This is a genomic window from Lutibacter sp. B1 (assembly GCF_012524075.1).
Lineage (GTDB): Bacteria > Bacteroidota > Bacteroidia > Flavobacteriales > Flavobacteriaceae > Lutibacter.
In genome coordinates this window covers 114,794-164,663 of the sequence record NZ_JAAZUI010000007.1, presented here as the reverse complement: position 1 = coordinate 164,663, position 49,870 = coordinate 114,794, and the positions used below count along the sequence as shown (strand labels likewise).

Annotated in this window: 33 protein-coding genes and 1 tRNA gene (1 of these 34 only partly in view); 19 read left to right on the top strand and 15 right to left on the bottom strand. The window is 31.5% G+C overall.

Annotated features, from left to right (window positions below; translation table 11 throughout):
- Window positions 1-246: 246 nt before the first annotated feature.
- The 3 genes from infB to rimP are packed head-to-tail and all read right to left on the bottom strand — an operon-like array spanning window position 247 to window position 4,847.
- Window positions 247-3,069, bottom strand: coding sequence for a translation initiation factor IF-2 (infB, locus tag HGB55_RS06175; protein WP_168815694.1), 2,823 nt, complete (start codon window positions 3,067-3,069; stop codon window positions 247-249).
- A 41-nt stretch (window positions 3,070-3,110) separates the two neighbouring features.
- Window positions 3,111-4,370 (bottom strand): transcription termination factor NusA, encoded by a 1,260-nt coding sequence (gene nusA / locus HGB55_RS06170; protein WP_168815692.1) that lies wholly within the window; start codon window positions 4,368-4,370, stop codon window positions 3,111-3,113.
- Window positions 4,371-4,382: 12 nt separating this feature from the next.
- Window positions 4,383-4,847 (bottom strand): ribosome assembly cofactor RimP, encoded by a 465-nt coding sequence (gene rimP / locus HGB55_RS06165; protein ID WP_168815690.1) that lies wholly within the window; start codon window positions 4,845-4,847, stop codon window positions 4,383-4,385.
- A gap of 158 nt (window positions 4,848-5,005) precedes the next feature.
- Here rimP and HGB55_RS06160 point away from each other — a divergent pair, with 158 nt between their 5' ends.
- A complete protein-coding gene (locus HGB55_RS06160; protein WP_168815688.1) occupies window positions 5,006-5,836 on the top strand; it encodes a universal stress protein in 831 nt (276 codons plus the stop codon).
- 55 nt (window positions 5,837-5,891) lie between these two features.
- Here HGB55_RS06160 and HGB55_RS06155 read toward each other — a convergent pair.
- Window positions 5,892-5,962 (bottom strand) — tRNA-Gln (locus HGB55_RS06155).
- A gap of 171 nt (window positions 5,963-6,133) precedes the next feature.
- Here HGB55_RS06155 and HGB55_RS06150 point away from each other — a divergent pair.
- Both HGB55_RS06150 and HGB55_RS06145 read left to right on the top strand, forming a co-directional pair.
- Entirely contained in the window at window positions 6,134-9,223 is a 3,090-nt protein-coding gene (locus HGB55_RS06150) for a DUF2723 domain-containing protein (RefSeq protein WP_168815686.1), read from the top strand.
- Window positions 9,223-9,870, top strand: coding sequence for a polysaccharide deacetylase family protein (locus HGB55_RS06145; protein ID WP_168815684.1), 648 nt, complete (start codon window positions 9,223-9,225; stop codon window positions 9,868-9,870). Before HGB55_RS06150 ends, HGB55_RS06145 begins: the two co-directional genes overlap by 1 nt.
- Before the next feature lie 7 nt (window positions 9,871-9,877).
- Here the strand turns inward: HGB55_RS06145 and HGB55_RS06140 are convergent, their stop codons facing one another.
- Window positions 9,878-10,174 carry a co-chaperone YbbN gene (locus tag HGB55_RS06140; RefSeq protein WP_168815682.1) on the bottom strand — a complete coding sequence of 99 codons (297 nt, stop codon included), beginning with the start codon at window positions 10,172-10,174 and terminating at the stop codon, window positions 9,878-9,880.
- An 86-nt stretch (window positions 10,175-10,260) separates the two neighbouring features.
- Complete coding sequence (locus tag HGB55_RS06135) at window positions 10,261-11,472, bottom strand: metallophosphoesterase (protein ID WP_168815680.1); 1,212 nt, start codon at window positions 11,470-11,472, stop codon at window positions 10,261-10,263.
- A gap of 135 nt (window positions 11,473-11,607) precedes the next feature.
- Here HGB55_RS06135 and polA point away from each other — a divergent pair, with 135 nt between their 5' ends.
- The 6 genes from polA to tsf all read left to right on the top strand — a co-directional run bounded on the left by polA (window position 11,608) and on the right by tsf (window position 17,987).
- Entirely contained in the window at window positions 11,608-14,433 is a 2,826-nt protein-coding gene (gene polA, locus HGB55_RS06130) for a DNA polymerase I (protein ID WP_168815678.1), read from the top strand.
- Window positions 14,434-14,505: 72 nt separating this feature from the next.
- Window positions 14,506-15,210 carry a hypothetical protein gene (locus HGB55_RS06125; protein WP_168815676.1) on the top strand — a complete coding sequence of 235 codons (705 nt, stop codon included), beginning with the start codon at window positions 14,506-14,508 and terminating at the stop codon, window positions 15,208-15,210.
- 159 nt (window positions 15,211-15,369) lie between these two features.
- Window positions 15,370-15,825 carry a 50S ribosomal protein L13 gene (gene rplM / locus HGB55_RS06120; RefSeq protein WP_168815674.1) on the top strand — a complete coding sequence of 152 codons (456 nt, stop codon included), beginning with the start codon at window positions 15,370-15,372 and terminating at the stop codon, window positions 15,823-15,825.
- The gene (gene rpsI / locus HGB55_RS06115; protein WP_168815672.1) at window positions 15,825-16,211 is read left to right on the top strand and encodes a 30S ribosomal protein S9; all 387 of its coding nucleotides are present in this window, start codon (window positions 15,825-15,827) and stop codon (window positions 16,209-16,211) included. Before rplM ends, rpsI begins: the two co-directional genes overlap by 1 nt.
- A gap of 172 nt (window positions 16,212-16,383) precedes the next feature.
- Window positions 16,384-17,115: a 30S ribosomal protein S2 gene (gene rpsB, locus HGB55_RS06110; RefSeq protein ID WP_168815670.1), complete on the top strand. Its 732-nt coding sequence runs from the start codon at window positions 16,384-16,386 to the stop codon at window positions 17,113-17,115.
- A gap of 50 nt (window positions 17,116-17,165) precedes the next feature.
- On the top strand, window positions 17,166-17,987 hold the full coding sequence (gene tsf / locus HGB55_RS06105) for a translation elongation factor Ts (RefSeq protein WP_168815668.1): 822 nt from the start codon (window positions 17,166-17,168) through the stop codon (window positions 17,985-17,987).
- A gap of 59 nt (window positions 17,988-18,046) precedes the next feature.
- On the opposite strand, the gene HGB55_RS06100 is transcribed toward tsf, so the two are convergent.
- On the bottom strand, window positions 18,047-19,858 hold the full coding sequence (locus tag HGB55_RS06100) for a sodium:solute symporter family protein (RefSeq protein ID WP_168815666.1): 1,812 nt from the start codon (window positions 19,856-19,858) through the stop codon (window positions 18,047-18,049).
- Between the two features lie 255 nt (window positions 19,859-20,113).
- Here HGB55_RS06100 and bglX point away from each other — a divergent pair, with 255 nt between their 5' ends.
- Window positions 20,114-22,417, top strand: a complete 2,304-nt coding sequence (gene bglX / locus HGB55_RS06095; protein ID WP_371807806.1) for a beta-glucosidase BglX — start codon at window positions 20,114-20,116, stop codon at window positions 22,415-22,417.
- 258 nt (window positions 22,418-22,675) lie between these two features.
- Here bglX and HGB55_RS06090 read toward each other — a convergent pair whose 3' ends face one another.
- Genes HGB55_RS06090 through HGB55_RS06065 form a run of 6 tightly spaced genes read right to left on the bottom strand, consistent with a single transcriptional unit; the run spans window position 22,676 to window position 30,965 of the window.
- The gene (locus tag HGB55_RS06090) at window positions 22,676-24,007 is read right to left on the bottom strand and encodes a beta-mannanase (protein WP_168815664.1); all 1,332 of its coding nucleotides are present in this window, start codon (window positions 24,005-24,007) and stop codon (window positions 22,676-22,678) included.
- Window positions 24,008-24,015: 8 nt separating this feature from the next.
- The gene (locus HGB55_RS06085; protein ID WP_168815662.1) at window positions 24,016-25,587 is read right to left on the bottom strand and encodes a glycosyl hydrolase; all 1,572 of its coding nucleotides are present in this window, start codon (window positions 25,585-25,587) and stop codon (window positions 24,016-24,018) included.
- Complete coding sequence (locus HGB55_RS06080; protein ID WP_168815660.1) at window positions 25,588-26,772, bottom strand: AGE family epimerase/isomerase; 1,185 nt, start codon at window positions 26,770-26,772, stop codon at window positions 25,588-25,590.
- On the bottom strand, window positions 26,772-27,941 hold the full coding sequence (locus tag HGB55_RS06075) for a glycosidase (protein ID WP_168815658.1): 1,170 nt from the start codon (window positions 27,939-27,941) through the stop codon (window positions 26,772-26,774). Before HGB55_RS06075 ends, HGB55_RS06080 begins: the two co-directional genes overlap by 1 nt.
- Before the next feature lie 26 nt (window positions 27,942-27,967).
- Complete coding sequence (locus HGB55_RS06070) at window positions 27,968-29,806, bottom strand: sodium:solute symporter family protein (protein WP_168815656.1); 1,839 nt, start codon at window positions 29,804-29,806, stop codon at window positions 27,968-27,970.
- A 10-nt stretch (window positions 29,807-29,816) separates the two neighbouring features.
- The gene (locus HGB55_RS06065) at window positions 29,817-30,965 is read right to left on the bottom strand and encodes a glycoside hydrolase family 26 protein (protein ID WP_168815654.1); all 1,149 of its coding nucleotides are present in this window, start codon (window positions 30,963-30,965) and stop codon (window positions 29,817-29,819) included.
- A 445-nt stretch (window positions 30,966-31,410) separates the two neighbouring features.
- Here HGB55_RS06065 and HGB55_RS06060 point away from each other — a divergent pair, with 445 nt between their 5' ends.
- The 5 genes from HGB55_RS06060 to HGB55_RS06040 all read left to right on the top strand — a co-directional run bounded on the left by HGB55_RS06060 (window position 31,411) and on the right by HGB55_RS06040 (window position 41,420).
- On the top strand, window positions 31,411-34,560 hold the full coding sequence (locus HGB55_RS06060) for a TonB-dependent receptor (RefSeq protein WP_168815652.1): 3,150 nt from the start codon (window positions 31,411-31,413) through the stop codon (window positions 34,558-34,560).
- Window positions 34,561-34,573: 13 nt separating this feature from the next.
- Complete coding sequence (locus HGB55_RS06055) at window positions 34,574-36,115, top strand: RagB/SusD family nutrient uptake outer membrane protein (protein WP_168815650.1); 1,542 nt, start codon at window positions 34,574-34,576, stop codon at window positions 36,113-36,115.
- Between the two features lie 14 nt (window positions 36,116-36,129).
- The gene (locus HGB55_RS06050; RefSeq protein WP_168815648.1) at window positions 36,130-37,215 is read left to right on the top strand and encodes a hypothetical protein; all 1,086 of its coding nucleotides are present in this window, start codon (window positions 36,130-36,132) and stop codon (window positions 37,213-37,215) included.
- 33 nt (window positions 37,216-37,248) lie between these two features.
- Complete coding sequence (locus tag HGB55_RS06045; protein WP_168815646.1) at window positions 37,249-40,122, top strand: glycan-binding surface protein; 2,874 nt, start codon at window positions 37,249-37,251, stop codon at window positions 40,120-40,122.
- An 89-nt stretch (window positions 40,123-40,211) separates the two neighbouring features.
- Window positions 40,212-41,420, top strand: a complete 1,209-nt coding sequence (locus HGB55_RS06040) for a glycoside hydrolase family 27 protein (protein ID WP_168815644.1) — start codon at window positions 40,212-40,214, stop codon at window positions 41,418-41,420.
- Between the two features lie 354 nt (window positions 41,421-41,774).
- Here the strand turns inward: HGB55_RS06040 and HGB55_RS06035 are convergent, their stop codons facing one another.
- Both HGB55_RS06035 and HGB55_RS06030 read right to left on the bottom strand, forming a co-directional pair.
- Window positions 41,775-43,304: a RagB/SusD family nutrient uptake outer membrane protein gene (locus tag HGB55_RS06035; protein ID WP_168815642.1), complete on the bottom strand. Its 1,530-nt coding sequence runs from the start codon at window positions 43,302-43,304 to the stop codon at window positions 41,775-41,777.
- A 25-nt stretch (window positions 43,305-43,329) separates the two neighbouring features.
- Window positions 43,330-46,353 carry a TonB-dependent receptor gene (locus HGB55_RS06030; protein WP_168815640.1) on the bottom strand — a complete coding sequence of 1,008 codons (3,024 nt, stop codon included), beginning with the start codon at window positions 46,351-46,353 and terminating at the stop codon, window positions 43,330-43,332.
- Window positions 46,354-46,573: 220 nt separating this feature from the next.
- Between HGB55_RS06030 and HGB55_RS06025 the strand changes: the two genes are divergently transcribed.
- From HGB55_RS06025 to mgrA, 4 genes are all read left to right on the top strand, one after another.
- Entirely contained in the window at window positions 46,574-47,446 is an 873-nt protein-coding gene (locus tag HGB55_RS06025) for an AraC family transcriptional regulator (protein ID WP_168815699.1), read from the top strand.
- A gap of 67 nt (window positions 47,447-47,513) precedes the next feature.
- Window positions 47,514-48,386 carry an AraC family transcriptional regulator gene (locus tag HGB55_RS06020; protein WP_168815638.1) on the top strand — a complete coding sequence of 291 codons (873 nt, stop codon included), beginning with the start codon at window positions 47,514-47,516 and terminating at the stop codon, window positions 48,384-48,386.
- A gap of 110 nt (window positions 48,387-48,496) precedes the next feature.
- A complete protein-coding gene (locus HGB55_RS06015; RefSeq protein WP_168815636.1) occupies window positions 48,497-49,600 on the top strand; it encodes an SGNH/GDSL hydrolase family protein in 1,104 nt (367 codons plus the stop codon).
- A 3-nt stretch (window positions 49,601-49,603) separates the two neighbouring features.
- A protein-coding gene (gene mgrA, locus HGB55_RS06010) for an L-glyceraldehyde 3-phosphate reductase (RefSeq protein ID WP_168815634.1) crosses the window boundary here: on the top strand, window positions 49,604-49,870 show its 5' end (the start). It continues 726 nt past the right edge of the window; only the first 267 of its 993 coding nucleotides appear in the window; its start codon is at window positions 49,604-49,606; its stop codon lies off the right edge, out of view.

Below are 49,870 nucleotides of genomic sequence, written 5' to 3'. Positions count from 1 at the left end.
CTCGCCTTCAAGCATCTTTTCAATACCACGTTTCTGAATCTGTTTTAGAAAATCATTGAGCTCTTCGCCCGATGTAAACTGCTTCAGAAAATCATTACTTAATAAATCTTCTTTCTTCATGACTGTAGAAAAGTTTAAAATTAAACAAAAAAATATCGGGGGTTGCAACCCCCGATATTTTTATTTACACAGTTTATGAGATAGTGCTGCACGCTTTTTTATTTTAACTGATGATTTTATCTCGAATTATTTCAATTTCTTTTTAACCTCAACTTCATGGTATGCTTCTATAACATCTCCAATTTGTATATCATTGTAATTTTTTATTTGTAAACCACAGTCATAACCTTTTGCTACTTCTTTCACATCATCTTTAAATCGTTTTAATGATGTAAGTTCTCCTGAATAAATAACTACACTATCTCTAATAATTCTTATTTTAGAATTTCTAAATATTTTACCACTTATAACCATACAACCGGCAATATTTCCAACTTTAGAAATTTTATAAACTTCTCGTATCTCAACATTACCCGTAATTTCTTCTTTCATTTCAGGAGATAACATTCCCTCCATCGCATCACGCAAGTCATTAATAGCATCATAAATAATTGAGTATGTTCTAATATCAATTTCTTCATTTTCAGCTAATATTCTTGCATTTCCAGACGGACGTACATTAAATCCAACAATAATCGCATCAGATGCTGAAGCTAATAACACATCAGACTCAGTAATTGCACCAACCCCTTTATGAATTATATTTACTTGAATTTCACCTGTTGAAAGTTTTTGGAATGAATCTGTTAATGCTTCAACAGAACCATCAACATCACCTTTTAGAATTATGTTTAACTCTTTAAAATCACCAAGCGCAATTCTACGACCTATTTCATCTAATGTGATATGTCGTTGAGTTCGAACAGATTGTTCACGCTGTAATTGTGAACGTTTTGCTGCTATTTGCTTAGCTTCTTTTTCATCTTCAAATACATGAAATTTATCACCTGCTTGAGGAGCTCCATCTAAACCAAGAATAGAAACCGGTGTTGAAGGACCAGCTTCTTTCATATTATTTCCTCGTTCATCAAACATAGCTTTTACTTTTCCGCTATGTTTACCTGCCAACATATAATCACCAATTCTTAATGTACCTTCTTGTACTAAAATTGTTGAAACATATCCACGACCTTTATCAAGTAATGCTTCTACAACAGTACCTATAGCATTTTTATTAGGGTTCGCTTTTAAATCTAGCATTTCAGCTTCCAATAAAACTTTCTCAAGTAATTCATCTACACCAAGACCTGTTTTAGCTGAAATATTATGAGATTGTATTTTACCACCCCAATCTTCAACTAATAAATTCATAGCTGACAATTGCTCTTTTATTTTGTCTGGATTAGCATTTGGTTTATCAATTTTATTAATTGCAAAAACAATTGGCACTCCCGCTGCTTGAGCATGACTAATTGCTTCTTTTGTTTGTGGCATAACATCATCATCAGCAGCAATAACAATTATAACCAAATCGGTTACTTGAGCTCCACGAGCACGCATTGCTGTAAATGCTTCGTGACCAGGTGTATCTAAAAAGGCTATTTTTTGACCATTTTTTAATTTTACTCCATAAGCTCCAATATGTTGTGTTATTCCTCCAGATTCACCTGCAATAACATTTTCTTCTCTAATATAATCTAATAATGAAGTTTTACCATGGTCAACATGTCCCATCACCGTAATAATTGGCGCTCTTGTTTCTAATTCTTCTGCTGTATCTACATGTTCTTCAATTGATTCTTCAACCTCAGCTCCAACAAATTCAACCGTATAATCAAATTCTTCAGCAACAATAGTTAAGGTTTCTGCATCTAAACGTTGATTCATTGTTACCATCATTCCTAATGACATACATGCAGAAATAATATTGGTTACTGGTATATCCATCATTGTAGCAATTTCACTAACAGTAACAAACTCTGTTACTTTTAATATTTTGCTTTCAGCTTCTTGTTGCTCAATGTCTTTTTGAGTTTGCTGACGGTGTAAATCTCTTTTATCTCTTCTATATTTAGCTCCTTTTCCTTTTTTAGATTTACCTTGAAGTTTTTCTAAGGTTTCCCTTACTTGTTTTTGTACTTCTGCTTCAGAAGGTTCTTCTTTAATAATAGATTTTCTAACAGGACCACGTTTTTGATTACCTCTATTTGGCCCTCTATTTTGTCCTGCTTCAGCAGGTTTTTTATTAGCAGGAAGTGGTGCTTTTTTTATTCTTCTACGCTTCTTTTTATTTGCGTCAGTTTCTTCTTTTTTAACAACTGGTTCCGGTTTTTTCTTTTTTGGTCTCTCAAATTGTTTTAAATCTATTGTTTTCCCGGTAATTCTTGGCCCTTCTAATTTTTTATATTGTGTTTCTATTGTTGTTGAAACAGGAGTGTCTACTTTTTCTTCTTCAATTGCTTTTACCTCTTCTTTAGGGCTTTCAACTTTTTCTTCTTTTTTAACAACAGGCTCTACAGTTTCTTTAACACTCTCTTTTGGTTTTTCAATTTCTGGTTTTTCAACCTTTACCTCTACCTCTTTTGGTGTTGAAGGTGTTACAACTTCGGTTTTTTCTTTAACAACCTCCTCAACTTTTTCCTCTTTAGTTTCTTCAACAGGCTTTGGTTGTTCAACTTTATCTTTTGGTTTTTCTATTACAACCTCTTCTTTAGGTTCAATATCAATTTTACCAACAGTTTTAATCTCTAATTTTTCAGCTTTGGCTTTAACAACAACTTTTTTAGCTTCTTCCTCAATACGTTGTTTTTCTAACTTTTCTTCAAGAGCTATTCGCAGTGCTTCTTTTTCTTTTCGTTTCTCTTCACTTACCTCTTTAGAAGCTGCTTTTTTACTTCTATCTGTTTGAAAACCATCCAATAATACTTCGTACTCATCTTCAGAAATTTTTGTTGTTGGTCTAGCTTCCACTTCATAACCGTGGCTTGCCAGATGTTCAACAGCTCTATCTAAAGAAATGTTCAATTCTCGTAATACCTTGTTTAGTCTCATTGTTTTGTTTTCAGCCATATATTTTATTTTTAGCCAATTATTGTTGAAATTTCAGATAATTAATCTTCAAATTCTTCTCTTAATATTTTTTGAACCTCTAAAATAGTTTCTTCTTCTAAATCAGTTCTTTTTAAAAGTTCTTTAACATCTTTTTCAAGTACACTACGTGCAGTATCTAAACCAATATTTTTAAATTCTTGAATTACCCAATCTTCAATTTCATCAGAGAATTCGGTTAATTCAACATCATCTTCAGCTTCAACTCCCTCTCGCTGAACATCTAATTCAAATCCTGTTAATTGTGATGCTAAACGAATATTTACTCCGTTTTTACCTATTGCTTTTGAAACTTCTTCCGGTTGTAAGAAAACATCTACTCTTCCTTTTTTACCATCTTCTCTACCTTCTTCTTCATGGATTACCATTGAAACTACTTTGGCAGGACTTAATGCTCTTGCAATGTATAATTGAGTGTTTTTTGTATAATTAATTACATCAATATTTTCATTTCCTAATTCACGAACAATTCCATGAATACGTGATCCTTTCATACCCACACAAGCTCCAACAGGATCAATTCTATCATCATAAGAATCTACAGCTACTTTTGCTTTTTCACCTGGAATTCTTGCAACACCTTCAATGGTAATTAAACCATCAAAAACTTCAGGAATTTCTTGCTCAAATAATTTTTCTAAAAACTCAGGTGCTGTTCTGGACATTATAATTACAGGTTTATTACCTCTTAATTCAACTGTTTTTATAATTCCTCGAACCGAATCTCCTTTTCTAAAATAGTCAGATCTTATTTGCTCACTTTTTGGTAAAACAATTTCATTTCCATCATCATCCAACAAAATTACAGCATTATGACGAATATGGTGCACTTCTGCACTATAAATATCACCTTCTAAATCTTTAAATTGTTTAAACGTATTTGTACTATCATGCTCATGAATTTTAGAGATTAGATTTTGACGTAATGCTAAAATAGCTCTTCTTCCTAAATCTACTAATTTCACTTCTTCAGAAACATCTTCACCAATTTCAAAATCCGGTTCTATTTTACGAGCTTCTGTAAGTTCAATTTCTTCATTTGGATCTTCTACTTCTCCGTCTGCTACAACAATTCTATTTCTCCAAATTTCCATATCTCCTTTATCTGGATTTATAATAATATCAAAATTATCATCAGATCCAAATTTTCTTTTCAAAGCAGCTCTAAACACTTCTTCCAGAATTGCCATTAGAGTAACTCTATCAATATTTTTATCTCCTTTAAATTCTGAAAAAGACTCTATTAATGCTATATTTTCCATGCATTCACTTAATTAAAATATTATTTTCACTTTTGCCTCTAAAACATTTACAAACGGTATTGTTTCTGTTTTAATAACAGTTATTTTTCCTTTTCCTACAGGTTTAGGTTCTCTTGTTTTCCACTCAAGTATAAAATCGTCATCAGTAACTTTTTTTAAAACACCTTCAATTGTAGTATTATCTTGCAGTATAACATTTAATATACGATTGATATTTTTTTTATACTGCCTTTTTAACCTTAAAGGGTGGGAAACATCTGGCGAAGTAACTTCTAACGAAAAATCTTCTTCCTCTCTATCTAAATTATGTTCAATCTCCCTACTAATTCTTATGCACTCTTTTAAAGGCACACCTTTATCTCCATCAACCTCAACATAAATTTTATTATCGGCCAAAAATTGTAAATCTATTAAAAACAACTCTGGGTTTTGTTCAATAGCTTCGTTTGCCAACTTTATTATTCTTTCTTTATCCATCTTGCTATAAAAAGAGGGGACTTAATGTCCCCTCCTATCCTCTAACTATACTAATTCGGTGCAAATATAGTAACATTTTTTTAAATGGTAAAAAAATGATTCTTCTTTTTAAATTTAAATTATTAACTTTACATTTGGCGTTGAAACCTAAATTAAACATGAAAAGTATTTTAGTTCCCATTGATTTTTCAATTCAAGCAGAGTATGCAGCAAAAGTTGCTGCAGATATAGCTAGACAGACCAATTCAAAAATATATCTTTTACATATGCTTGAGCTCCCTACAGGTGTTGTGGACCCTTCTAGCTATGGAGCCTCAAATAATACACCTACAGCTTTATTATTTTTAAAAAGAGCACATGAAAAGTTTGACGACTTTAAAAAGCTTCCTTTTTTAGAAGGTATTGAAGTTGAAGATTCTGTACTATTCCATAAAGCTTATGATGGAATAATTGACGAAAGCAAAAAGAAAAACGTTGATTTGATAGTAATGGGCTCGCAAGGAGCTTCAGGACTTGAAGAAATGTTAGTTGGTTCCAATACTGAAAAAGTTGTTAGAAATTCTGAGGTGCCCGTTCTTGTTATTAAGCAAGAAGTTGATGAATTTAAAGTTGAAAATATTGTTTTTGCTTCTAATTTCAAATATGACAACAGAGTAGCTTTTCAAAAAATTCTTGATTTTGCTTCTTTATTCAATGCAAAACTTCATCTACTTAAAATAAATACAATTCATAATTTTGAAACCACTAAAGAATCTAGTGATGCAATAAGAAACTTTATTAATGATTATGATTTAGGTGACTATACTTTGAATATTTATAATGATGTATCAATTGAATCAGGTATTTTAAATTTCTCAAAACTTATTGATGCTGATGTAATTGTTTTGAATACACATGGAAGACGCGGATTAGCCCACCTATTTAATGGAAGTATTGGAGAAGATTTAGCCAACCATGCAAAATTGCCGGTTGTAACATTTAAGCTTTAACTTATTGTAAATTAATACCATAAAAAAAGCTTCAACTTAAGTTGAAGCTTTTTTGTTGACCCACAAGGACTCGAACCTTGACTGACGGTACCAAAAACCGGAGTGCTACCATTACACCATGGGTCATCAAGCGGGTGCAAATTTAAAGTAAAGTTTTAATTCGGCAAATAATTTTTTAATTTTTTTATCAAATTAACCTTTAACATATCTTTAATACACTAATAATATACCATACTTTTCTTACTTTCAATATTTAAGTTTAATTTTACTAAATTCGCCACGGTTAAAATTTTTTATATGAATTCATTCAATTTTACTAAATGGAACACCCTAATTGGTTGGTTCACTTTTGTTATTGCACTTATAACATATTCACTAACCATTGAGCCTACTGTTAGTTACTGGGACTGTGGAGAATATATTTCAACAGCCGTAAAATTAGAAGTTGGTCACCCACCGGGAGCACCTTTATTTCAAATGCTTGGAGCATTTTTCGCTATGTTTACAAGTGATGTAACTGAAATAGCAAAAATGGTAAACTTTATGTCTGCCTTAGCTAGTGCTTTCACTATCCTTTTCATGTTTTGGACTATAACAGCCTTGGCAAAAAAATTAATAAAAAACTCTGAAAACCTTTCAATAAACACTTCTATTGCTATTTTAGGAAGTGGTTTAGTTGGAGCTTTAACTTATACATTTTCAGATAGTTTTTGGTTTAGCGCAGTTGAAGGAGAGGTATACGCTATGTCATCATTTCTAATGGCACTTCTATTTTGGTTAGGATTGCGTTGGGAAGAAGAAATGGATAATAAGCCTCAAGGTAACAAATGGTTACTGTTAATTAGTTTTGTTGTTGGATTATCTTTTGGAGTACATATTTTATCTCTTTTAGTAATTCCTTCAATAGTATTTTTATACATCTTCAAAAAATACAAAAAATTGAATCTTAAGCAATTCATAATTGCAAATATTGTTGCCATTTTGGTACTTGTTTTCGTGTTTAAAATGCTTTTCCCTTTTACATTAAAATACTTTAGTGCTTTAGAATTATTTTTTGTGAATTCAATAGGACTTCCTTTTAACTCCGGAAGTATAATTGCAGGAATTTTATTAATTGCTTTATTTTATTTTAGCTTAAACTATACTCATAAAAAAGGATATGTTGAAGCTAACACCTTAGTTTTATCTATTTTATTTATTATTATTGGGTTTTCATCATGGTTAATGTTGCCTATTAGAGCCAACGCTGACACTACTATAAATGAAAATAACCCTTCAAGTGCACGTGAATTATTGGCGTATTATAACCGTGAGCAATATGGTGATGCTAATGTTTTTTATGATACTTATTATTCTATAATTTACAATAGAGAAGCTGATAAAAACAATCCTACTAAAGATGACAAACCTAAGTATGAGAAAGACGAAAAATTAGGTAAGTATGTTATTGTAAATAACTATAAAGACGCTCTCCCAAATTGGAGCAGTAAACATAAAGGTATTATTCCGAGGATGGTAAGCACTGACGCTTCTGTTATTAAAAACTACAAAGCAATTGCCGGAATTCCTCAAAATAGTAAAAGAAGACCAACTTTTATTGAAAACATCAAATTTATGGTCGATTTTCAATTCGGTTATATGTATGGCAGGTATTTTATGTGGAATTTTGTTGGAAGGCAAAATGATGAACAAGGACAATTAGATTTACAAAACGGTAATTGGATTAGCGGCATTAAATTTATTGACGAATTACGTTTAGGTCCCCAATCAAATCTTCCTTCCGATGTTAAAAATAACAAAGGTAGAAATACCTATTATTTCCTTCCTTTCATTTTAGGTATAATAGGTCTTGTATTTCATTTTAAAAATGATAAAAAAGACTTTTACACGCTATTACTTTTCTTTGCTTTTACAGGTTTGGCAATTATTTTTTACACAAATCCAAAACCGTTTGAACCGCGTGAACGAGATTATGCTGTAGTTGGTTCGTTTTACATTTTTGCTATTTGGGTAGGATTTGGTGTAATTGCATTATACGAATACTTAAAAAAATATGTCGATAAAAAAATAGTTGCCATTGCAGTTACTTTAATTTCATTAGCAGTGGTTCCTACACTTATGGCTTTTGAAAATTGGGATGATCACGACCGCTCAAACAGATATACTTCCCATTTAAACGCAAAAGCTTATTTAGATTCTTGTGATGAAAATGCTATTTTATTCACCATTGGTGATAATGATACTTTCCCACTTTGGTACATGCAAGAAGTAGAAAATCATAGAACCGATATAAAACTGATAAATACCAGCCTTTTTCAAACAGATTGGTATATAGATCAAATGAAGCGTAAAACCTACAAAGCTGATCCAATACCTTCTCAATTAACTCACGATAAATATAAGTGGGGAACTTTGGATGTTGCTTATTATTTTGCTGAAATTTTTCCTCAGTTAAAAGACTCTGTTGTTGATATTGACTATTTTATGAAATGGATTGAAAGTGATAAAGAAGTTACTTTCTACGATTTAGATGATGATGGGAATCCTGAAAAAATACTTCCTACAAATAAAATTAGAATTCCTGTAGATAAAGAAGCCGTTTTAAAAAATGGAATTGTTGCCCAAAAAGATGCTGATTTAATTGTTCCTTTTATTGATATTGAAGTTGATAATGCTTTATCTAAAAATAGAATATTGATGTTAGATATTTTAGCTAACAATAACTGGGAAAAACCTATTTATTTTACAGGTGGTGCCCAAGCTGATGAAGAATATATTTGGCTAAAAGATTATTTACAACTTGACGGTATGACCTATAAATTTGTACCTATAAAAACTCCTAATGAAGGAAATTTCTTTGAAATGGGCCGAATTAATACAGATATCATGTATGAAAACATAAAGAATTGGGATTGGAGAAATATTACCGATGATAACATTTATTTGGATCCTGAAACTAGAAAAAATTCTGTTACCTACCGCAATAATATGGAACGCTTAGCCAGAACTTTAATTGAAGAAAATAAATTAGATAAAGCGGAAGAAATATTAGATATATCAATAGAAAAAATGCCTGTACATAAATTTGGACATTACAGTATGCTAATTTCTTATGTAGATTTATATTACAGTCTAAATAAAAAAGAAAAAGCTCGAAAATTAGTGTCAGAATTAAAAACCGTACTTCAAGAAAACCTTACATATTACAGTCAGTTTGATGAATCTAATATTGAAAGTGTTTTTGACGAAATAGAACGTAGCTTATTAATGTACGATCAAATAGTGAAAACTACTATTCGTTTTGATGATGAAGATTATGCTACATTAATTAAAGATGAATATGTTACTTACTTAAAGCTATTTGATTTTTTAGTTAGCGAAGAATAATGAAACCTTATTTTATAAAAACTCCAAGTCTAATTAAATTCATTTTTAAAAATTGGATTTGGAGTTTTTCCAATAAAGAAAAAGTTATTTATTTAACTTTTGATGATGGTCCAACCCCTGAAATTACAGGTTGGATATTACATCAACTTAAAAAATACAACGCAAAAGCTACCTTTTTTTGTATTGGTAAAAACATTAATAATTACCCTGATATTTTTAAAAGTATTTTAAATGAAGAACATTCTGTTGGTAACCATACTAGCAATCATTTAAACGGATTAAAAACCAAAAACGGAAAATACCTTGAAAATATTCTACTTGCGGAACAACAAATAGAAACATATTCAAAACCTAAAACTCAAAACTCAAAACTATTTAGACCTCCTTACGGAAAACTTAAACTATCACAAGCAAAAAAAATCAGAAAAAACAACTACAAAATAATTATGTGGGATATTTTAAGTGCCGATTTTGATTTGTCTATTTCAAAAGAAAAATGTTTACAAAATGTAATTGATAAAACGAAAAACGGAAGTATAATAGTTTTTCACGACAGCATAAAAGCAAGCAAAAATCTAAAGTTTGTATTACCAAAAATTTTGGAATATTTCTCTGCGAAGGGGTTTGTTTTTAAAAAAATCGAATAACGTATTTTTATACGTATTGCTGCACAAGACTAATTAATGTATTCGCATCTTGATCTCCGGACTGACGCCATTTCATTTCGCCATCTTTATAGATAATAAATGTAGGATTTCCTTTAATTCTAAGTGCATTTGCTAAAACTTCATTTTTTTCAATATCAATTTTTATCACTTTTGCTTTATCGCCAAGTGCTGCAGCTACATCACGTAAAATACTATGAAAATCATTAGAATTATCTTCCCATTCCGCATAAAAATCAATTAAAACGGGAATATCTGAGCTAATTAATTCTCCAAATTTTGCCATAATTTATATTGTTTTTTTGAACAAAACTTCAAAAAGTAACTATTATATATATACAAATGTAACATTTTTATTTAAAAAAATGGTATCTACTTCTTTTTCAAGGTAATTACAGTAATTTCAGGCCAAATCCCTACTCTTCCCGGAAAAGCTAAAAACCCAAAACCTCTGTTTACATTAATGTAACGTTCCATTGTAGAATAAATACCTGCCCATTGTTTATAAACATACTGAACCGGACTCCATTTAAATCCCGGAATCTCAATACCAAATTGCATTCCGTGAGTATGTCCGCTTAACGTTAAATGATAATTATTCTCATGATTTTTTACTTCATTATCCCAATGAGAAGGGTCGTGACTCATTAAAATTTTAAAATCACCTTTATTTATTTTTAATGATGCCAATGCTAAATCACCTGCTTTTTTGAAACGAGTTCCCCAATTTTCAACACCTACTAGTGCAATTTTATCATTCCCTTTTTCCAAATAAACACTATCATTTAGCAATAAATTGAATCCTATTTTTGGATGAATTTCTTTTATAGCTCTAAAATTTTGTTCTTTTTCTTCGGAAGAATTCCAACGCACATATTCTCCATAATCATGGTTTCCAAGTACCGAATATTTACCATAATTAGCTTTTAATTTGCTGAAATGAGAAATCCACGGATCCATTTCTTCAGCAACATTATTTACAATATCACCGGTAAATAATATAACATCCGATTGTTGTTCATTAATCAAATCAACACCGTATTCAATTTTTTCTTCATTATCAAAACTACCACTATGAATATCTGAAATATGTGTTAGTGTAAATCCGTCAAAAGATTCCGGTAAATCATCAAAAAACAAGGTATGTTTTATCACTTGATAATTGTATTTTCCTTTAACCATTCCGTAAATTATTGATGCAAAAGGTATAGCTGCCAATCCTAAAGCCACTTTACTCACAAATGCCCTTCTTTCAGGAAAAAAACCGGACGTTGTTTGTGTTGAAAAATAATTAACTCCTGTTTTAGTTACTCTAAAAATATCTTCACCAAACAATAGTACTATTGCAGTAATTTTTGGTAAAACCGATAAAAGAAGTAGCCCAAACGCAAGCATCACTGAATGTGATAACCCTTGAGAATTTCTAAAATTTGAAATTTTATAAATAAAATAAATTAAAATAGCTATAGAAAAAAACCAATAAAGTATAATTACAGCTTTATTTTTGGTGACTGTTTTTACACTTTGAAATGCATAAAAATCTATTAATATTATAATTGCACTAAAAATTATCCATCGAAACATTCTAAAAAAATAAATTTTAAAGTAAAAAAGTAAATATACATTATAAGTTATTAAATTGTTTAACAACTTAATTAATGTAATGTTAAAATTGATTTTAGTACTTTTACTCCAATTAAAATTCAACAAAAAAAATAAATGTCAACACAAAAACGCCTTTTTCTTTTAGATGCTTATGCTTTAATTTTCCGTGGCTATTATGCTTTAATAAAAAACCCGAGAATCAATTCAAAAGGAATGGATACTTCTGCAATTTTAGGTTTTACCAATTCTTTATTAGATGTTATTAAACGTGAAAATCCAGACCATTTGGCTGTTGCATTTGATAAAGGTGGTTCTCATAGCAGAAATGAAGCTTTTCCAGAGTACAAATCAAACCGACAAGAAACACCCGAAGCTATTAAAATTGCGGTTCCTTATATTCATAAAATATTAGAAGCTATGCACATTCCTATTATTGAAAAAGAAGGTTTTGAAGCTGATGATTTAATTGGAACACTTGCCAAACAAGCCGAAAAAGAAGGGTATCAAACTTTTATGGTAACGCCTGATAAGGATTTTGCTCAATTGGTTTCAGAAAATATTTTTATGTACAAACCGGCACGCATGGGAAATGGCATTGAAATTTGGGGAATTCCTGAAGTACAAGCAAAATTTGAAGTTGAAAACCCGGAACAAGTAATTGATTATTTAGGAATGATGGGAGATGCGGTTGATAATATTCCCGGCTTACCAGGAGTTGGGGATAAAACAGCCAAAAAATTTATTAAAGAATATGGAAGTATGGAAAATCTTTTAGCAAACACACATGAGCTAAAAGGCAAAATGAAAGAAAAAATTGAAGCAAATAAAGAACTTGGTTTACTTTCAAAAAAACTGGCAACTATTTTATTAGATTGCCCCGTAACTTTTGATGAAAAGGATTACGAATTAAATCATCCTGATTTTGAAAAAACCAACGAAATTTTTAAAGAGTTGGAATTTAGAAGAATTGCCGAAAGTTTAAATAAAATATTCAAACTTCCTGCAGAACCAATTCAAAATAAACAAACTGAAGAAAATACAACTATCAAACAAGCACAACCTACAACTTATCAGCAATTTGATTTATTTTCAACATCTCCAAATTTAACGGAAGAAATTTCTACTTCAGGCTATAATATAGCAGAAAATACAGATCATTTGTATCAATATGTAAATACTCCTCTTTCCAGAAAATTAGTACTCAAAAAATTGTTAGCTCAAAAATCTGTAAGTTTTCATCTTGAAACTTTAAGCACAAATCCGTTTAAAGCCGAACTTGTAGGTATTTCATTTTCATATAGCAAAGGAAAAGGGTATTTTTTAGCAATTCCGGAAAATGAAACACAAGAAATTCTAGAGGAATTTCGCCCGTTTTTTGAAAATGAAACTATTGAAAAAGTTGGATTAGATATTAAATTTTTCACTAAAGTTCTAAGTACTTTTTCTATTCATTTAAAAGGAAATCTATTTGATGTGATATTGGCTCATTATTTGTTAAATCCGGATATGCGTCACGATATGGAAGTACTTTCCGAAACCTATTTAAATTACAAACCTCAAAAATTAGAATCATTAACAGGAAAAAAAGGGAAAAATCAACTTTTATTTACAGAAATTGAACTTATTAAACAAGCTGAATATGTTACTGAAAGTGCCGATTTAATATTTCAATTAAAAGAGATTTTTGAAAATGAATTAGAAAACGCCAACCTTACAAAGCTTTTTACTGAAATTGAAATTCCACTACTTAGCGTATTGGCTTCTATGGAATTAGAAGGTATAAAAATGGATGAATCTTTTTTAAATTCATTATCAGAAAAATTAACTGAAGACATACAAAAATTAGAAGATACCATCTATAAAGAAGCTAACATCGAATTCAATTTAGCTTCACCAAAACAATTGGGAGATGTTTTGTTTGAACATTTAAAATTAGTTGACAAACCTAAAAAAACAAAAACCGGTCAATATGCCACTGGTGAAGAAATTTTATCAAAATTAGCACCTAAACATCAAATTGTGCAAGATATCTTAGAGTGGCGTGGTTTGGTAAAACTAAAAAACACTTATGTTGATGCGTTACCAAACGAAGTAAATCCTCAAACAGGAAGAATTCACACAACTTACAGTCAATCTGTTGCCGCAACAGGAAGATTGAGTTCTAACAATCCGAATTTACAAAATATACCAATTAGAACAGAAAGAGGACGACAAGTAAGAAAAGCTTTTGTACCAAGAAATGAAAATTACACGTTGGTTGCTGCCGATTATTCTCAAATTGAATTACGCATTATTGCTGCTTTAAGTGAAGATGAAAGTATGATTGAATCGTTTAAACGTGGTGAAGATATTCATGCAGCAACAGCTGCGAAAGTTTTTGGAATTCCTTTAAGTAAAGTTACAAGATCACAACGTGGAGATGCAAAAGCGGTAAATTTTGGTATTATTTACGGGCAAGGAGCTTTTACCTTAGCGCAACAACTCAATAAATCAAGAGCAGAAGCCAAAGAACTGATAGACAATTATTACAAAACTTTTCCGAAGTTAAGACAATTTATTGCAAATCAAGTCGCTTCTGCAAGAGAGCAAGGTTTTGTTGAAACTATTTTGGGAAGACGTCGATATTTAAAAAACATCAACTCACAAAATGCCATTGTACGCAGTGCCGATGAAAGAAACGCCGTAAATGCACCCATACAAGGTAGTGCAGCAGATATTATTAAAATTGCAATGATTAACATTCATAAATTATTGCAAAACGGAAATTACAAATCTAAAATGCTGTTGCAGGTTCATGATGAATTAGTGTTTGATATGTATAATGATGAATTAAACATTTTAAAACCTAAAATTAAAGAAGAAATGGAAAACGCTTTTAAACTTTCGGTTCCTTTAACGGTAGATTTAGGTGAAGGAAAAGATTGGTTAGAAGCACATTAAAGATCATTTTATAATATCTAAAAAAATAATTAACTTAGTACAAATTAATTTTAACCTATTAAAAGAAAAAAAATGTTAAAAAAAATTTCACTAACCATTCTTTGTATTTTAACACTTAATACAATACAAGCAAATAAAATTATTAAACCCAACGAAAGTGACTTTAGTGTCCTTGGAAAAAAGAAAATCGATTTTGGCTGTTCTGAATCAGATGCAAAAATTTTTATTAATGGAAAATTATTAGGTAAGGGAAACTTAGAAATTGTAGTGCCATCCAAGGGTTGCATTACAGTAGTTGTAAAAAAAGTTGGTTTTTTAACCGAAAAAATTGAATTCTGTAATAAAAAAGGTATGCCTGCCCCTCCAAAATCTTATTATATGGAATTAAAAAGAGACGATGCATATGATGCTTCTATACAAACCGACATTGCAAATGTTGATATAGAATTGAAATCTACTATCGATAAAGATAAAGCTTGGAAACTTATCAATCAAATTGTTCTTTCTAATATTGATGTAATTGAAATGACAGATAAAGAAACCGGATATTTAAGAACAGCTTGGTCCCTTAAAACTTTCAAACAAAACACAATAAGAACACGTATAATTATTAAACAAACTTCTGATAACCCGTTAATATTTAAAGTTAAATTAGTAAGTGAAGAATCCGGATTAGCCATGACAAGTGTTAAGAGCGATGAACTATATAAAGAATGGGATAGAGTTCTAAGAAGTTATTCAAATGTAATACCTGAACTTCAAGCAAGGATAAAATAAAAAATAACCATATCAAAAAAATAAAAGGGAAGATTTTAAAAATCTTCCCTTTTAAAATATACCTAACTTACTGTTTGTAATATAAATAATAGTTTGTACATTTGCACTCCCTTTTTAGGGAGATAAAATAAATGTTTAACTATAACAAAGAATTTAATTGTGAATACATTAAGTTACAAAACAGTATCAACTAATAAAGAAACCGCAACTAAAGAGTGGTTAGTAGTTGATGCAGACGGTCAAACGTTGGGTCGTCTAGCTTCTAAAATAGCAATGCTAATTAGAGGTAAATACAAACCAAACTATACTCCTCACGTAGATTGTGGAGACAACGTAGTGGTTATCAACGCAGACAAAATTAATTTAACCGGTAAAAAGTGGAATGACAAATCTTATATTCGTCACACTGGCTATCCGGGTGGACAAAGATCGTTAACTGCTTCTGAGATGTTTAAAAAAGATCCAGCTCGTTTAGTTGAAAAAGCGGTTAAAGGAATGTTACCTAAAAATAAATTAGGTAGCGCCTTATTCAGAAATTTATATGTTTATGCAGGTTCTGAGCACAATCAAGCAGCTCAAACACCAAAAGCTATTAACCTTAACGATCTTAGATAATGGATACAATACATAAAATAGGTAGAAGAAAAACAGCAGTTGCTCGTGTTTATGTTTCAGAAGGAAAAGGAAGCATTGTAGTTAATAAAAAAGATTATAAAGACTATTTTACTACTCCAACATTGCAATATAAAATTATGCAAGCATTAAATTTAACTGATAATGCAACAGCATTTGATATTAAAGTAAATGTTTTTGGCGGAGGTGTTACCGGACAAGCAGAAGCTATTCGTTTAGCTATTTCTAGAGCTTTAGTTCAATTAAATGAAGAAAATAGAGCAATACTAAAACCTGAAGGATTACTTACAAGAGATTCCAGAATGGTTGAACGTAAAAAATTCGGTCAAAAGAAAGCAAGAAAAAAATTCCAATTCTCAAAACGTTAATTGTTTTTTACAATTGGTACACCAATCTTTTTGGTGGTTCATTGAAATTAAAATTAAAACAAAGTTGTCGTTGATCAGTCAATGACTGTAAAACGTTTAGCATCCAAATAGGGAAGATCGATTTATCGCTACTTCCCTATTGCTAACTCAACGGAACGTAAACTAAATACAAATGACAAATATTGAAGTTAAAGAATTATTAGATGCAGGTGTACACTTTGGTCACCTGACTAGAAAATGGGATCCAAACATGGCTCCTTACATTTATGGTGAGCGTAATGGAGTTCACATAATTGACCTTTATAAAACTGCTGCAAAAATTGAAGAAGCTTCTGAAGCTTTAAAAAAGATAGCAGCATCTGGCAGAAAAATTCTTTTTGTTGCTACTAAAAAACAAGCTAAAGAAATTATAGCTGAAAAATCTAACAGTGTAAACATGCCTTATATTACTGAAAGATGGCCAGGCGGTATGTTAACTAATTTTGTTACTATCAGAAAAGCTGTTAAAAAAATGTCGGCTATTGACAGAATGAAACAAGATGGTTCTTTTGATGCCTTATCAAAAAGAGAAAAATTACAAATCAATCGTCAAAGAGAGAAATTAGAGAAAAACTTAGGTTCTATTACTGATATGACTCGTTTACCGGGAGCAATTTTTATTGTTGATGTTAAAAAAGAACACATTGCAATTGCTGAAGCTAAAAAATTAAACATTCCTATTTTCGCTATGGTTGACACAAATTCTGACCCAAGAGGTATCGATTATGTTATTCCATCAAATGATGATGCTTCAAAATCAATTAACAAAGTACTTACTTATGTTGTTGATTCAATGGCTGAAGGTTTAGCGGAAAGAAAAGCCAGCAAAGACAAAACTGTTGAAAAAAACGAAGAGAATAATTAATTCATGTCTAATAGTTAAACATAAATAGGTTTAACAAAAAATATTAAAAAATGGCAAAAATTACAGCCACAGAAGTAAATAATTTAAGAAAATCTACCGGAGCCGGTATGATGGATTGTAAAAATGCTCTTGTTGAAGCTGAAGGAGATTTTGACAAAGCAATTGAAATTTTACGTAAAAAAGGTCAAAAAGTTGCTGCAAAAAGAGCTGACAGGGATTCAAGTGAAGGCGCTGTTATAGCTTATGTAAATGACGCTAATAATGAAGGTGTTATTATTTCATTAAACTGTGAAACTGACTTTGTTGCTAAAAATGATGCCTTTGTTGCTTTAGCTACTCAATTTGCATCTACTGCAGTTAATTATAATTCAAAAGAAGGTTTTTTAAATGCTGATTTTGGCGGTATCACAGTTTCTGAGAAACTAATTGAGCAAACCGGTGTTATTGGCGAAAAATTAGAAATTGGATCTTTTGAAAAAGTTTCTGGTGAGTTTGTAGGTTCTTACATTCATGCAGGTAATAAAATTGCAACATTAACTGTATTATCTGCTAATGTAGAAGGTGCTGATGCTGTTGCAAAAGATGTTGCAATGCAAGCTGCAGCAATGAATCCAATTGCTTTAAATGAAGAAGGCGTAGACGCATCAGTAATTGAAAAAGAAATTGAAATTGCTAAAGATCAATTACGTCAGGAAGGTAAACCGGAAGCTATGCTAGATAACATTGCTAAAGGAAAAATTAAACGTTTCTTTAAAGACAATACGTTAGTTAACCAAGACTTTATTAAAGACAGTAAACTTTCTGTTGCTCAATACGTTAAAACTATTGGAGATGTAACAGTAACTGATTTTAAAAGAGTTGCGTTAGTATAATAACTTATCTTTTTAAGAAAACTCATAAAAAAACCTCACAAATTGTGAGGTTTTTTATTTTATAAAATTACCGCTTTTATTTTCTTCCATATTTTTATTAAAAAAATAGCTGCTATTATAGAAATGGCAATTAATAAAATACCTAAAGTATAATTTCCATAAATAATATAACCTGTAGCAAATAAAATACTATAAATTAAACATAAACCTAAAAGCATAGCTATAATTCCTGAAGGAACACTCCAAGGTTGTTTATCTGTAACTAAATCAATATTAGAACTTGCTGCATTTTTAATAATTTTGCTCCATCCCGGTCCTCCCGGTTGTATTTTTAGATAAAAACCATTTAAAACTTCTTTTTTTTCTGGCTTTGTTATAAAAGTTGTAATGAGCCAAATTACAGTAGTAACGGCAACTATAATTGGAAATTTCATATAATCAGGCATAAAACCACTTTCACCAAATAAAATTTCACCTAAGGGTGTTAATTCAAATAAAATAGAAATTATACCCGATGAAAACATTGCAGCTATTTCACTCCAAGCATTGATACGCCACCAAAACCACCTTAAAATAAAAATTAACCCGGTACCTGCTCCAAAACCTAAAATAATATCAAATAATTGCATTGCATTTTGTAAATACAAGGCCAAAACCGCACTTAAAATCATTAAAACAACTGTTGATAACCTTCCTATTAAAACCAAACGTTTTTCAGTAGCATTCTTATTTATCACTTGTTTATATAAATCATTCACAATATAAGAAGATCCCCAATTTAAATGAGTTGAAATAGTAGACATATATGCAGCTACCAGTGATGCCAAAACTAACCCTAACAAACCTTGCGGCAATTTGGTTAACATTGCTGAATAAGCCAAATCGTGACCTAATTTATCTTCTGTAACATTAGGGAAAGCCACGTGAATACTTGCTACATCCGGAAATAAAACTAATGAAGCTAAAGCAACAATAATCCATGGCCAAGGACGTAATGCATAATGCATAATATTAAAAAAGAAAGTGGCACCAATAGCATGATTTTCATTTTTAGCAGCTAACATACGCTGTGCAATATAACCTCCACCTCCAGGTTCAGCCCCAGGATACCAAGCGCTCCACCATTGTACAGCTAAAGGAATAATTAATAATGTTATTAAGGCTTTTGTATTGGAAAAATCAGGTAAAATTGAAATTTTATCAACCACATTAGGATGTGTAATTAAATTTGATATACCATTTATTTCAGGTAAGTTAACAACATAATAAGCAGCTCCTATTGATCCTACCATTGCAACAAAAAACAATAAAAAATCGGTATAAACCACACCTCTAAAACCTCCTAACGCACTAAATATTACTGTAATAACACCTGCAATTCCCACAGTTTGTATTGGAGATAACCCCAACATAATCTGACCAATTTTTATGGCTGCCAATGTAACACCAGACATTGCTAAAATATTAAAAACAACACCTAAATAAACGGCTCTAAAACCTCTTAAAAATCGTGCCGGTTTACCTCCATAACGCAATTCGTAGAACTCCATATCAGTATTCACACTTGATTTACGCCAAAGTTTTGCATAAACAAAAACAGTTAAAAGACCTGTTATTAAAAAAATCCACCAAACCCAATTTCCCGAAACACCATTATTCCTCACAATATCGGTTACCAAATTAGGGGTGTCGGTAGAGAATGTTGTTGCAACCATTGACAAACCTAAAAGCCACCATGGTATACTACGTCCAGATAAAAAGTATTCTGTAGAATTTTTCCCTGATTTTCTAGAAACCCAAATACCAATAAAAAGTGTAATTGAAAAAAATATAACAATAAACGTATAATCAATTGCGGATAATTCTACCATAAAATATGCGTTAATAATAAACCAATAATGAAGCCTTTATTTCATTTCCTTTAAATTTTTCTAAAATAAAGTTTTTATTTTAAAAAAGCTTTATTTAGATATCTTAAGTTTAAAATAGTACCAGTTTTTGTATAAATATGTAAATTAATTTTATGTTGTTTACTATAACTTTACAAGCTACAAGATTAAGTTGTAAATCTATAATTTGTAGTTAATTAAAAAATGTAAAAATTAGTAATTATAAAATAACTAAATGTGAAAAATCTATCTAAAAGTGTGTGTTATCTAACAATAATATTATTAGTTGTTGGGTGTAAAAATCAAACTCAAAACACAACTCAAAACACAACTCAAAACACAACTCAAAATACTATAGAATACAAAATTGACTCTATTCTAAAACTAATGACTATTGAAGAAAAAGTTGGTCAGATGAATCAATACAATGGTTTTTGGGATGTTACCGGTCCATCGCCAAAAGGTGGTGACGCCGAAAAAAAATATGAGCATTTACGTAAAGGTTGGGTTGGCTCTATGTTAAATGTGAGAGGTGTTGAAAATGTAAAAGCTGTTCAAAAAATTGTTGTTGAAGAATCAAGACTGGGAATACCTCTTATCATTGGGTTTGATGTCATTCATGGTTATAAAACTACAAGTCCAATTCCTTTAGCCGAAGCTGCAAGTTGGGATTTAGAAGCTATTAAAAACTCAGCTAGAATTGCTGCTATTGAAGCATCAGCATCAGGAATTAACTGGACTTTTGCGCCTATGGTTGATATCTCTAGAGATGCTCGTTGGGGAAGAGTTATGGAAGGTGCCGGGGAAGATCCTTTTTTAGGAAGCAAAATAGCCGAAGCCAGAGTAAAAGGATTTCAAGGCGACGATTTATCCGCTCCAAATACTGTTGCGGCATGTACAAAACATTTTGCCGGCTATGGTTTTTCAGAAGCCGGTAGAGATTACAATACTGTTGACGTAGGAACTTCTACCCTATACAATATTATTTTACCTCCATTTAAAGCTACTGTAGACGCTGGCGCACGTACTTTTATGAATTCTTTTAACGAACTAAATGGAATACCTGCTACTGGAAATTCATTCCTTCAAAGAGATATTTTAAAAGGAAAATGGAAGTTTGATGGTTTTGTGGTTTCTGACTGGAACTCCATTGGTGAAATGGTAGTTTGGGGACATGCTAAAGATAAAAAAGATGCTGCAAAAATTGCTATAACTGCAGGTGCTGATATGGATATGGAAGCTCATGCTTACATCAAAGAATTGGCAACTTTAGTTAAAAATGGCGACGTTGACCAAGATTTATTGGATGATGCTGTACGTCGAATTTTACGTGTAAAATTTGAGTTAGGTTTATTTGACAATCCTTATAAATATTGTGATGAAGCAAGAGAAAAAGAAGCTATAGGAAATCCTAAACACCACGAAGCCGTATTGGATATGGCAAAAAAATCTATTGTGCTGTTAAAAAACGAAAATAATTTACTTCCTCTAAAAAAAGAAGGTCAAAAAATAGCTTTAATTGGTGCTTTAGCTGCCGATAAAAACAGTCCGTTAGGAAGTTGGCGTATTGCTGCTGAAAATAATTCGGCAGTATCTGTTCTAGAAGGAATGCAACAATATACAGGAAATAAATTAGTGTATAAAAAAGGTGCTGATGTTACTATAGGTGAATCAGTATTTTTATACGATGCAAAAATTAATACTACCGATAAAAGCGGATTTAATGAAGCTATTATTGCTGCAAAAAAAGCAGATATTGTAGTGATGGTTTTAGGTGAAAATGGTTTCCAAACAGGTGAAGCCAGAAGTAGATCTAATTTAAATTTACCGGGTGTACAACAAGAATTATTGGAAGAAGTTTACAAAGTGAATAAAAATATTGTGTTGGTTTTAAATAATGGCAGACCGTTAACAATTACTTGGGCAAATGAGCATATTCCTGCCATTGTAGAAGCTTGGCAATTAGGTACTGAAACCGGAAATGCTGTAGCACAAGTTTTATATGGAGATTACAATCCAAGTGGTAAATTACCTATGAGTTTCCCAAGAAATGTTGGACAAGTACCTATTTACTACAATTATAAAAACACAGGAAGACCCGCTGATATAGATGGTAATGTATTTTGGTCTCATTATACCGATGTTGAAAAAACACCGTTGTATCCTTTTGGATATGGATTAAGCTACACTACTTTTAAATATGACAATTTAGAAATGAATAATACTTCATTCTCCATAAATGATGAAATAAAAATTTCTGTTGATATCACTAATACGGGAAAATATGACGGAAAAGAAGTAGCGCAACTTTATATTAGAGATTTAATTGGAAGTATTACCAGACCTGTTAGAGAATTAAAAGGTTTTGAATTAGTTGATCTTAAAGCAGGGGAAACCAAAACAGTTAATTTTACCTTGAATAAAGAAACTTTAGGTTTTTATAATAACACAGGTGAATTTATTGTAGAACCTGGAGGTTTTAAAGTTTTTGTAGGAGGAAGTTCAACGGCTATACTTGAAGCTGATTTTGAGCTTAAATAAAAGCTTTTAACTGAGTCCTATTAAAAGTGTTTAATAATTAATTAGATATATTAGAATCTATCATCCTGCCTTCGTAGGAATGACAAAAAAACATGATAAACTCATAAACAGTGCTCTAACTGTTTTAATTAATCGAATTTATGCTTTTTTAAGTATCTAAAAAAAAATAAGGGAGTGTGAAATGCTCCCTTAATAACCTTAATTTAAATTAACTTAAAACGTTAGCTTTTAAGTTATATCTTAAAACTCTTTGTTCTCTTATTCTATAATTGCCTTATTTGCTTCTTTTATCAAATCTAATGTTGAAGTATCTGAAGCAAAAACTGAATTTAAACCTTGTGGCTCTTGCGGTGGATCTGCACTAAAATCATCTCCATGTACCCATTTACCACTTTCAGCATTTGTTTTTGCAAATCCTGCAAAACCCCAAAAATTTAATCCGGCTAAAATGCCTTGTTCCTTTTTACTTTCAACAATTCTATTAAAAATAGCATTATAAAAAGTATTTCTATTTTCCACAGAAGCATCTAATGACAAACTTTCTTTTTCACGTGGGAAACCAAACTCAGACATTACAATTGGTTTTTGTAATTTTTTGGCTATTTCAATATGCTCATTCATATATGCATTAGCTTTATCAATAGATTCTAAGGTTGTTTCTTTTTCATTATTAATATCGTACCAACCCCAATTTTTTGGCCACATGTGCATTGCTAAATAATCAATATTTTTATTATTATGTAGTCTTTCATACATATCCATATCTTGTAAAAAACCATGTTTACCTTCGGTTCCTGTTGATACTAAATGATTTGGATCTAACGATTTAATCAAATCTACAGTTTTGTTTAACCAACCGGCAAAAGCTTTTTCATGATCAGGAGTCATTAATACTCTTGGTTCATTTGCAACTTGCCAAGACATTACTATATTATCATCACTATATTTTAAACCTGTATAGCTATTTGTTCTGCCAATAATAAATTTCAGATGCTTGTAATAAGCTTCCATACATGGTTCACAACTATGGAATTGTTTCGTATAGTTCATATAATCATCCCATGAATATTGTTCTAAAAACGGGTTAGGAACTTCACCATAACCATTCCAAGTTAAATATTGAGACATTCCTCCAGACCATATCCAGTTATTGTTTAAATACAAAACTGCATACATATTTCTTTTACGCATTTCTGACAGTAAAAAATCTAATCCGTCTAACAAATCTTCATTATACTTGCCTTGTTCATATTGTAATGCCGGATAAACTCTAGAGTCACCTCCATCACCTTCTGCGCCTGCTAAAATTCGTAGATTATCTATACCAACCTCTTTCATTAAATCCAATTCTTTGATAAGACGATCTCTATCTCCAATATTTTTGGCAGCAATTAATGGCCCATACCAGTAATTAGCACCCACAAAATAATATGGTTTATCACCTTTAAAGAATTTAGCATCTTTTACAGTTATTAAAGGAATTGTATCCTTAACATCATTTGTTTCATTTTGTGTTGTTTTAGGTTCGGTTTTACAAGAAATAAAAACTAAAACGGTAACTAACGTTATAATTGATTTATAAATTCTCATTGTATTAATTAGTTTGGTAAAGTGTATAAATCCGGTAGATTATTTTGAAATAAAGTTTCTTCTTTATTGTAGAAAGAAACAAAATCGTTAGCATCAGATTCTCCCGGAACCGGAGTATAATACCCGTCAGAATTATTATTCCAAAACATCATAAATGCAACTTCAACATTATTGTTAGTTAAAGCACTATAAAAGTATGTTGAATACAAATTTGATATAGGAGAATGATTTGAATCTACTCTATACCCGGTTTCGGTTAATGCCGCAATTTTCACTTTTTCTTTTGCTAAATTGGTAAGTACTTGAAGTTTACTATTGGCTGTATTAGCTCCAGATTGACCTTGATTTGCAAAATCTCCATAATTATCCATTCCTAATATATCTACATATTCATCACCCGGATAACGCTCTAAATATTGACTAGCTGTTGTAAAATTATTATCAGGAGAAAAAGCAAATAACATGTTGTCTACTTGTAAATCGTCACGTAAATATTCTACTGTAAATTGCCAAAGTTCAATATACTCGCTAGGAGTACAATAATTTGCTCCCCACCAAAACCAACTTCCGTCAAATTCATGAAAAGGTCTAAAAACTATTGGCACTTGTTTACCGTCAGATCCAACCATACCTTTGGTTACTTCAGCTATTTTTTGAAGTTTTTGTTTGTAATATTCATGATTTTCACCACCAGGCAAAATACTCTGAAAAGCTTTATTAAGATCATCTGAATTTATATTTGATGCATAAAATTCATCTCCACTATATGGTTCTCTAAAATGCCAGCAAAATGTATTTACCATACCTTTATCATAAGCTTCAATTGCATCGCCCGTAATAATTTCTTCTTGTTGATAAAACCAATTTGAAGAAGTTCCGTCATTGTTATCATCAGTAATAAACATAAAGTCAGAACCTAATAACCCAGGATCGGAGCCTGTTGTTTTTTTGATGTCAGAATCTCCTGTATTGTCATTATAAAATGCATTAAAAGCATCTTGTTGGCCTATTATCACATTATTAGTTTCGGAAAGAATTTTTAAATTGTAGAACAAAGCAACAGTTTCATCTGTGGCATTTGAATTAACCATATAAGATCTTGTGGCTCCCGGCTCTATAGAAGGAACATACGGAACAGTTTCCTCTTCTTCTTCAATTGAAACAATGGCTTTATTTAAAGTGCTTATTGTAACATTTCCATTATCTGTATCTGATAAAGTTATAATTACTGTTTCTGTGCCTTCTGTTTCTTCGTCGTCAATAACAACTACAGGTATTTTTACACTTGTAGATTTTGCAGGAACTGAAATATTTGTTTCTATTTCTTGATAATCAACTCCATTTGTTGCAGTACCTTCAACTTTATAATACACTGTTGTGGCAGTACTTATGGCTTTACTCAATGTTATTGTAAATTCTCCATTAACTCCTGGTTCTAATGCTTTATCTTTTGTTGGATTAATAGTTACCGTTGCTTTTTCAGGTGTTGGAGTTGGTTCAGGTGAATTACCTCCCGAAGAACAACTATTGGTAAATATTGCTAAAGCAATTGCTAAACTAAATACTATTATTTTTTTCATCTATTTACTATTTAAAACTATACAAGCTCTCGAAGTATGATACGGAGCTTTCCACATTCCTATTTTACATTCATTGGTGTATGGTACACCACTTTTATCAACTCTCCAAAACCATTCACCATTTGTATGGTCTAAAATTTTAGTTTCTATAAAATTTAAAATCTCTAATGATTTTGACAGGTATTTTTCATTATTTGTAATGTTATATGCATAACGAAGTCCTACCAAAGCTTCAGCTTGTGGCCACCAATGCTTATCGGTATCCCATTTACCTGTTTTTGGGTCGTAATCATTCAATACACCACCATCAACATCTATACCATTTTCCATAAACTTATCAGCAATCAAAACAGCAATTCTCTCAGTTTCTTCCAGCAAATATTGATCTTCAATTACTTTTGCTGCTTCAATTAAAAGCCAAGCTGTTTCAATATCGTGACCAAAAGATATAACGCTGCTTTTTAATTGCCATTGCTCATCAAAAAACAGATTTAAGTTGTTGTTTTCATTTAAAAACTTGGTGAAAAATAAGTTTATCAACTCTATTAAATTTTCTTTTAAACCTTCGTTTTTATAAACTTTATAAAGATTTGTATATGCTTCTAAAACATGTAAATGCGTATTCATTGTTTTAGCTTCATTTGCATCTTTATCACTTAAACGCATATCTTCAATTGGCGACCAATCTTGATTAAAAGCTTCAATATAGCCTTTAAACTCATGGTCATTTGCGTATTTTTCTACAAGCTGATAAATTTCAATAGCCCAATCTAATGCTTCTTGATCTTTAGAAAACATATAATATTCAGACAAAGCATAAATCATAAATGCTTGAGCATATACTTGTTTTCGAGTATTTATTGGATTACCAAAAGCATCAAGCTCCCAGTAAACACCTCCATATTGTTTATCTTTAAAATATGTTTTTAAATATTGGTATGATCTTTCGCATAAACCAATATAATCGTTTGTTTGATAATGGTTTGAAGCTGCAGAAAATGACCATAATATTCTAGAATTTAAAATAATTCCTTTCGAAGCGTTTTTAACCAATTTGTTATTATGGTCGCGCTCACCAACAAACCCTCCATTAACTTCATCAATAGCTTCAGAACTCCAATATTGTAATATTCTCTGAAGTTCATTTGCCAATGAATTTGAAACTATTTCTGCTTTTTTATGCATTAATATAATCCTTTATTTTTATCTACTAAGTTTATAATTGTTTGAACTGATCCTGCTGATGTAAAAGTATCTTCAGGAGTATTCATTACATAATCAACTAATTTATCTATAGTAGAAACGGCTACGTGCATACGAGTATCGGACGAAGCATAATAAATATAAACAGTATCATCTTCATCTTTAATCCAACCATTTGTGAATAATACATTAGAAACATCACCTAAAGTCTCTTTATAATTTGGAGCCATAAAGTAACCTCCCGGTTGATGTATTACTTTTGTAACATCATCTAAAGAAGTCATAAACATATATAACACATAACGTAAACCTGCGGCTGTATTACGCACACCATGTGCTATATGTAACCAACCTTTACTGGTTTTAATTGGCGCAGGACCTTGTCCGTTTTTTACTTCATATACTGTATGGTAGGCTTTGTTATTGATAATTTTTTCATCTTTAACTATTGGGTTTGTCATATCTTCAACATATCCAAATCCAATTCCACCTCCATTACCTATATCAATAAATCCGTCTTGAGGACGTGTATATAAAGCGTATTTTCCGTCTATAAATTCAGGGTGCATTACAACATTTCGTTGTTGCCCTGTATTAGAAATTAAATCCGGCAAACGCTCAAAATTCACTAAATCTTTAGTTCTTACAATACCTGCATTGGCAACTGCTGAACTTGTATCTCCTTGTGGTGCGTTTGGGTCTTTTCTTTCAGTACAAAATATACCGTAAATCCATCCATCTTCATGCAATGTCAAACGCATATCGTATACATTTGTATCAGGGTTTCCTTCAATTTGAGGTATTACACACGGTTTATCCCAAAACTCAAAATTATCTACTCCATTTGGACTCTCGGCAATTGCAAAGAATGATTTACGATCATTCCCCTCAACTCTTACACATAAAACGTATTTACCGTTAAATTTTATTGCTCCTGCATTAAATGCTGCGTTAACGCCTATTCTTTCCATCCCAAAAGGATTGGTTTCAGGATTTAAATCGTACCTCCAATGTATGGGAGCGTGTTCTCCTGTTAAAATTGGATATTTATATCTATTAAAAATTCCGTTTGATAGTTTAACCGGTTTATTTTTTTTGCTAATTAATTTAGCATAGCGTTCTTTTACTATATCTAGGTTATTGGTTTCCATGTACAGTTAACTTATATTTTTGTTAATTAATCTAATTTTTTATTTAAGTTATTCCACCAGAATTTTTTCAGTAAGAAAATACATATTATTAATACTGCAAGTAAAATATAAATTGGTGTAGTTTGTCTGAATACTAAATACATAGGTATAAATACTAATACCGTTTGTGCAATAATACCTACAGCAACATTAAACATATCTAAACCAAAATCGGTATTCTTTTTAAAATCTGGATTTTCAGCTTTAATTTTATCGTGAACAGGCTTCCAAAATCCCCAAGGTCTAACATTTATATAGAACTCTTTTAAAACAGCTTCTTCAGTAGGAGGCGCTGTATAAGTTCCAATAATAGATCCTATAATTGATACTAATAAAATATATGGGAATAAATATAATTCTAAAGTGTTTGGGAATAATTCAGGGAAAATGTAAGCCGACACCAAGCCTGCTACCATACCCCAAAAGAAGCCTTCGCCATTAAATCTCCACCAGTGCCATTTTAAAATGTTTGCCGCAACATAACTTCCATATAGTACAGAAACAATAATATTTAGTACCGAATTCACATTTTCTGCAAATACACCTAAAATAATACTAATAATAACAACAACAATACCTGTAAGGTAATTCATATTTTTAATTTGTACTGCTGTAGCATTTGGATTCTTATATTTTAAGTATATATCGTTTACTATATATGCCTGTGCAGCATTTAATGTTCCTGCAAATGTAGACATAAAGGCTGCTATTAGACCTGCTAATAAAAGTCCTAATAAACCAACAGGAACAAATTCTTTTATGGCTGATGGTAATATCAACTCAAAATCTATATTTCCTGCTGCGGTAAGTAAATCTAGTTTTTCATAGTAAATTAATGCCAAAGCTGCAAAACCTGCAATCATTAAATATCTGATAGGCATTAAAATTACCGATACAAATCCGCTCATTTTAGATGCTTCCTGAGGATTTTTTGTTGATAAGATTTTTTGCATATCGTATGTAGGTGCAGGACCGGCAACACTGACTAATATTCCTTTAAACACCATCATCATAAAGAAATATGTAAATAACCCGAAACCATCTTCTTGAATTTTTTGATTTACTTCCGGTATAATTGTACTCCAATCCATATTCAGTTCCCATCCAAAGAAAGGACTTTTCCATCCATCAGGTACATTTAACACATTTTGTCCTACTGCTTGGAATCCTAAATAGCCTATAACTAAAGCGGCTACCGTCATAATTGCAAATTGAACAACATCTGCCCATACAATACCGGACATACCTCCCAGTAACGAATAAAATACCGCAAAAAGAGTGAAAACAACTCCATAAAAATGAGGTACATACTCTGGCGTAACAGTAAAAGGTACATAATTACTTACCAATTCCCAAGGAATAAATATCTCAATAAATTTACCTAAACCTATAAAACCGTAAGCTAAATAACCTAAGCATACTACTAATGCAAATACTACCACAATAATATGTGACAATTTTGCTCCTTTTTTAAATCCGAAACGGGTACCAATCCATTCCGCTCCAGTTGTAGCGTTAGAACGTCTTAACCATTTTGATAAGTAAACCATTAAAAATATTTGGTTGAATACAGGCCATAACCAAGGTATCCAGGCACTTTTTATACCATAAACAAACATTAAAGTCACAAGCCAAATGGTTCCTGAAATATCAAACATTCCTGAAGCATTAGACAGTCCCAACATATACCAAGGAATTGATTTACCTCCCAGTAAATAATCATCTTTACTCCGTTGAGCTCTTTTCCTTAAAATTAATCCAATTACAACTATTGAAACTAAATACAATAATATAATTAAGATGTCAACCGTATGTAGTAATTTCATAAGTTTTAGTTTAGTTTTTTATATTGTTAAGGTCTTTTAAAAATAATGTTTTTGGTTTTGCTTTAAATTGCTTAAAATCATTTACAGAAGAATGTTCTTTATATGGCATATAAAAATGATCTTCACTGGCGTTTCTCCAAAATAAGATCCATGAAATTCCTGAATTTTCAATAGCCGGATAAACAACTTCAGTAAACCAATTTGGTGTTTGAATTTTTTCTATACCTGTTTCTGTAAAAGCGTATAATTTATTTTTTTCAGCAGCTACTTTTTTCACTATTTCCAAATCGTGAATTACAGATTTTACGTAATCTTCAGAATTATTAAAATCATAAATATCTATCCCTAAAATATCCACATAATCATCTCCCGGATAATATTTCATATAATCATCATCCGGATTTAATTTATTTGGAGAATAGGCATATAACAAATTATGAACATGATGTTTATCTCTCAATAATTTCACTGTATCTTGCCATAATTTAACATAATCTGAGGCTGAGCAATTAGGATCTCCCCACCAAAACCAAAACCCATTCATTTCATGAAAAGGTCTAAAAATTATTGGCACAACTTCTCCATTATATTGAACAGAGTTTAAAAAATTTGCAACTCTTTCCACCCATAACTCATATTTTGCCCTTTGGCTTCCTCCTTCTAAAATATCAGATACAGCAGAGGTTTTATCCCAAGAATTTCCATCGGTAACCGGATTATCCAAATGCCAACTAACAGTAACAATACCTCCTCTTTTATGTGCATTTACCATTAATTTTCTCATCACATCAAAAGAAACACTGTCTAAATTTCTACTATGAGCTAATTCAATATGACCTATATCAAATCCGTAAACCGCAGGAAAATCTCCAACAACATCGTTAACATCACTTTTAATTTCATTAGGGTTATCTTCATAATTCCAACCCAATCCGTATGAAGTTGCATCTTGATGACCAATTGCAAACCCATTTTTAGATAAAGTTACCAACCTATCATATAAGTTTTTAACATTTTTAGATGCTTCTTTATCAACAATTTTGTAACTTATATTGTTTGATTTATCAAGATTTTTACAGGAATAAAATGAAAAAGTTAAAAGAATTAATACAATTATTTTAAGTTCAATTTTATTATAAGATTTAAAAATTTTATCCATTTATTAACTTATTTAATATTTGTTTTAAATAGATTTTTTCATCTAAAAAGTTTAAGATGATTTACAATTTTCAAATTTAGTTATACCTCAAATACTATTATGATATTATTTTATCAAAATGTTAAAGTATTATTACATTTTTAAAATCGAACTCCCAAAAAACCTCTAAACTTTAATTTTTTGTTAAGATTTACAAAATAAGGTAAAAAACAAAAAATATTAATTTGAAAAAAATAATTATTAAAAATAGGCATTTTCACAATAAACATACTATTAAAACCTTTGAAAATATTTTATTGATAAATGACAAAATAATATTAACAAAAGGTTAACAATTAACTTAAATTTGATGTATTAAAACACCTAGTTAATATTTAACCTAAAAAATTTTAAGTAAAGTATTTAAAATTTTAAACTAATTTAATTAGTACTAATACCCAAGAATATGCAAAATTTAAATTTAAAAAACATTTATTGTGGTACAAAACACTATTTTTTTCTAATACTATTTTGTTTTGTAGGGCAATTGATTTTTGCCCAAAATCAAGTTAAGGGGGTTGTGTATGATCAAAACGGATTAACACTCCCGGGAGTTAACATTATTGAAAAAGGAACCAGTAATGGTGTAGTTACCGATTTTGACGGAAATTATACTATTTCAGTTCAAAACAATGCAACATTAGTTTTTAGTTATGTAGGGTTTGATACCCAAGAAGTTAAAGTTAGTGGTAGAACTACTGTTAATGTAACATTAAAAGAAAACCTTGAAAGTTTAGAAGAGGTAGTTGTGATAGGTTATGGAACACAATTAAAAGAAAACATGAGTGGTTCTGTTTCGAGTATCAAATCTGAACAACTTCAAAACATTCCACAGGTAAGCGTTGATCAATTAATGCAAGGTCGTGCGGCCGGTGTGTCAATTACTACAGATTCAGGTCAGCCAGGTAGTGCTGTTTCAGTACGTGTAAGAGGGGTAACATCAATTGCAGGTTCTAATGAACCTTTATATGTTATTGATGGTATTCAAGTATCTGGTGACGTTAGAAACCTAAGTACTAGTGGTAGAACAGCTGCAGGTGGTGAAGGGCAAAATGGCGTGAGCCCTTTAGCTGCACTTAACCCAAATGACATTGAATCAATTAATATTTTAAAAGATGCATCTGCTACAGCCATCTACGGTTCAAGAGGTGCTAATGGTGTTGTAATTATTACAACAAAAAAAGGAAAGCAAGGTAGAGGAAAATTAACATATAACACTTATGTTGCTTTACAACAAGCTACCAATTTAATTAATATGATGGATTTACCTGCGTACGCAGTATTACAAAATGATTTATCTCCATTATATCAACCAACAACCAGAGATGAATTTGTTCACCCTGAACTTTTAGGTCCGGGTACAGACTGGCAAGATGAAGTATTTAGAGATGCTTTTATGCAAAATCACGTTCTTTCATTCTCAGGTGCTAATGAAAAAGTTGATTACTATATTTCAACCGGATATTTAGATCAAGAAGGTACAGTTATTGGATCTGACTTTAACAGGATATCAATTAAAGCAAACGTTAATGGTCAAGTTAACGATTGGTTAAAAGTTGGTACTAGCGTTACTTTAAGTAGAACAAAAGAAAACATAACTTTAAATGGGCGAAGAAACGGTATTGTAAGTTTAGGTTTATTGCAAGCGCCAGACGTTGCTGTTTATAACGCTGACGGTACTTTTGCTTATCCTTCTAACGATAATAACCAAGGTGCTCCAAACCCTATAGCTATTGCATTAAGCAATACTAACAACCTTACTAGAGACAGAATTTTAGGAAATGTATATGCCGAATTAAAAGTAACAGATAATTTAACCTATAGAACAGAAATAGGTGGAGATTTTGGTTATAATACAAATAAGAGATTTCAACCAACAACAGATATGGGTAGATTCTCAAATTTAACTGCTGTTTTAAACTTAGATAAATCTGATAACGAATTTTGGGTTATCAAAAATTTGTTGACTTATAACAACACTTTTGCTGATAAACACAATGTTACTTTATTACTTGGACACGAAGCTCAAGAATCCACTTGGAGTGGTGTACAAAATCAAGGTTCAGGTTTTGTTAGTAATGATATCCAATCTTTAGCATTAGCTGATCAAATTACAGTAGATGACTATGGAGATAGCGCAGCGTTGATCTCATATTTCGGACGTTTAATATACAATTTCGACGGAAAATATGGTTTAACCGCTTCAATAAGAGCTGATGGTTCTTCTAAATTTGATCCGGATGGAGATAATCAATGGGGTTATTTCCCTTCTGTTTCTGCATCATGGAATGTTTCTAAAGAACCTTTTATGACAGATTTTAATGCTGTTAGAAACATAAAATTAAAAGCTGGTTATGGTGTTGTAGGTAATCAAGATATTCCTAACTACAGATACGGTGCTAGTCTATCATCTTATGTAACAGATTTAGGAATTGGTTTTGCTGTATCTAATATTCCAAATAGCGACTTACAATGGGAAGAATCACAACAAGTAAATGTTGGTTTAGATTTTTCTTTATTTAATGATAGACTAAACACTACTGTTGAATGGTATAGTAAAACTTCTGAAAAATTCTTATACCCATTAGCATTACCTACTTATTTAGTTGGAGGTGAATCATGGGAAGGTGGTGTAGGTGCTCCTTACGTGAATTTAGGAAAAATGAGAAATACCGGTGTTGATGTAAGCTTAAACTATAGCACTATTGGTAACGGTGATTTTTCATGGAATTCCACATTAACATTCTCTCGCTATAAAAACGAAGTTAAAGAATTGCTAGAAGGTTTAGATATTTTTGGTGAAACAAACGTAGATGATTTAGGTACTGCTGTTACAACTACACAAGTTGGACAAGCTCTAGGACTTTACTATGGTTATAAAGTTGATGGAATTTTTAGAACCGTGGAAGATATCCAAAATGCTCCTGTACAATTTGGAGTTCCTTTTGATTCTGAAGCTGTAACTGGTGTTTGGTTAGGAGATATTAAATATAAAGATGTAAATGGAGATGGAGTTGTAAATGAAGGTGACTTAACAGTTATTGGTAATCCTCACCCAGATTTTACTTTTGGATTTAACAACTCTTTCAATTATAAAAATTTAGAATTATCAATATTTATGCAAGGTTCTTATGGTAATGATTTAATGAATTTAACCAGAAGAGAAACTTCAAGTTTAAATAGATTATATACTAACAATTTAATGTCTGTAGCAGATTATTGGACTCCAGAGAATAATTTATCTAGCACTCCTAGGCTAAGAACTCAAGAACACCAAAACAATAAAGTATCTGACAGATGGATTGAAGATGGTTCTTATTTAAGAATTCAAAATATTACTTTAGGATATAACTTCCCTAGTGATGTTCTTGAAAAAATTAATATAAGCAGATTAAAAGTGTATGGAAGTGTACAAAACTTATACACCTTTACAGAATATAGTGGATATGATCCTGAGGTAGGATCTTTTAACCAAGATGCGCTTCTTATGGGGGTAGATAACGGTCGTTATCCAACACCAAGAACATTTACTTTAGGTTTAAACGTTGAATTTTAATTGAATACACATTATGAAAACATTGAATAAATTTTCAAAAATAATATTTCTACTACTAGTTTTAAGTTCTTGTAGCGAAGATTTTATTGATAGACCACCTGAAAGTGACATTGCACTTACCGAGTTCTACTCTACTGTAGATCAAGTAAATGCTAGTACTTATATATTATATGGACTTCCTTGGTACCAATATAACAACTTTTTTAGTTGGGTAGTTGGAGATGTTGCTGCCGGTAATATGATTACTTGGGATCCAAAATCAGTTGCTTTTGTAACTTGGGATGTTGGAGGAGATAACCAAGTATTAACTCAAGGATGGACCTCATTATGGGGTGTAATTGCACAAGCAAACTCAATTATAAACTATTTACCACAATATGTTGGTGCCGATGTTCCTCAAGAAGCAATTAACAACGCTCTTGGAGAAGCAAGATTTATGAGAGGTTTAGCTTACTTTTATTTGGTAAGAGTTTGGGGTAATGTTCCAATTATTGAAAACAACTTAGACCATGTGTACGACTCAAAACTTCCTACAAACCCGGTAAGTGATGTGTATACATTCATTAAAAGAGATTTTCAATTTGCAATAGATAATTTAAGAGAAAAAAGCGTTGCCGATGTAGGTCATGCATGTGCAGGTACTGCAAGATCTTTTTTAGCTAAAGTATATTTATACGAAAAAGATTATGCCATGGCCAAACAACTTGCCGGTAAAGTAATTTCTGATGGAGATTTTTCATTAATGGAAAATTATGAAGATTTGTTTTTAACAGAAAATGATAATAATGATGAATCAGTATTACAACTACAATGGGTTGGAAATGGTCCTTACGGAACAGGTAATGCTTTACAAGCATACTTTGCACATTCTTCAAGTGTAACAGGTACTGGTGATGGTTGGGGCGCTGTAGGTCCATCAATCGATTTACTAAACGCTTACGAGGAAGGTGATACCAGAGATCATGCAACAGTTATGAGACGTGGTGATTACTATCCAAATTTAAATGGAGGATTTACCGTTCCAGATGATATTGATGTTCATGGACCAGATGCAGGTATCAAAAAATATGTAGTTGGTAGACCTGAATATAATGGTGGTGGTGCACAAGCAAACCACGCAAATAATACCTATATGATGCGTTATGCAGAAGTATTATTAATTTACGCTGAAGCAATAATGGCAGGAAGCGGAAGTACTTCAAATTCTGAAGCTATAAATGCTTATAAACAAGTTAGACAAAGAGCTTTCCCTGAAGCTGACCTTTCTGGTATTACAGAAATTACATTTGACGATATTTTTTATGAAAGAAGAATAGAATTAGCTGTAGAAAACGATTACTGGTACGATTTAGGAAGAATTGATAGAACAAAAGCAATCAATATTATGGCTAATCAAGAAAGAGGTACCTATAATGGTGATGATCCTACTATAATAGATGAACGTGAAGGATTTAGAGCTCCTACAGAGGCAGATTTCTTATTCCCTTATCCAAATGTAGATGTGATTAAGAATCCATTATTAACAGAAGCTCCTGTTCCTTATAATTTTAATTAAAAATATAATTCGATATGAAAACATATAATAAAATTAGAAAGTTTTTTACCTATGGCTTTCTTTTAATTTCAACCATCATCTTATCTGTTTCTTGCGCATCAGATAATGATGAAACATTCGAACCTTACCAAAAAGCACCAGGTGGACCTCCTGTTATTCAAGGAGTTTATACTGCCAGATATCAAGAAGAAATCAAGCAAGGGGTTTTGGAAAATATGGTTAATATAAAAGGTAAAAACTTAGCATCATTAAAATCAATTCATTTTAATGGATATCAAGCTTATGTAAATCCAACAATGGTTACAGATACTGATATTTTTGTTGTAATACCTGAAAATGCACCATACATTAGCAATCTAAATAAAATTAGATTAGAAACTGCCGGCGGTGTTGTTTTTTATGATTTTCCATTACTAACAATCACAGGATTTAATACCGGAAACGATGGTACCGGAGATACAGTAACCTTATATGGTGGTGACTTTACCTATGCAAATGAAGTTGTATTCTCAAGAGGATCTGAAGAAGATAATGATTTAGTAGAAAATGTAGCTACAATTATAAGCCAGTCCGCTACTGAAATTACAGTTTATGTACCTGAAGGAACAACGCAAGCATATATAAATATTAATACTTCTTTAGGAGCTTCTGTACGTTCTAAATCATACGGATTCAATTACCCATTATATGTAGATTCTTTAAATTCTGATTGGGGCGTAAGCGGTTGGAGTGGTGAGCAAGATACAGCATCAACAGATTATGCTTTAGGACAATATTCAGTAAAAAGAGAAAGTGAACAATGGGGAGGTTTAACATTTATGTTAAATGAAGGTGCTGATCCAATAGTGTTTGGTGATTACAGCTCAATTGCTGTTAAAATTTATGCAGTTGCTGAAGGACAAACTTTAGTTATGGCTATAAATGATTTTGACGCAAGTGTTGATTTAGAATTGAAAGCCGGTGAATGGAAAGAATTTAATATTCAATTAACTGATTTTTATTCTGCAGGTTCTGGACCGGATACAATAACCAGAATAGATTTCCAAGGGTCTTCTGATGGTGTTCAAGTATATTACTTAGATGATTTCGGATTACTATAGTATTGTTCCGTTTAATAAAAATTATTAGAAATTATGAAAAATTTAAAATTTATTAATAAACTGGCAATACTCTTAGTTATTGCTTTAACGGTCTTTTCTTGTGATGAGGATGATAAGATCTATCCCGTTACAAATGAAATAAAATCAATTTCAGATATTTTAGCAGAAAATAATTTATCTATTTTCGAAGAAGCCCTTACGTTAGTTGAAGCTAATGCCACTATAAATGTTAATGATGGAAACCATACTGTATATGCTCCAACAAACGAAGCCTTTAATGCTTTATTCAGTAAACTGGGAGTTACAAGCTTAGATGAAATTGATAATTTAGAAACCCTTATATTATATCATATCAGAGAAGCAAGAATTCCTGAATTTTCAAATAACCTTACAACTGGTTATATTGATATGTTAGCTACTGACCCAACAGGTAATAATTTAAGCTTACATATCAATACTGAAGATGATGGTCTACTTTTAAATGGAACAGCTTCAACAGTTGAAGGTTTATATGACTTAGGTGCAACTAACGGTATTGTTCATACAATTAATACTGTTTTGATTCCACCTATGATACCAGATGTTGCAGAAGCTAATTCAGATTATTCAACATTTGTTTCAGCCATAAAACAAGTAGCTTTAGAAGAAACTTTAAGAGGCGAAGGGCCATTTACTGTATTTGTGCCAACAAATATCGCATTTACATCTTTTATGCAAGCTGTTCAAAGTGAACTTGGGTATGCTAGTTTAAGTGAAGTCCCTGAAGATCTTTTAAAACCAGTTCTTGAATATCATATAATAAAAGATGAAAACTCGCTAATTGGTGATATGAATGGCCAAGAAAAAGTTACCGTGCAAGGTGAAACTATTGCTATTAACGGAACCGTAATTGATGATAAATCAGAAGTTGATGCTAATGTAACTCTTAGCGATATCCAAATGGTTAATGGTATTGTTCATGTTATTGACAGAGTTTTACTAACAACTCAATTTGCTGAAGCCATAAAAGACGCAACATTCAACGTTTATTTAAGAGCGAAAGACGCTGGTTATGCAATATTTATTGAAGCTGTAGATTTAGTAGGTTTATCAGACGCTCTTAAAGTAGATACTTTTACAGCATTTGCACCAAATGATGCTGCTTTTACAGGATTTATGGGAAGCTTAGGTTATTCTAGCTTAGCTGATTTCGATATTGATGTTTTAAAATCTGTAGTTGAATATCATCTAGTTGCAAGTACAATGCTATCAGCTGATTTTACAAATGGAGATGTTACAACCGCACAAGGAGAAAACTTTACGTTAGATTTAACAGATCCTGAAGCTCCTGTTATTGTATCTAAATTTGGAAATCCAGCCGGCTTTGAAATTACAGACTTAGGCGCAGTTAACGGTGCAGTACACGGAATTAAAAGAGTATTAATTTCTGATTATATCGTTAATCTATTTGGTTTAGGACAAGGTGAAAAAGGCGCCCCTATTTTTGCTCTTTCTGTTTATAAAGACGCTTTAGGTGAAGGATTCTCAGCTTGGGATGGCTGGGGAGGCACTTACGATTATGCTAATACAGAAAATGTGAGTAATGGTACTGCTGCAATAAAACTTGATTACGAAGGACAGTGGGGATCTTCACAAATTGGTGCAGGAGGCATTGATGTGTCAGGTTATTCTACCTTCCACTTCTCAGTATATGGAGATACTGCAACAACTGTTTTAGTTGCTTTATGTGATTGTGATACAGGTGTTGAAGTTGCTATAACTCCGGGAGTATGGACCGAAATTGAAATACCTATAAGTGAGTTTGGAGATTTAAAAATGGATGCAATTAGATTTAAAGAAGTAACTAATGACGGTGTAGGCGGACAAACTATTTATATTGATGATGTTGGATTTGATCTTCAAGGTTATGAAACAGTAGGTACTGAAGTGCTTACTTTCGGATTACCAATTTATGAAGAAGGATTTACTGATTTCTTTACCAATACAAATACTACAAATGGAGAGTGGTCATGGGATGTAACTAGTGTAAATACATTAAGTGATGCAATTGTTAAAACAGGAGACTATTCACTTAATATAGAATTCACAAAAGCTGACTCAGGTTACAAACTTGCTGATTTTAATTTAGATATTTCACAATATTCTGAAATGCAATTTGATATTTATACAGATGATGTACTTAGTTTTGAAGTTGAAGCTGGCGGAAATTGGGATAATACCTATAAATTTAATAGTGCTGCTGGACAATGGACTACAGTTACAATACCTTTATCTGCTTTAGGAAATCCTTCTACAATTAACGAAATTGCAATTAAGTTTGCTAGCTGCGAAACTTGTGAGTACCCTTATGCAGGAGTATATATTGATAATTGGGGATTTGATCCTGAAGTAACAATTGTTAGCGATAGCCCTGTTGACCCTGTAGCAGATGAAAGCTTAGTTTACTTTAACTTTAACGGAACTGGTTTAGACTCTTGGTGGGGTGATGTTGCTAATTCAACAGTAACAGACGAAGCTGCAAGTGTAGATGGTACCCCTTTCTTTAACGCAACTAACGTACAAGGTAAAGATTGGTTAGGTTTATTCTTTAGAAATGAAGGTAATAATTTCCCTGGTGCCACTATTGGCACTAATATAGATAGTTATGTTCTTAAATTTGATATCAATGTTATAGAACCTTTTACTGACGGTGTTTTAAAATTCCGATTCGAAGGTTCTGGTGGTGATATATTCTACGATTGGGATGCTACAAGTGTAACATCAGACGGATGGCAAACTATTACAGTACCTCTAACCGATGTTGGAGTGTCAGATTATAGCTTAGTAGACAACGAAATTGGTGTTGCTTATAGTGGAACATCAATGTTAAATTTCTCAATGGATAACATTAGATTTGAGTTTCAATAAATATTAAACCATTAAAACTTGTTTGAATAAATCATATATTCCCTGTAGAGTAATTTACAGGGAATATTTGTTAAAATAAATCTCAAAAAATGAAAAAAAATTTAATTATACTATTTTTAATAACCGTAAGTTTAAACTCCTTTGCTCAAAAATTTGAAGGATTAGCTCAAACACCTCCTTTGGGCTGGAACAGCTGGAATACTTTTTCTACCAATATTAATGAACAATTGGTAAAAGATGTTGCAGATAAATTTGTTGAATTGGGTTTAAAAGATGCCGGTTATGAATACATTGTTTTAGACGATGGTTGGATGGCAAAAGAACGTGACGCTAACGGAAATTTAATAGCTGACCCCGTAAAATTTCCTAATGGCATGAAAGCTTTAGCTGATTATGTACACTCAAAAGGTTTAAAATTTGGATTGTACAATTGTGCCGGTTCAAAAACTTGTGGTGGTTATCCCGGAAGCCGTGGTTACGAATACCAAGATGCACGTTTATATGCTTCATGGGATGTTGACTACTTAAAATACGATTGGTGTAATACTGACAAATTAAATGCTGAAGGTGCTTACATGACAATGAGAGACGCTTTAAAAGCTGCAGGCAGACCTATTGTATTCAGTATTTGCGAATGGGGAGATAATGAACCTTGGAAATGGGCTAAAGATGTTGGTCATTTATGGAGAGTTACAGGCGATATTATTAATTGCTGGGATTGTGAAGTTGGCCATGGTTCATGGTCATCATGGGGAGTTTGGAAAATCATCAATTTAAGAAAAGATATTCGTAAAGCATCCGGTCCTGGTCATTTTAATGATTTCGACATGATGGAAGTTGGTAACGGCATGACTGACGCTGAAGATAGAAGTCATTTTGCAATGTGGAGTATGTTGGCTTCTCCATTAATTATGGGAAATGATTTAAGAACAGCTACACCTGAAACCATAAAAACACTCTCTAATAAAGAAGTAATAGCAGTTAATCAAGATAAATTAGGTATTCAAGGCTTTAGATTTTCTAATGAATTTAATGTTGAAACTTGGCTAAAACCACTTGCTGATGGTAATTGGGCTATAACTTTTGTAAATATGAATGATGAGCCAATTGATTTTGAATTTGATTGGACTAAACATGAAATTGGAGATGATGTAAATGGAAAGTTTTTAGATTTAAAAAATAATATTTACACTATCAGAGATTTATTCAACCATAAAAACTTGGGAGATACTTCAAAAAAATTAAAAACTACTATTGGAGTTCATGATGTTTTAATGATAAAACTTCAAAAAAAATAACATTAAAATAGTATTCTACAAAAAAGCCGAAGCATAATGCTTCGGCTTTTTTTAATAAATAAATAGCAATTCTCTCCAATCCTTTATTTTTAAATACTTTAAATAATGAAATGAGGATTCGATTATAATTAAAACAGTTTATACATTATGATGCGCTTATTATATTTTTGTCATTCCAGCCTTCGCTGGAATAACAGGCTCTTAATCAACCAAAAACATATCTATTAGTTATCAGTTATTTTTTTTCAAACTCGTGTATTAGTTATTTATTATCTACTTTTTTTAAACAAGCAGCGTGAGTAATTACTCACGCTGCACTTCAAATTAATTCAAAATAAAATCACCTAATTTTGACTAATATCCAGGATTCTGGTCTGCGTTGGTTAACGCATCGTTTAATTCAATTTCTGTAACCGGAATAGGGAATAAATCATTTTTAGATGCATATCCTGTTCCTGCCAATTCTGTTGCTGCTCTTCCCCATCTTACCAAATCCCAAAAACGCTGGCCTTCATGTGCTAATTCTAAGAATTTTTCATTTACAATAGCATTGAATAAAGCGTCTCCGGTAAGTCCTGATAAAGGAGCTAAACCTGCTCTTTCATGAACTTTATTCAATTCAATTAGAGCTTGTCCGTCTTGACCATCTTTATTGTAAGCTTCTGCTGCCAATAAAAGCACCTCTGCGTATCGTAATAACCTCCAGTTGGTAGTGTAATTTAATTCTCTTACGGTTCCTTCAGGACTTGTATCACTTGCACGTGTTGTATACTTTATTCTTATAGCTCCTTCGTAATCCCAAATGTTTTCAGCAGGTTCTTTTACTGCTCCTCCGCCTGCAATCAATTCCGCTTCTGTCATTAAAGTAGCTGCTTTACGCTCAGTATCTCCCATTGCATCAAATGCATCAATCAATTTTTTAGTTGGTAAATTAAAGCCCCAACCATTAAGTAAACCTACAGGAGCCACATCAAAGAAATCTCTTGTACCCATTAATATTATATGTGCATTGCTTTCAACACGTCCTCCCCATTTAAAACTACCCCAATCATATCCTTCGGTAGAAATATAACCTAACTCAAAAAGAGATTCTATACCAAATTCAGAACCTATAGTCCAAACATTAGCAGGATCAGGCTCTAAATCATGAGCCGGATTAGCAATAACAGCAGCTAAATAAGGAATAGCTTGACTATATTTTTCTTGAAAAACCAATACTTTTCCCATTAATGCTTGAGCAGTTCCTTTACACACTCTAAAATTTTCAGAGACAGCAGATTTATCAGGCAATCCTGTTATTGCCTCTGTTAAATCAGACTCAACTTGTGTATAAATTTCAGTTCTTGGGCTTTTAGCTAACGCAAAAGCTTCAGGACTTACTACATCAGGATTATGTAATCTTAACGGTACATCTCCCCACATGGTAGTTAATTCAAAATAACACCATGCACGCATAAATTTAGCTTCTGCCAACACCTTTGCTTTATTGCTTAATGAGCTTCCTTCCACATTATCAACAATAACATTGGCTAATGCAATAACTCTGTAAAACAAATCCCAATTACTTGTAATAGAAGTGTTTGAAATTGAAACGTTTGCATAATCATCAATATCTTGTAATTGAGCTTGGTCTCCTGCATTTCCTCCTGCTGCATTAGCATCGTCTCCAGGCAATAATTTTACAAAGTAAGCACTATGCCAATCTTTGGCATAATTATATTGCATAAGATCATATAATCCAAGTACAGCTTTTTCTACATTTTCCTCAGTTGAGAACACATACTCGGTATCTAATGTACCTGTAGGTGGATTCTCAACAAAATCATCACTACATGAAGTAAAAATTAAAAGTGATGTTATTACGGTAAAAATTATTTTTTTCATAATTATATTACTAATTTATTTTTTATTAAAAATCAACTGATAAACCAAATAAAGCTTTTCCAGGAATTGGATAAAATCCTCTATCTACACCTTGGCTATTATCTTCATAACTACCTGCTTCAGGGTCTAAACCATTATATTTTGTAAATGTGAAATAATCATCAAGAGAAATATAAACTCTAAGTTTTTTTAGATTTATTTTTTCAACAATACTTGTTGGTAAAGTATAACCTAATTGTATTTGTTTAATTCTCATATATGAACCGTCATCTATCATAAGATCAGTATCATAATAACCATTTATTTGTGATGCTCCCGGATATTTTGCATTTGCATCACCTGGCTGTGTCCATCTACCATTAAAATATTCAACCGGTTTATTGGTTAAAGGACGTGAAGGCTGATGGTATGCTGCAAAAATGTCATTACCCTCTGTACCTTGTAAGTTTAAACTGAAATCAAAGTTTTTATAACCTAAATTAATACTAGCTCCATACAATAAGTCAGGATGTGGTGAACCAATTTCAGTTTTATCATTATTGGTTATTGTACCATTTCCATCAGTATCAACAATTATTGGTGCTCCTGTTTGTGAATCAATACCATTTGTTTTATATCCGTAGAAATACCATACAGGATGTCCTTCTTCAAAACGAGTTACAGGCTCTCCTCCAGGGATAGTTGCTCCATTTAAAGCAGCATTAACTGATACATCTGTAGTTTCATTATCTAAAGTAGATAAGTTAAAATTAATACCATAGGTAAAACCACCTTCTGTTGTATCTTTATATCCTGCTTCAAATTCAAAACCTTTGTTTTCAATAGTTCCTGCATTTATCGGACCTAAAGTTCTACCTACAGAACCGGGAACAATTAAATTTCCATCAGTAATTAATAGGTCTTTTGTTTCTTTATTGTAATAATCTGCAGAGAAATTAAATTTTCCGTTAAAGGCTCTTAAATCGAACCCAATATCAAACTGTTCAGACTTTTCCCAAACCAATTTAGGATTTGCCAAATCTCCTACATTGTAACCTCCTACTCCTTCGTAAATTACAGGAACAACATAACCTCCATCACTAGCTACTGTTTGCCAAAATTCTAAATCTCCGTTACCTTCTAGGTTAGCATCACTACCATTTTGTCCCCAACTGGCACGTAATTTCAAATAATCAATCTTAGCATCTTGTTTCCAAAAATCTTCTTTAGATAGTACCCAACCTACAGATACAGCAGGGAAAAGGTCTCCTTTATCTGATTTTGGGAACACACTAGATTCATCATATCTTAAAGAACCTTCAACCATGTATTTTCCCATATAGTCATAAGACAATCTACCAAATATAGATGTCATATTTTTTTCATAAATAGCTCCTCCTATCACATCATTAGCTCTGGCAGTATAATCAAAATAAGCAAATTCATCAATACTTCTTTCAACAGAACCTCCTTTTAGACTGTAATATGGATTTTTAATTTTTTCTGCAGAATAACCTACCATAGCTGTTAACGAGTGGTCATTAAACTCTTTGGTATAAGTTGCGAAATTTTCCCACAACCATCTTGAGTTTCTATCAATATCGTGTGCTAATGATACACTTGTATTTGACGCCTCTGCACCTACAACATAAATTGGAGTCCACCTATTATCGATCATATTTGCTCTTTCATAACCAAATCTAGTTGTAAAAGATAAGCCTTCCATCAATTTAATTTTAGCATAAACAGAGGTTAAAAAACTATCTGTATCAATACCTTCACCTCTAAATACGTAATTAGCATAACCAACAGGGTTAATTACCTCACCTGTTGAGTATGTTGGATATCCATATACTCTACCATTTTTTGTAACCATTGCTGTACCATTTGCAACACCTTCTGCAGCTCTATCAGGTAAAGCTCCATCATAAATCACAGGTGTAAGTGGGTCAATTAACAATACGTTATTAACAACTCCTCTATAAGAATCATCTTCAGTAATAGGAGATTGGTTTGTGTTTGCGTAAGTTATATTAGCTCCTATTTCTAACCAATCTTTTAATTCGCTAACAATATTAGCTCTTAAAGTATATCTTTTGTATCCTGAATTTTCTTTACCAACAATACCTTCTTGATCTAATAACGATCCTGATAAATAATATGAAGTTTTTTCAGTTGCACCTGAAAAACTAAGGTCATGCCTTTGCACAAAAGCATCTTGGAATGTTTCATCTATCCAATCTGTATTGATACCATTATCAACAACTTGGTTTTGACCTGCTTCATTCATATACTGAACAAATTGAGAAGCATTCATTAAGTTCATATCAGTTCTTACACTTTGAATACCAAATTGCGAGTTATAGCTTATTACTGATTGTCCTTTTTTACCTCTTTTTGTTGTAATAATTACAACACCATTAGCACCTTGTGTACCATAAATAGCTGCAGAGGCAGCATCTTTTAAAACCTCCATATTAGCAATATCACTTGGGGCAATATTATCTATAGTTGAAACTTTCATTCCATCTACAATATAAAGAGGGTCTGCATTACCATTAGAACCGGTACCACGTATTCTAACTTTAGCTCCACTACCTGGAGCTCCAGAAGAAGAAACAACAGTAACCCCTGCTGTTTTACCTTGTAAAACTTGTTCTATACGTTGTGTTGAAGAGCTTTCAATTTGACTTTCATCAATACTTGAAATTGAACCTGTTACCAAACTTTTTTTCTTGGTACCATACCCAATTACAACAACTTCGTCTAATTCATCTGCGCTTTGGGCTAATACCACATTAATTACAGACTTTCCTGCAACACTTACTTCCTGTGTTACATAACCAACATAACTAATATGTAAAACTGCATCTGAAGGAACTTCACTTAAAGTGAATTTACCATCAAAATCTGTAGTTGTACCGTTGGTTGTACCTCTAACAAGAACGTTTGCTCCAGGCAGTGGACCATTAACGTCCGATACTGTTCCTGAAATCATTTGGGCTTGCATAAAGCCGCTAAGCAATAAAGCTCCCAGAAACAGAAATTTTCTAAAGAAATAATTTCTCATAATAAATCTTTTTTGTTAATTGAATTTTGTTATTAATTAAACCTTAACCTAACATGAAAATAATAAATCCCTTATCTTTGAAAAGAATTTATTATTTTACTAATTTATTGTGCTAGTTTTTATATATATAACAAATTTAATATTTACTACAACGATATAGTGATACTATTTAATCAAATTTTAATACTATTTTTGTATACACTTAACATCAATGATTATTATGCATAAAAATGTTCACAGAGAAATTTCACCTTTATCACCAGAAGATAGTTTTTTGGTTTTTGACCGTGTAAAAGATGATTTCGATTTTCCTATTCACTTTCATCCTGAATATGAATTAAATTTCATTCACAATGGAAAAGGTGTTAGACGTGTGGTAGGAAATAGTTTAGAAGAAATAGATGATATAGAACTTGTAATGGTTGGCCCCAATTTGGTTCATGGTTGGGAGCTTCATAATTGCACAAATAAAAAGATTCACGAAATTACAATTCAATTTCATGACGATTTATTTGATGATAAAATGCTTTCAAAAAGAATCTTTAAACCAATTAAAGATATGTTTAACCGATCTAATCATGGCATCTTATTTTCAAAAAAAACCACTAAAGAATTAATGCCCAGAATAATGTCACTATCAAAAATAGATAGTATGGACTATTTTTTAGAGTTAATTTCAATTTTACACGATTTAGCTAACTCAAGAAACCAAAAATTACTTTCTACATACATCTCTCAAAACAAAAACTTTGAGAATAGTGATAAAATAAAAAAGGTATATGAATACGTGCAAGATAATTTTAGTCGAAAAATATCTCTTGCTGAAATTTCAGATTTAGTAAATATGAGTCCGGTTTCTTTCAACAGATTTATTAAAAAAAGAACCGGCAGAACTTTTATAGAATATATTAATGACTCCAGAATAAGTTTTGCCACACGTTTACTTATTGAATCAGATTACAGTATAGGTGAAATAAGTTTTAAGTGTGGATTTAATAATATAGCCAACTTTAACAGGGTATTTAAAAAAGTAAAAAATTGTACTCCTACTGAATTCAGAGAAGAATTTAAAGGCATTAAAAGAGTTTTATAAGCACATATTTTGTATCTTACAATATATACTATCTAATCATTTTAGTTAAAATTAAACATTCTAAGCCATGTATGAAAATATTAACCGAGAAATTACTCAACTAGAACCCGATGATGTTTTTTTGGTTATAAATAGAATAAAACAAAAGTTTGATTTCCCTATTCATTTTCATCCTGAATATGAACTCAACTTTATACTTAACGGGAAAGGTGTTCGTAGAGTGGTTGGAAACAGTATGGAAGATATTGAAAATGTTGAAATGGTATTAGTGGGACCTAATGTTGAGCACGGCTGGGAAACCCACAACTGTAAAAGCAAGCAAATTTACGAAATAACAATACAATTTCATGACGGTTTATTTGATGACAAATTACTTTCATTAAAAATATTCAAGCCTATAAAAGAGTTGTTTAACAAATCAAACCACGGAATTCTATTCTCAGCTAAAACGGCCTTAGAGTTAATGCCTCGTATTGTAGCTCTTTCTAAAATTGACAGTATTAGTGATTTTACTCAACTTTTAACAATTTTACAAGAGTTAGCTAACTCAAAAAATCAAAAATTACTTTCAACTTATATATCAAAAAATAACGAATACGAGAATAGTAAAAAAATTAAAAAAGTTTATGAATACATTCAAAAATACTATTATCGTAAAATTTCTCTTTCCGAAATTTCAGAGTTAGTGAATATGACTCCTGTTTCATTTAATCGATTTATAAAAAAACGTACCGGTAAAACTTTTGTAGAATATACAAATAATATTAGATTAAGTTATGTATCACGATGGTTAATTAATACCGATTTAAGTATTAGTGAAATTGGTTTTAAATGTGGCTTTAACAACATAGCTCATTTTAACAGATTTTTTAAAAAAACCAAAGGCTGTACTCCTCGCGAATTTAGAGATGAATTTGTTAGAATTAAACAAGTTTCTTAACACCATTAAAATGATAAACTTTTCCTGTTTAAATAATATCATTCTTTGATAAATTATGTTAAATGTAATTCCTTAGTTTATGATACCTTTATTCTTTTAAAATTAACGTTATGTCAACAAAATTTATATTCCCAATTTTACTATTTGTACTAATAGGCTGTAAAGAAGAAAAAAAAGCTTATTTCACCTATAAAAATGCTACAAATGAACATTTTCTTTATCAAGGAAGAACTGATATTCACAATGATACCTGTAAAGTTTTAATAAACTCTGCTGCATCAGTAGAATTTATTGTTGAAGGAGATTCTATAAACCTTTATGTAGAGCCTCAAACCAAAGCACATAACTATATTTCATTAGCAATAAATGATGAGTATATTAAAAGATACAAAATTGAGGCTGGTACAATTAATAAAATCCCTCTAATTTTACCAACACAACAATCAAATAAAATAGGTATTTACAAAGCAACTGAAGCTTCTAACGGTGGAATAATATTTCATGGAATTGATACAAAAAAATTACTCCCAACAAATAACGATAAACATTATTCTATTGAATTTATAGGAAATTCAATTACTTGCGGAATGGGTGCCGATAAAGGTGAAATACCTTGCGGAACAGGCGAATGGTACGACCAGCACAATGCTTACTTAGCTTACGGACCAACTGTTGCCAGAGCTTTAAACGCTAATTTTATATTGAATTCAGTTTCGGGAATTGGAATGTATAGAAATTGGAATTCTGAACCCGGTGAAGAACCAATAATGCCGGAAGTGTATGAAAACCTATATTTAAATACTGATTCTTCAAAAAAATATGATTTTACATACAATCCGGATATTGTAAGTATTTGTTTAGGCACAAACGATTTATCTGATGGTGATGGTGTTAAAGAACGTTTCAATTTCGATACTCAAAAATATATCGAAAATTATATCAACTTCTTAAATAAAATATACACACATTATCCAAAAACAAAAGTGGCTTTATTAACAAGTCCAATGATATCAGGCGAAAAAGGAGAAATTTTACTAGAGTGTTTAACCAAAATAAAAGAACATTTCAGTAAAGAACATGTTATAGAAATTTTTGAATTCAGCACAGTTACGCCAGGCGGTTGCACATCACATCCTGACATTAACGATCATAAAAAAATAGCGGAAGAACTAGTACCTTTCTACAAAAAAATGTTAAATAATTCAGCAGAATAAATTATGGAAAATTATACAGCAGCTACAAATAGATACGAATCAATGCCATATAGAAGATGTGGTAAAAGTGGAATTTTACTTCCATCTTTATCATTAGGATTATGGCATAATTTTGGGCATGTCGATAATTTTAATACCTCAAAACAAATAGTACATACAGCTTTTGACAAAGGTATCACGCATTTTGATTTGGCTAATAATTATGGACCTCCTCCGGGTTCAGCCGAAGAAAACTTCGGAAAAATATTAAAACAAAGTTTTGCTTCATAT

Coding starts and splice junctions, on each gene's coding strand:
- infB (WP_168815694.1), bottom strand. CDS start 3,069: ATGGCTGAAAACAAAACAATGAGACTAAACAAGGTATTACGAGAATTG.
- nusA (WP_168815692.1), bottom strand. CDS start 4,370: ATGGAAAATATAGCATTAATAGAGTCTTTTTCAGAATTTAAAGGAGAT.
- rimP (WP_168815690.1), bottom strand. CDS start 4,847: ATGGATAAAGAAAGAATAATAAAGTTGGCAAACGAAGCTATTGAACAA.
- HGB55_RS06160 (WP_168815688.1), top strand. CDS start 5,006: ATGAAAAGTATTTTAGTTCCCATTGATTTTTCAATTCAAGCAGAGTAT.
- HGB55_RS06150 (WP_168815686.1), top strand. CDS start 6,134: ATGAATTCATTCAATTTTACTAAATGGAACACCCTAATTGGTTGGTTC.
- HGB55_RS06145 (WP_168815684.1), top strand. CDS start 9,223: ATGAAACCTTATTTTATAAAAACTCCAAGTCTAATTAAATTCATTTTT.
- HGB55_RS06140 (WP_168815682.1), bottom strand. CDS start 10,174: ATGGCAAAATTTGGAGAATTAATTAGCTCAGATATTCCCGTTTTAATT.
- HGB55_RS06135 (WP_168815680.1), bottom strand. CDS start 11,472: ATGTTTCGATGGATAATTTTTAGTGCAATTATAATATTAATAGATTTT.
- polA (WP_168815678.1), top strand. CDS start 11,608: ATGTCAACACAAAAACGCCTTTTTCTTTTAGATGCTTATGCTTTAATT.
- HGB55_RS06125 (WP_168815676.1), top strand. CDS start 14,506: ATGTTAAAAAAAATTTCACTAACCATTCTTTGTATTTTAACACTTAAT.
- rpsI (WP_168815672.1), top strand. CDS start 15,825: ATGGATACAATACATAAAATAGGTAGAAGAAAAACAGCAGTTGCTCGT.
- rpsB (WP_168815670.1), top strand. CDS start 16,384: ATGACAAATATTGAAGTTAAAGAATTATTAGATGCAGGTGTACACTTT.
- tsf (WP_168815668.1), top strand. CDS start 17,166: ATGGCAAAAATTACAGCCACAGAAGTAAATAATTTAAGAAAATCTACC.
- HGB55_RS06100 (WP_168815666.1), bottom strand. CDS start 19,858: ATGGTAGAATTATCCGCAATTGATTATACGTTTATTGTTATATTTTTT.
- HGB55_RS06090 (WP_168815664.1), bottom strand. CDS start 24,007: ATGAGAATTTATAAATCAATTATAACGTTAGTTACCGTTTTAGTTTTT.
- HGB55_RS06085 (WP_168815662.1), bottom strand. CDS start 25,587: ATGAAAAAAATAATAGTATTTAGTTTAGCAATTGCTTTAGCAATATTT.
- HGB55_RS06080 (WP_168815660.1), bottom strand. CDS start 26,772: ATGCATAAAAAAGCAGAAATAGTTTCAAATTCATTGGCAAATGAACTT.
- HGB55_RS06075 (WP_168815658.1), bottom strand. CDS start 27,941: ATGGAAACCAATAACCTAGATATAGTAAAAGAACGCTATGCTAAATTA.
- HGB55_RS06070 (WP_168815656.1), bottom strand. CDS start 29,806: ATGAAATTACTACATACGGTTGACATCTTAATTATATTATTGTATTTA.
- HGB55_RS06065 (WP_168815654.1), bottom strand. CDS start 30,965: ATGGATAAAATTTTTAAATCTTATAATAAAATTGAACTTAAAATAATT.
- HGB55_RS06060 (WP_168815652.1), top strand. CDS start 31,411: ATGCAAAATTTAAATTTAAAAAACATTTATTGTGGTACAAAACACTAT.
- HGB55_RS06055 (WP_168815650.1), top strand. CDS start 34,574: ATGAAAACATTGAATAAATTTTCAAAAATAATATTTCTACTACTAGTT.
- HGB55_RS06050 (WP_168815648.1), top strand. CDS start 36,130: ATGAAAACATATAATAAAATTAGAAAGTTTTTTACCTATGGCTTTCTT.
- HGB55_RS06045 (WP_168815646.1), top strand. CDS start 37,249: ATGAAAAATTTAAAATTTATTAATAAACTGGCAATACTCTTAGTTATT.
- HGB55_RS06040 (WP_168815644.1), top strand. CDS start 40,212: ATGAAAAAAAATTTAATTATACTATTTTTAATAACCGTAAGTTTAAAC.
- HGB55_RS06035 (WP_168815642.1), bottom strand. CDS start 43,304: ATGAAAAAAATAATTTTTACCGTAATAACATCACTTTTAATTTTTACT.
- HGB55_RS06030 (WP_168815640.1), bottom strand. CDS start 46,353: ATGAGAAATTATTTCTTTAGAAAATTTCTGTTTCTGGGAGCTTTATTG.
- HGB55_RS06025 (WP_168815699.1), top strand. CDS start 46,574: ATGCATAAAAATGTTCACAGAGAAATTTCACCTTTATCACCAGAAGAT.
- HGB55_RS06020 (WP_168815638.1), top strand. CDS start 47,514: ATGTATGAAAATATTAACCGAGAAATTACTCAACTAGAACCCGATGAT.
- HGB55_RS06015 (WP_168815636.1), top strand. CDS start 48,497: ATGTCAACAAAATTTATATTCCCAATTTTACTATTTGTACTAATAGGC.